54 protein-coding genes, 2 pseudogenes and 1 riboswitch (2 of these 57 only partly in view) are annotated in these 57,671 nt (G+C 34.5%); of the genes and pseudogenes, 39 read left to right on the top strand and 17 right to left on the bottom strand.

Annotated elements, in window-relative coordinates; translation table 11 throughout:
* From MHH69_RS15835 to MHH69_RS15750, 17 genes are all read left to right on the top strand, one after another.
* Positions 1-553, top strand: the 3' portion of a protein-coding gene (locus MHH69_RS15835) for a biotin transporter BioY (protein WP_341362718.1). 35 nt of this gene lie to the left of the window's left edge; the window shows 553 of its 588 coding nt (coding positions 36-588); the start codon falls outside the window, past its left edge; its stop codon occupies positions 551-553.
* A 25-nt stretch (positions 554-578) separates the two neighbouring features.
* Positions 579-908: a CHY zinc finger protein gene (locus MHH69_RS15830; protein ID WP_341362717.1), complete on the top strand. Its 330-nt coding sequence runs from the start codon at positions 579-581 to the stop codon at positions 906-908.
* Between the two features lie 317 nt (positions 909-1,225).
* Positions 1,226-1,879 carry a DUF1801 domain-containing protein gene (locus tag MHH69_RS15825; protein ID WP_341362716.1) on the top strand — a complete coding sequence of 218 codons (654 nt, stop codon included), beginning with the start codon at positions 1,226-1,228 and terminating at the stop codon, positions 1,877-1,879.
* A gap of 206 nt (positions 1,880-2,085) precedes the next feature.
* Positions 2,086-2,541 (top strand): IS200/IS605 family transposase, encoded by a 456-nt coding sequence (tnpA, locus tag MHH69_RS15820; RefSeq protein WP_341362949.1) that lies wholly within the window; start codon positions 2,086-2,088, stop codon positions 2,539-2,541.
* A 377-nt stretch (positions 2,542-2,918) separates the two neighbouring features.
* Positions 2,919-4,886, top strand: coding sequence for an LTA synthase family protein (locus MHH69_RS15815; RefSeq protein ID WP_122973463.1), 1,968 nt, complete (start codon positions 2,919-2,921; stop codon positions 4,884-4,886).
* 166 nt (positions 4,887-5,052) lie between these two features.
* Complete coding sequence (locus MHH69_RS15810) at positions 5,053-6,621, top strand: IS1182 family transposase (protein ID WP_341361769.1); 1,569 nt, start codon at positions 5,053-5,055, stop codon at positions 6,619-6,621.
* A 284-nt stretch (positions 6,622-6,905) separates the two neighbouring features.
* Entirely contained in the window at positions 6,906-7,208 is a 303-nt protein-coding gene (locus MHH69_RS15805; protein WP_122973464.1) for a WXG100 family type VII secretion target, read from the top strand.
* A 32-nt stretch (positions 7,209-7,240) separates the two neighbouring features.
* Positions 7,241-7,558, top strand: a complete 318-nt coding sequence (locus MHH69_RS15800; RefSeq protein WP_122973465.1) for a hypothetical protein — start codon at positions 7,241-7,243, stop codon at positions 7,556-7,558.
* An 80-nt stretch (positions 7,559-7,638) separates the two neighbouring features.
* Complete coding sequence (locus MHH69_RS15795; RefSeq protein WP_341362715.1) at positions 7,639-9,036, top strand: AHH domain-containing protein; 1,398 nt, start codon at positions 7,639-7,641, stop codon at positions 9,034-9,036.
* 7 nt (positions 9,037-9,043) lie between these two features.
* Positions 9,044-10,192, top strand: coding sequence for a suppressor of fused domain protein (locus MHH69_RS15790; protein WP_341362714.1), 1,149 nt, complete (start codon positions 9,044-9,046; stop codon positions 10,190-10,192).
* Positions 10,193-10,452: 260 nt separating this feature from the next.
* Positions 10,453-11,847: an L-cystine transporter gene (locus MHH69_RS15785; protein WP_191708804.1), complete on the top strand. Its 1,395-nt coding sequence runs from the start codon at positions 10,453-10,455 to the stop codon at positions 11,845-11,847.
* A gap of 261 nt (positions 11,848-12,108) precedes the next feature.
* Positions 12,109-13,203, top strand: a complete 1,095-nt coding sequence (locus MHH69_RS15780) for a methyl-accepting chemotaxis protein (protein WP_341362713.1) — start codon at positions 12,109-12,111, stop codon at positions 13,201-13,203.
* Positions 13,204-13,225: 22 nt separating this feature from the next.
* Positions 13,226-14,416 carry a phenylacetate--CoA ligase family protein gene (locus tag MHH69_RS15775; protein WP_341362712.1) on the top strand — a complete coding sequence of 397 codons (1,191 nt, stop codon included), beginning with the start codon at positions 13,226-13,228 and terminating at the stop codon, positions 14,414-14,416.
* Positions 14,417-14,517: 101 nt separating this feature from the next.
* Positions 14,518-15,147 (top strand): TetR/AcrR family transcriptional regulator, encoded by a 630-nt coding sequence (locus MHH69_RS15770; protein WP_341362711.1) that lies wholly within the window; start codon positions 14,518-14,520, stop codon positions 15,145-15,147.
* 214 nt (positions 15,148-15,361) lie between these two features.
* Positions 15,362-15,850 carry a GNAT family N-acetyltransferase gene (locus MHH69_RS15760; protein ID WP_341362710.1) on the top strand — a complete coding sequence of 163 codons (489 nt, stop codon included), beginning with the start codon at positions 15,362-15,364 and terminating at the stop codon, positions 15,848-15,850.
* 16 nt (positions 15,851-15,866) lie between these two features.
* The gene (locus MHH69_RS15755) at positions 15,867-16,409 is read left to right on the top strand and encodes a TlpA family protein disulfide reductase (RefSeq protein ID WP_341362709.1); all 543 of its coding nucleotides are present in this window, start codon (positions 15,867-15,869) and stop codon (positions 16,407-16,409) included.
* Positions 16,410-16,494: 85 nt separating this feature from the next.
* Positions 16,495-16,731, top strand: coding sequence for a small acid-soluble spore protein Tlp (locus MHH69_RS15750; protein ID WP_122973474.1), 237 nt, complete (start codon positions 16,495-16,497; stop codon positions 16,729-16,731).
* A gap of 129 nt (positions 16,732-16,860) precedes the next feature.
* Here MHH69_RS15750 and MHH69_RS15745 read toward each other — a convergent pair whose 3' ends face one another.
* From MHH69_RS15745 to MHH69_RS15725, 5 genes are all read right to left on the bottom strand, one after another.
* The gene (locus MHH69_RS15745; RefSeq protein WP_122973475.1) at positions 16,861-17,061 is read right to left on the bottom strand and encodes a spore coat protein; all 201 of its coding nucleotides are present in this window, start codon (positions 17,059-17,061) and stop codon (positions 16,861-16,863) included.
* A gap of 372 nt (positions 17,062-17,433) precedes the next feature.
* Positions 17,434-17,865 (bottom strand): spore coat protein, encoded by a 432-nt coding sequence (locus MHH69_RS15740; protein WP_122973476.1) that lies wholly within the window; start codon positions 17,863-17,865, stop codon positions 17,434-17,436.
* Between the two features lie 33 nt (positions 17,866-17,898).
* A complete protein-coding gene (locus tag MHH69_RS15735) occupies positions 17,899-18,291 on the bottom strand; it encodes a spore coat protein (protein WP_241559386.1) in 393 nt (130 codons plus the stop codon).
* Positions 18,292-18,293: 2 nt separating this feature from the next.
* Positions 18,294-18,425, bottom strand: coding sequence for a hypothetical protein (locus tag MHH69_RS15730; protein ID WP_277749727.1), 132 nt, complete (start codon positions 18,423-18,425; stop codon positions 18,294-18,296).
* Positions 18,426-18,946: 521 nt separating this feature from the next.
* The gene (locus tag MHH69_RS15725; protein WP_341362708.1) at positions 18,947-20,068 is read right to left on the bottom strand and encodes a response regulator; all 1,122 of its coding nucleotides are present in this window, start codon (positions 20,066-20,068) and stop codon (positions 18,947-18,949) included.
* Positions 20,069-20,183: 115 nt separating this feature from the next.
* Between MHH69_RS15725 and MHH69_RS15720 the strand changes: the two genes are divergently transcribed.
* The 9 genes from MHH69_RS15720 to MHH69_RS15680 all read left to right on the top strand — a co-directional run bounded on the left by MHH69_RS15720 (position 20,184) and on the right by MHH69_RS15680 (position 32,733).
* On the top strand, positions 20,184-20,750 hold the full coding sequence (locus MHH69_RS15720; RefSeq protein WP_341362707.1) for a GGDEF domain-containing protein: 567 nt from the start codon (positions 20,184-20,186) through the stop codon (positions 20,748-20,750).
* A 265-nt stretch (positions 20,751-21,015) separates the two neighbouring features.
* Positions 21,016-22,215 carry a 7TM diverse intracellular signaling domain-containing protein gene (locus MHH69_RS15715; RefSeq protein WP_341362706.1) on the top strand — a complete coding sequence of 400 codons (1,200 nt, stop codon included), beginning with the start codon at positions 21,016-21,018 and terminating at the stop codon, positions 22,213-22,215.
* Complete coding sequence (locus tag MHH69_RS15710; protein WP_341362705.1) at positions 22,208-23,488, top strand: response regulator; 1,281 nt, start codon at positions 22,208-22,210, stop codon at positions 23,486-23,488. Before MHH69_RS15715 ends, MHH69_RS15710 begins: the two co-directional genes overlap by 8 nt.
* A gap of 133 nt (positions 23,489-23,621) precedes the next feature.
* The gene (locus MHH69_RS15705; RefSeq protein ID WP_341362704.1) at positions 23,622-24,452 is read left to right on the top strand and encodes a response regulator; all 831 of its coding nucleotides are present in this window, start codon (positions 23,622-23,624) and stop codon (positions 24,450-24,452) included.
* Positions 24,449-25,498 carry a HEAT repeat domain-containing protein gene (locus tag MHH69_RS15700; protein WP_341362703.1) on the top strand — a complete coding sequence of 350 codons (1,050 nt, stop codon included), beginning with the start codon at positions 24,449-24,451 and terminating at the stop codon, positions 25,496-25,498. The genes MHH69_RS15705 and MHH69_RS15700 overlap by 4 nt, the downstream gene beginning before the upstream one ends.
* Positions 25,486-26,913: a glycosyltransferase family 2 protein gene (locus MHH69_RS15695; RefSeq protein WP_122973415.1), complete on the top strand. Its 1,428-nt coding sequence runs from the start codon at positions 25,486-25,488 to the stop codon at positions 26,911-26,913. The genes MHH69_RS15700 and MHH69_RS15695 overlap by 13 nt, the downstream gene beginning before the upstream one ends.
* Positions 26,910-30,074, top strand: coding sequence for a hypothetical protein (locus MHH69_RS15690; RefSeq protein ID WP_341362702.1), 3,165 nt, complete (start codon positions 26,910-26,912; stop codon positions 30,072-30,074). Before MHH69_RS15695 ends, MHH69_RS15690 begins: the two co-directional genes overlap by 4 nt.
* A gap of 502 nt (positions 30,075-30,576) precedes the next feature.
* On the top strand, positions 30,577-31,992 hold the full coding sequence (locus tag MHH69_RS15685; RefSeq protein ID WP_341362701.1) for an alanine/glycine:cation symporter family protein: 1,416 nt from the start codon (positions 30,577-30,579) through the stop codon (positions 31,990-31,992).
* 225 nt (positions 31,993-32,217) lie between these two features.
* Complete coding sequence (locus tag MHH69_RS15680) at positions 32,218-32,733, top strand: DUF1456 family protein (protein WP_122973412.1); 516 nt, start codon at positions 32,218-32,220, stop codon at positions 32,731-32,733.
* 65 nt (positions 32,734-32,798) lie between these two features.
* Here MHH69_RS15680 and sstT read toward each other — a convergent pair whose 3' ends face one another.
* Positions 32,799-34,019 carry a serine/threonine transporter SstT gene (gene sstT, locus MHH69_RS15675; RefSeq protein ID WP_341362700.1) on the bottom strand — a complete coding sequence of 407 codons (1,221 nt, stop codon included), beginning with the start codon at positions 34,017-34,019 and terminating at the stop codon, positions 32,799-32,801.
* A gap of 315 nt (positions 34,020-34,334) precedes the next feature.
* Here sstT and MHH69_RS15670 point away from each other — a divergent pair, with 315 nt between their 5' ends.
* Positions 34,335-35,063 (top strand): alpha/beta fold hydrolase, encoded by a 729-nt coding sequence (locus tag MHH69_RS15670; protein ID WP_191707430.1) that lies wholly within the window; start codon positions 34,335-34,337, stop codon positions 35,061-35,063.
* Positions 35,064-35,127: 64 nt separating this feature from the next.
* Here the strand turns inward: MHH69_RS15670 and MHH69_RS15665 are convergent, their stop codons facing one another.
* Together MHH69_RS15665 and MHH69_RS15660 are read right to left on the bottom strand one after the other, a co-directional pair.
* Positions 35,128-36,369, bottom strand: a complete 1,242-nt coding sequence (locus MHH69_RS15665; protein WP_122971492.1) for an aminopeptidase — start codon at positions 36,367-36,369, stop codon at positions 35,128-35,130.
* 87 nt (positions 36,370-36,456) lie between these two features.
* Positions 36,457-36,993 carry a ribonuclease H-like YkuK family protein gene (locus tag MHH69_RS15660; protein ID WP_174232662.1) on the bottom strand — a complete coding sequence of 179 codons (537 nt, stop codon included), beginning with the start codon at positions 36,991-36,993 and terminating at the stop codon, positions 36,457-36,459.
* 148 nt (positions 36,994-37,141) lie between these two features.
* Here MHH69_RS15660 and MHH69_RS15655 point away from each other — a divergent pair, with 148 nt between their 5' ends.
* A complete protein-coding gene (locus MHH69_RS15655) occupies positions 37,142-37,780 on the top strand; it encodes a pyridoxamine 5'-phosphate oxidase family protein (RefSeq protein ID WP_122971493.1) in 639 nt (212 codons plus the stop codon).
* A gap of 66 nt (positions 37,781-37,846) precedes the next feature.
* Here MHH69_RS15655 and MHH69_RS15650 read toward each other — a convergent pair whose 3' ends face one another.
* From MHH69_RS15650 to MHH69_RS15635, 4 genes are all read right to left on the bottom strand, one after another.
* Positions 37,847-38,719: a helix-turn-helix domain-containing protein gene (locus tag MHH69_RS15650; RefSeq protein ID WP_122971494.1), complete on the bottom strand. Its 873-nt coding sequence runs from the start codon at positions 38,717-38,719 to the stop codon at positions 37,847-37,849.
* Between the two features lie 133 nt (positions 38,720-38,852).
* The gene (locus MHH69_RS15645) at positions 38,853-39,128 is read right to left on the bottom strand and encodes a hypothetical protein (RefSeq protein WP_122971495.1); all 276 of its coding nucleotides are present in this window, start codon (positions 39,126-39,128) and stop codon (positions 38,853-38,855) included.
* Between the two features lie 169 nt (positions 39,129-39,297).
* Complete coding sequence (locus MHH69_RS15640) at positions 39,298-40,347, bottom strand: tartrate dehydrogenase (protein WP_341362699.1); 1,050 nt, start codon at positions 40,345-40,347, stop codon at positions 39,298-39,300.
* A gap of 311 nt (positions 40,348-40,658) precedes the next feature.
* Entirely contained in the window at positions 40,659-40,799 is a 141-nt protein-coding gene (locus tag MHH69_RS15635) for a hypothetical protein (RefSeq protein WP_341362698.1), read from the bottom strand.
* Positions 40,800-40,948: 149 nt separating this feature from the next.
* Here MHH69_RS15635 and MHH69_RS15630 point away from each other — a divergent pair, with 149 nt between their 5' ends.
* Complete coding sequence (locus MHH69_RS15630; protein WP_122971497.1) at positions 40,949-41,194, top strand: hypothetical protein; 246 nt, start codon at positions 40,949-40,951, stop codon at positions 41,192-41,194.
* Between the two features lie 372 nt (positions 41,195-41,566).
* Here the strand turns inward: MHH69_RS15630 and dapA are convergent, their stop codons facing one another.
* A complete protein-coding gene (gene dapA, locus MHH69_RS15625) occupies positions 41,567-42,451 on the bottom strand; it encodes a 4-hydroxy-tetrahydrodipicolinate synthase (protein WP_174232664.1) in 885 nt (294 codons plus the stop codon).
* A gap of 118 nt (positions 42,452-42,569) precedes the next feature.
* A riboswitch (Lysine riboswitch) is annotated at positions 42,570-42,749 on the bottom strand.
* Positions 42,750-43,123: 374 nt separating this feature from the next.
* On the opposite strand from dapA, the gene MHH69_RS15620 reads away from it, so the two are divergent.
* Positions 43,124-43,330: an alpha/beta-type small acid-soluble spore protein gene (locus MHH69_RS15620; RefSeq protein WP_122971499.1), complete on the top strand. Its 207-nt coding sequence runs from the start codon at positions 43,124-43,126 to the stop codon at positions 43,328-43,330.
* A gap of 222 nt (positions 43,331-43,552) precedes the next feature.
* Positions 43,553-45,892: a bifunctional 2',3'-cyclic-nucleotide 2'-phosphodiesterase/3'-nucleotidase gene (locus MHH69_RS15615; RefSeq protein ID WP_341362697.1), complete on the top strand. Its 2,340-nt coding sequence runs from the start codon at positions 43,553-43,555 to the stop codon at positions 45,890-45,892.
* Positions 45,893-45,932: 40 nt separating this feature from the next.
* On the opposite strand, the gene MHH69_RS15610 is transcribed toward MHH69_RS15615, so the two are convergent.
* Positions 45,933-46,268 carry a hypothetical protein gene (locus MHH69_RS15610; protein ID WP_341362696.1) on the bottom strand — a complete coding sequence of 112 codons (336 nt, stop codon included), beginning with the start codon at positions 46,266-46,268 and terminating at the stop codon, positions 45,933-45,935.
* A 171-nt stretch (positions 46,269-46,439) separates the two neighbouring features.
* On the opposite strand from MHH69_RS15610, the pseudogene MHH69_RS15605 reads away from it, so the two are divergent.
* The 4 genes and pseudogenes from MHH69_RS15605 to MHH69_RS15590 all read left to right on the top strand — a co-directional run bounded on the left by MHH69_RS15605 (position 46,440) and on the right by MHH69_RS15590 (position 51,083).
* Positions 46,440-47,623 (top strand): annotated as a pseudogene (locus MHH69_RS15605) (DHH family phosphoesterase).
* A 164-nt stretch (positions 47,624-47,787) separates the two neighbouring features.
* Positions 47,788-49,416 carry a diguanylate cyclase domain-containing protein gene (locus tag MHH69_RS15600; RefSeq protein WP_341362695.1) on the top strand — a complete coding sequence of 543 codons (1,629 nt, stop codon included), beginning with the start codon at positions 47,788-47,790 and terminating at the stop codon, positions 49,414-49,416.
* 102 nt (positions 49,417-49,518) lie between these two features.
* A pseudogene (locus tag MHH69_RS19355) lies at positions 49,519-49,874 on the top strand (EAL domain-containing protein).
* Between the two features lie 150 nt (positions 49,875-50,024).
* Positions 50,025-51,083 (top strand): LLM class flavin-dependent oxidoreductase, encoded by a 1,059-nt coding sequence (locus MHH69_RS15590; RefSeq protein ID WP_341362693.1) that lies wholly within the window; start codon positions 50,025-50,027, stop codon positions 51,081-51,083.
* Positions 51,084-51,126: 43 nt separating this feature from the next.
* Here the strand turns inward: MHH69_RS15590 and MHH69_RS15585 are convergent, their stop codons facing one another.
* A complete protein-coding gene (locus tag MHH69_RS15585; protein ID WP_341362988.1) occupies positions 51,127-52,152 on the bottom strand; it encodes a BCCT family transporter in 1,026 nt (341 codons plus the stop codon).
* 106 nt (positions 52,153-52,258) lie between these two features.
* On the opposite strand from MHH69_RS15585, the gene MHH69_RS15580 reads away from it, so the two are divergent.
* A protein-coding gene (locus MHH69_RS15580; protein ID WP_341361629.1) for an IS3 family transposase occupies positions 52,259-53,592 on the top strand; the annotation gives its coding sequence in 2 pieces (ribosomal slippage) (positions 52,259-52,646 and positions 52,646-53,592; 1,335 coding nt in all).
* A gap of 9 nt (positions 53,593-53,601) precedes the next feature.
* On the opposite strand, the gene MHH69_RS15575 is transcribed toward MHH69_RS15580, so the two are convergent.
* Both MHH69_RS15575 and MHH69_RS15570 read right to left on the bottom strand, forming a co-directional pair.
* Positions 53,602-54,129 carry a BCCT family transporter gene (locus MHH69_RS15575; RefSeq protein ID WP_341362692.1) on the bottom strand — a complete coding sequence of 176 codons (528 nt, stop codon included), beginning with the start codon at positions 54,127-54,129 and terminating at the stop codon, positions 53,602-53,604.
* A 55-nt stretch (positions 54,130-54,184) separates the two neighbouring features.
* Positions 54,185-54,850, bottom strand: coding sequence for a hypothetical protein (locus tag MHH69_RS15570; RefSeq protein WP_122971506.1), 666 nt, complete (start codon positions 54,848-54,850; stop codon positions 54,185-54,187).
* 184 nt (positions 54,851-55,034) lie between these two features.
* Between MHH69_RS15570 and MHH69_RS15565 the strand changes: the two genes are divergently transcribed.
* The 3 genes from MHH69_RS15565 to MHH69_RS15555 all read left to right on the top strand — a co-directional run.
* On the top strand, positions 55,035-55,862 hold the full coding sequence (locus MHH69_RS15565) for a DUF4097 family beta strand repeat-containing protein (RefSeq protein ID WP_158599675.1): 828 nt from the start codon (positions 55,035-55,037) through the stop codon (positions 55,860-55,862).
* A gap of 17 nt (positions 55,863-55,879) precedes the next feature.
* A complete protein-coding gene (locus tag MHH69_RS15560; RefSeq protein WP_338322891.1) occupies positions 55,880-56,434 on the top strand; it encodes a GNAT family N-acetyltransferase in 555 nt (184 codons plus the stop codon).
* Positions 56,435-56,693: 259 nt separating this feature from the next.
* Positions 56,694-57,671, top strand: the 5' end (the start) of a protein-coding gene (locus tag MHH69_RS15555; protein WP_341362691.1) for a polyprenyl synthetase family protein. Its footprint extends 1,383 nt past the window's final position; the window shows 978 of its 2,361 coding nt (coding positions 1-978); the start codon lies at positions 56,694-56,696; the stop codon falls past the right edge of the window.

Genomic DNA, 57,671 nt, shown 5'->3' with positions numbered 1-57,671 from the left:
TTCACGCACTTTACGTATGGTACAAATTGCAATGTTTTCCGTATTGATGATGATTGGTGCCAACATTTCCTCATTTTTGATTATCGGTGGTGTACCAATTACCCTTCAGACATTCTTTGCGATAATAGCCGGAATTTTATTGGGTAGTCGCACAGGAGCTGTTGCTATGCTTTTTTATCTTTTTATTGGACTAGCTGGGTTACCGGTATTCGCCAAGTTTTCAGGAGGTATAGATTCACTCGTTACACCTACTTTTGGGTTTATTCTTTCATATGTTATCGTTGCTTACATAGTTGGAGCAATCGTTCGGAAGTTTCCTACAACAAAAGGATTTGTAATTGCTGCATTGGCTGGAACAGCTATAAATTATTTAATAGGAACCAATTGGATGTATGTTGCATATAAGTTATGGTTTGAAGCACCGACAAACTTTACTTATCAAATGGCTTGGGCATGGATGATGGTCCCATTACCAAAAGATATAATTTTAGCTATCTTTGCCGGAATATTCGGCTATCGACTAAAGCCAATTGTACAAAAGTATAAGAAATGATGTTTAGCAAAAAAGGGAGGATCAAATGCTTATTCATGGCCATGAAATAAAAGGGAAAGGCATCGATAAAGAAACACGGTGTTTGCATTATCATTCTGAAATTGATCGAATTGCAATTAAATTTTACTGTTGCGATACATATTTTCCGTGCTTCTCCTGTCATGAAGAAGTAGGTTGCACCAATCCACAAATTTGGCCGAAAAATCAATTTCACCAAAAGGCTGTGTTATGCGGGACATGTGGATATGAACTTACTATTAATGAATATTTATCTTGCAATTCTACATGTCCATCCTGCAAAAGTGCATTTAATCCAGGTTGTAACATTCATCAACATTTATATTTTGAAGTGTGAATATTGCCACACATACTTTGAAAATCTAGCAGACCAAGTTCCGTTTCATCATATGGAACTTGGTTTACTACGAAGAATCCCATTTTTCATAAGTGATTTTGTAACTTTGTCCTCTAAATGTTATTAATTGTTTCTCCATCATTTCAAGTGAATCATGTTGTTCAGCAACTATTTAATAGGTAAAGATTCCTGAAAGAGTTCCTCTATTAGTTTGCAATTTGCCTATCTTTTATATGGGGTTTTATACTATTTATAATGGATGAACGAAGGTGAATGGTTTTCATACATCCGAAAAATGAAAGAGGGGTGCTCCTATTTTGACAAAGGGGAATATGAATCCTAAAGTGGATGAATTTCTAAATAAAGCTGAAAAATGGAAGGCTGAATTTGAAGAGTTAAGAGCGATTGTTCTTGAATGTGGGCTAACTGAGGAATTTAAGTGGATGCATCCTTGCTATACTTATAAGAAAAAGAACATTGTATTAATACACGGATTTAAAGAATATTGTGCACTACTGTTCCACAAAGGGGCTCTATTAAAGGATAACCATGGGATTTTGATCCAACAAACAGAGAATGTACAAGCAGCCCGCCAGATTCGGTTTACGGATGTCCAAGAGATTGTTGAGATGGAAAATATTATAAAAGAGTACATTCATGAAGCTATTGAAGTTGAAAAAGCTGGTTTGGAAGTGGAGTACAAAAAAGATACGGAATACGTCATTCCAGAAGAATTTCAAGTGAAATTAGATGAAAATTTCGACTTGAAAACTGCTTTTGAAGCATTAACTCCTGGACGTCAAAGAGCATACATTTTTCACTTCTCCCAACCAAAACAATCGAAAACACGGGCAGCAAGAGTTGAAAAATATATCCCACAAATTTTGAATGGTAAAGGATTAAAGGATTGCACTTGTGGACTATCTAAAAGAATGCCAAACTGTGATGGTTCTCACAAAGCTGTTCGTTAATCTAGTCTTCATTGCGTACTTTCAACTCTTATTAAACAACGAATTCCTATTTTTGGAATTCGTTTTTATTAATTCTTTTAAAACCACGTGCTCTGCACGTGTGAAAATATACTTTTAGAGTGGTAATGGAGATGGAATTAAAAACTCCTCTCGATATAATGAAAATGGCCGTCAAACCAAATTCAAATCGAGAGGAGTTTTGCTCAATGTCGAGCGACAATAGTTTATCACACACAAGATGGAATTGTAAGTATCACATAGTTTTTATACCAAAATACAGAAGGAAAGTAATCTACGGTGAATTAAGAAAAGACATCGGAGCGATTTTAAGACGTCTATGTGAAATGAAAGACGTAGAACTCATAGAAGGACATGCAATGCCAGATCATATACATATGCTGGTTAAAATTCCTCCAAAATTATCCGTATCACAATTCGTAGGCTATTTAAAAGGAAAGAGTTCTTTAATGATTCACGATAGACATGCAAATTTAAAATATAAACACGGAAATCGAACGTTTTGGGCAAAAGGATATTATGTCACTACAGTAGGTCTTAACGAAAAAGCGGTAGCAAAATACATTAGGGAACAAGAAGCTGAAGATCGATTACGTGATCAAATGACGAGTAGAGAATATATAGACCCATTTAAACGAGATTAAAGAACAAATACGGTTGACGGTCAATTAAAAAAGCCCCTTTAGGGGCAGTTAGTAAGGAGCCCTTATAGGGCGTTACTAAAACCGCCTGTTTTACAGGCGGATATTTATTTTTTTAAATAAAAGTGAAACATTTTATAAAGTTAAATCGTTATATTACTAATGTAAAAAGTGATAAGATACAAACATTTTATCGTAAAAAAAGTAAACAAAAAATGAATGTTTATTTGACAGAACACGTGTATTAGGTGTACTATATATTTCTGTGAATTGATTGGTAATATTACAGTTTACCAAATTCATCATTTAATGTAAAACTTAAATAACTTGAAAATAGTCTTATTTTTTTAGTCTATTTGACTAAAAGGAAGGTGTTCAAAATGGAAAGTTTAAATAATAAAAAAGAAGGCTTTTTAAACAAATTTTTTGGTCTTTATTTATTAGCTGTCCTTATGCTATGGATGAAAACATATATTACGCAAGTAACCCAATTCCATTTAGATGTTGATGGATTCCTGCAACAATTTCTATTGTTTATTAATCCATTAGGTTCAGCTATGTTGTTTCTTGGGTTTGCATTTGTCTTTAAAGGGCGTGGGAAATATACGTTACTCGTTGTGATGTACACGCTACTATCTATTCTTTTATACGCAAATGCGGTTTATTATCGATTTTTTAGTGACTTTATTACATTACCGACCATTTTCCAAACGCAAAACTTTGGAGATTTAGGTGGAAGTATTGTTTCCTTATTAAAACCTTACGATATTTTATTCTTTGTTGATGTATTTTTATTGATTTACTTATGTGTATCTAAAAAAATACAAAAGGATTACACTAGAGTTGGGTATAAAAAAGCTGTAGCAGTAATAGCTTTTGTAATTGGTTTATCGGTTATCAATTTAGGACTAGCTAACGTGGATCGTCCTCAATTATTAACACGTGGTTTTGATCGAAACTATATTGTGAAATATTTAGGAATGTATAACTATACGATGTATGACGCTGCTGAAACGATTAAGGCGTCTTCGCAAAGAGCGCTAGCTGATAGTGATGATATGACGGAAGTAATCAACTATACAAGATCCAATTATGCAGAACCGAACCCTGAATATTTTGGTGCAGCAAAAGGTATGAATGTAATCTATATTCATTTAGAGTCCATCCAAGACTTTTTAATGAACTATAAATTAAACGGTGAAGAAGTAACACCATTTTTAAATTCATTAATTAAAGATCAAAACACACTTTACTTTGATAATTTCTATCATCAAACAGCTCAAGGTAAAACTTCCGATGCTGAATTTATGTTAGAAAACTCTTTATTTGGTTTACCACAAGGATCTGCCTTTATAACAAAAGGTCAAAATACGTACCAAGCAGCTCCTGCCATTTTAAAAGAAAATGGTTATACATCTGCAGTGTTCCATGGGAATAACGGAACTTTCTGGAACCGTAATGAGATTTATAAATCCTTCGGTTATGACCATTTCTTTGATGCGAATTACTATGACACAAGTTCTGAACAAGATATGGCGGAATACGGTTTGTTAGATAAACCATTCTTTGAACAATCAACGGAACTGTTAAAATCTTTACCTCAACCTTTCTATACGAAATTTATTACGGTTGGGAACCATTATCCGTATAAAATTGACCAAGAGTTAACAACGATTGGAAAAGCTACTACTGGCGACCCAAGTGTGGATAATTACTTCCAAACTGCTCGTTATGCAGATGAAGCGATTGAACAGTTCTTTACACAATTAAAAGAATCAGGTTTATATGATAACAGTATGATCGTTCTTTATGGTGACCATTATGGTATTTCAGAAAATCATAATCGAGCGATGGAACAAATTATCGGAAAAGAAGTAACACCTTATGAAAGTGCTAATTTACAACAAGTACCTTTAATTATTCATGTTCCAGGAATGGAAGGTGGAGTGAATCATACTTACGGAGGTCAAATGGACCTTCTTCCAACTTTGTTACACTTACTTGGAATTGATTCACAAAATTACGTTCAATTTGGTACCGATTTATTATCAAAAGAACACAATGAACTAGTACCGTTCAGAAATGGCGACTTTGTCAGCCCAACCATTTACTCAATTGATGATAAATTATATGATGCAAAAACAGGTTTACCATTAGAGGACCCTGACGATAGTCTATTGGAAAAAGCAAATGAGTTTGAAAAAGAAGTAGAATACAAACTACAATTATCTGATAAAGTCGTAAATGGTGATTTATTGAGATTCTATACACCAATAGGATTTACACCAGTCGATCCATCTCAGTACAATTACAGTAAGGTAACGACAGAAGAAACAGATGAATATTAAAATACGAAAACGAGGCTGGGACAAAACCCACCTCTGAAATGAAAAGCCGGTGAAATTTTACGATAAGTAAAATTTCACCGGCTTTGATTATTTTAAATAAAAAATAAGGACCACTTCTGATAAAATTAAGTCACCACAACAAAATTATACAGAAAGAAGGATCCTTATGTTTAAAGATTATAACATGAATCAACTCGTTTTGCCTTTAGATTTAGAAGTAAAATTACAAAATAATGATATTGCTTTCCATATCCATCATCTAGTTGAAAGTATCCCTCATGAAGCGTTCGAACCATTTCTACGAAATGAGGGGTGTCCTGCCTATCATCCACGTATGATGCTTAAAATTATCTTATGTGCCTATACACAATCTATCTTCTCAGGACGGAAAATTGAAGCCCTATTAAAAGACAGTATCCGAATGATGTGGCTAGCCCAAGGATATGAACCAAGCTACCGTACAATCAACCGATTCCGTATTCAACCAGAAGTGAAAGATTTAATTCGTCAATGTTTCGTTCAATTCCGTTGCCAATTGATTGAAGAAAAGCTTATTGATCAAGAAGCGATTTTTATCGATGGTACAAAAATTGAAGCAAATGCGAATAAATTTACGTTTGTTTGGAAGAAAACCATTGAAAAATATCACCAAAATTTAATTGAAAAGTCAAACCAGCTATACAATGAGCTACTAGAGAGTGAAATCATACCTGAAATTCAACGTGAAAGCGATAAACAGTTATCATTGGAAGAACTCGCTCAATTAGTTCAAAAAGTGGACGATGTCGTAACTGAATATGATAAACAAATTGAAACATCATCAGATGTTCTAGAACGAAAAGCCTTAAGAAATAAACGTAAATACCCGAAACAATTACGCAAGCAGTTGATTGATTTTGTCCTACGTAAACAAAAATACGAAAGAGACTTTGAAATCTTTGGTACACGCAATAGCTATTCTAAGACAGATTCAGATGCGACGTTTATGCGAATGAAAGATGATTATATGCAAAACGGACAATTAAAAGCTGGATATAATGTACAAATCGCAACGGAAGGTCAATATACGCTTGCCTATAGTATATATACAAATCCAACAGATACACGTACGTTAATTCCATTTCTAGATGAGATTGAGCAGCATTATTTTGAGTTACCAAAACACATTGTTGCAGATGCAGGTTACGGTAGTGAACAAAACTTTCATGATATCCTTTCGAATAGAAAACGAGAAGCACTTATTACGTATAGTATGTATTTGAAAGAACAAAAGAAAAAGTATAAACAAAACATATTTAATCCCGATAACTGGACGTATGATGAAGAAACCGATACATATACATGTCCTAATCAAAAACGTCTTGAATTTCAATATTATTCTGTCCGTAATGACCACACAGGCTTCCAACGGAAGCTCAAAATTTACGAGTGTGAAGACTGTTCGGGATGCCCATTCCGTTCATCGTGTACCAAAGCTAAAGAAGGCAACAATCGAAAATTAATGGTAAATGAAAAATGGGAACAGCAAAAAGAATATGTAAGAGCAAAGCTTTCAGAAGAGAAAACAAGTGCCATTTATCGAAGACGCAAAATCGATGTGGAACCAGTTTTTGGATTCTTGAAGGCTAATTTGCGTTTCACTCGATTTTCTGTACGAGGAAAATCGAAGGTAGAAAACGAAATGGGCCTCGCATTAATGGCTGTGAATTTAAGAAAATTCATGGCCATTAACTAAAGAAAAAAAGAATTTACATACAAAAATAGAGAAAGGTGAATTTGAGTTTCCTCAAATTCACCTTTCCCACTATTTGAAGCTAGTTATGTCCCAGCCTCGTTTTTTTTTTTTTTGTACATAAAAGTAGAGAACTAGAAGGTAATCGGGGATAAATTAGTACAGTTAAATTATGGTAAAATACTTACTGAATATAGTATAATGACATTAATTTACTTTTTAGTATGTTACTTTAAAAACAATCATTTATTTTAACAGATAGATTAATAGTGGGAAAGGAAATAACTATGGCTAAGAAAATTGCTGTTGATATATCGAAATTGGAACATGCCTCACAAGTTCTTAATACCCATGCGGTAAGCTACGAGTTACTTTACAAACAACTAATAAGCACAGCTATTTTGAATGGAACAGCTTGGCAAGGGATTGATAACTTAGAATATGTAAAGAAATTAACAAGATTATCAGGTGACTTCCAAAAGAATGTAAAAATAATAGAAGACTTTTCGAAGTCTATAAAAAAGAGTGCAAAAATATATCGAGAAACGCAAAGTGATATTATCAATGATGCAAAAAGATTAACAAACTAAGGAATGTTTGAACATAAGGTAAGGTGAAAAGAATGGGGATCAATGTGGGAGAAGCCGTTAGACAGGCTAATAAACTAGAAAATTATGCAGATAATTTAAGAGTAGCGAACAACAGTTTAGAAAGCCTCCAGTCAACGTTGAATAGTGCTTGGCAGGCAGATGAAATGGTTTATGTAAATCGTGCCATTAACGAAATCAATAAAGATTTATTAAATATAGTAAATCAACTCAATAAGGTAGAATCACAAATTGTCTCAACGGCATATGAAATTAAACGTGAAGAGGAAAGGGAAAAGGCGGAAAGGGAAGCAGCAGAAAGAGCGAAGGAAGAAGCGGCTAGAAAAAGATAAATAAAATGGAATTTCTAATCACGGTTAGAATTAAAATATGAAACTTTTTAATGAAAGAATGGGTTTAGTGGAGGACACTCATGTCAAAGATAAAAGTCGATATCGATAGAGTTAATGATTTGACCCCTAGCTTTTCACAAGTTACGACGAAAGTATCGAATACTACAGACAATGTTGCATCCATCCGATCTCAAATCGATTACCGTATTAAAGCACGACACGGAATCGGGGATCAATTGTACAAAATATCGAATGAATTACAAACGATTGAAAAGAATATGCAAAAGTTAGTATCCTTCCTTCAAAATTCGATGGATAAGTATGCAGAGGCTGAACAGAAAATTGCTAGGCAAGTACCTGAATTACCTAATATGATAGGGAAAAATAACAAAAGTATTGATGAAAATGATAGTATGAAAGTAACCGACGCCCAATCAAATACAAGTGAATCAGATGAATCTAATCCATTTATTGAAACGTGGAATAGCTTTAAAGAGATTGGGAAGGATTTTTTCGACGGACTTGAAGAACGTGGTGAAAAGGCGTTGGATTCCCCTTATGATTTCTTTAATTATCTCTCAATAGGAGCGTTAGACGGTCTGAATTCAGGGTTGAAAAGTCGAAATGAAAAGAAGTTCGACTCTACATATGACTTCTTCAATTATTTGACCCTTGGTTTCACTGATACAGCAAAAGAAGCTATTTTACCAGAAGATCCATTTTCAAAAGAACATTGGTTAAATAGTTTAGGAGTGGTTACAACAGTTGCTGGTTTAAAAGGTGCTACTCCGAAAACGGGAAGCCTTAAAAATGGTAATGATATAAAAGTTTCAACAAACAAGACTTCAGGGAGTGTCCAAGCAGGAATCGAGGATCTTTCCATTGATAAATATCTAAATCAAATAAAAAATAATATTCAAGAGCTAACAAATGTTGCAGGGAATGGACTCAACATGATGCCCGCAACCGGTGTTGCAACTGGTGCAGGAGTTACAATGATGAAGGGGCTAGATAATTTTCAAGGCCCTCCTAAAACTGCCATTAAAACAGAAAATATTGGCGATTCTACAAAGCCAGTTGATAAAGTTGATGAGGGAAATATTAAGGGTACGGGTGAATCTACTAAAAATGTAGATAAAATTGATTATGGAGCTTATTTGAAGAAAAATAAAGGTGATCCCCCAAGTGATATGTACGATCCTCATGCTCATCATATTGTATTTAAAAAAGGAAATGGAAAAGCTCAAAAAGAACTAGTAAAAGAAGGTCAAGACATATTAAGAGAATATGACATTGACCCAATTATTGGGCTTGAAAACCTAGTATGGGCTCCGAATAGAGTTAAGGGTCAGCATAGTATTGAAGCACTTAGAAATGTTGTAGATAATATTAAAAAAGTAAGGGATGCAGGTGGAGACAGAGAAGATATGGTAGAAATGCTTGAAAAACTCGGTGATATTGCCAAAAGAAGGAGATGATTTGGAAATGGATAGTAAACAGATTGCAAAAGACATTCGAACAGCTATAAAAAAAGGCGATTCGGATAAGATCGTTGAATTAATCGGCACTAATAAAGAATATCTAAATATGATGACCCCTTTTGGAACGTGGCTTCATGTCGCAGCTTCTAGAGGGGAGTTAGATATAGTAAAAAAACTAATAGAACTTGGTGTTAATATTAATACGCCTGGAGGGGTGTATGGTGGTGGGGCGTTGAATGAAGCTGCAACTGCAGGGCATATAGAAATAGTAAAATATTTATTATCTTGTGGAGCTCATATGGATGTAAGTGAGCCTGAGAGGAATCCTTTATTTGGTGCAATTAGTAATGGGCATGTCGATATTGTAAAATTATTAATAGAAAGTGGTATCGATACGAAAGTTAAATATAATGGTGAGACAATGAAAGAAATGGACGCATTAGCTTTTGCAAAAGAGCAAGGGCAAGAGGAAATCATAATGCTGTTAGAACATCATTATGGTTCGTCTGTTACTACAACAATGGACGATATTAATAAAGATCATCATATAGAGATATTAGAGCATATCGCAAAATACTTTGGTCCTGTAAAAAATACTATAAGTGAAACTATTCCTGGCAGTAGAGTATCAGTCAATATCCACATAATTCCACCGTCAATGGATAAAGATTTCTTAACGCTTATAACCACTGGTATGAGTGATCAACCTATGGATTATTCTAACGAAGAAGATGTATTTAAATATGCCGAATTGTTACTAAAATTACCTTCAAATTGGTTAGTTGAGAAAGACCACATTAAGGATCAAAACCATTATTGGCCTCTTGGTTGGCTGCGGAAAATTGCACATATTCCTCATATTTATGATGGGTGGTTAGATGAAGGTGTTATTCTTCCAAATGGAGAGCCTCCTCAACCATTTGCAACAAACACAAAATTATCATGTTTTATGGTATGTAAACCTCAAGAACTCGGACTAGAAACCGTTCTTACTAATCAGGGGAAAATTAACATTTATACAATAGTTCCAATTTATGAAGAAGAAAGAGAACTTGCAATGGTAAAAGGTTTTGAGTATCTATTAATGCGATTGAAGGATAAAGGAATCACAGACGTTTTGGATATACACCGGGTAAATGTTGGTATGTTGTAGCAGTAAATATAACAATTTAATTGAAGGCAACTAGCACAATAGCTGGTTGCTTTTTATTTTATAAAATTTTATTTGGTACATTCTGCTCCTCAACTGCATATAGTTTTTTAAGTTCATTAATCCTTTTTTTAGGTGGGTTCCACAATTAGCTGCCACTTACATTTATTTTTTTATAATTCATACTTTACCAATCGGTTTTTATGTATTATAGTTAATAATTGTTCATTATAATTCTAAAACTTTTTAAGGAGGAAACGATTTTGAATACGTTTTTGGTAATCGTTAATATCGCTATTTTAATAGCAATCATTGTCGGTTTATATATAATGCAAAAGAAACACGTGAAATTTTCAAAACGTGTTTTTGCAGGGCTTGGTTTAGGTATCGTATTTGGTTTCATTATGAATCTGATTTATGGTACAACATCAGAGGTCACTTCAACGACAATCCAATGGTTTAACATTGTTGGTTCTGGTTATGTTGGGTTATTACAAATGGTTGTCATGCCATTAGTATTTATCTCAATTATTGGAGCATTTACAAAAGTAAGTCTTTCAAAAAATCTAGGTAAAATTAGTGCTTACGGTATCGGGATTTTATTACTGACAACTGGGATTGCAGCGGCAGTCGGCATTGGTTCTGCCATTGGCTTTGGTTTAGAAGGGATTGAATTACAAGCAGGAGATGCGGAAAATGCACGTAATGCGGAATTGACAGAACGTGTGGCAACGGTTGAAGATATGACAATTCCTGAACAAATTCTTTCTTTCATTCCAACTAATCCGTTTGCAGATTTAGCTGGATCTCGTTCAACATCAACAATTGCTGTTGTTATTTTTGCATCATTTATTGGGATTGCATACTTAGGGATTAAACGTAAGCAACCAGAACAAGCTGAGTTGTTCAAAAAAATTGTGGATGCTTTTTACGCTATCATTATGCGTGTTGTTACTTTAATTTTACGTATTACTCCGTACGGGGTATTAGCTTTAATGGCAAAAGTCGCTGCGACAAGTGATTTTGAAGCGATTGTGAATTTAGGTAAATTCGTTATTGCTTCCTATGTAGCACTTATTGTTATGTTCTTAATACACTTAATCTTTATTAGTCTAGCAAAATTAAGTCCAAAAACTTATGTGAAAAAAGGGTTACCTGCTTTAACTTTTGCATTTACATCTCGTTCAAGCGCTGGTACATTACCTCTTAATATTAAAACACAAACGGATGGGTACGGTGTATCGGAAGGGGTAGCGAACTTTGTTGGGCCATTCAGTTTAACAATCGGACAAAACGGATGTGCAGGGATTTATCCTGCCATGTTAGCCGTAATGGTCGCACCAACTGTCGGCATTAATCCATTAGATCCAAGTTTTATCATTACTTTAATCGCAGTTGTTATCATCAGTTCATTTGGTGTAGCAGGTGTAGGTGGTGGAGCAACATTTGCTTCATTAATCGTACTTTCTGTATTGAACCTTCCTGTAGCGATCGTCGGTTTATTAATTTCTGTTGAACCGCTGATTGATATGGGCCGTACAGCATTAAACGTAAGTGGAAGTATGACATCTGGTATTTTAACAAGTAAAATAACAGGCGAATTTGATGAAAAAGTATATAACAATAAAGCTGGATTAGATGAAGCAGTTGAATCTTAATTTGAAGACTATTAATCTAGTATGAAAATCAGTAAAAAAGCGAGTTCCTCTATAGGAATTCGCTTTTTTGTGTTGTGCAACGTAAGTTTGTGAATAAATTAGTTCTTTTTATTTAGATTATGATTCTTTTGTTTTATTAAAATTAAATGAAAACTAATCAAATGGGTAAAAAGGCACGTGAAAATATACACATTACCGAATTATAATAAAAACTAACAGTTAACAAAAATTTCTTAAATTTTAATAAAAAGGAGATGTACTATGTCAAAAACATTAAACAGTCTTTGGATTTTGCTTTTACTCATTCCCAATGCACTATTATTGGGTAGTTTATTGACTCAACCAATCAATATTTTAGTTATTGCTTCCATTTTAACTTCTATTATTCTCTTATTGATTCTTCGAACGCAGATGAAAGGCATCGCTAAACAGAGTGAAACTCAAATAGAAGAACCAAATGATTCGTCTAAAGTAAAATCCATTAACTCAACTGAACCTGAAGCAATGGAATTAATGGAAGCGCTATTACCTAACCTCGAAAATTTCCAATCTAAACTGGCAGAGCTCGCAGTTTACGCTGAAAGATCTGAGATGGGTGCGTTAAAACAGGCAGAAAATGTTGAAAATAATACGAAAACGATGTTAGAAATTTCAAGCGGTATTGAGCAAATTGCAAAAAGCGCCCAAATTGTAGCGAGCACATCCCAGGAAACGAACGAGACAAGCTCTCAAGGGTATGAATCACTGGAAGTTGTAACAGCTCAAATGAATGCTATCAATAAGTCGGTAAATAACTTATCTCAAGTAATCAGTGATTTATCCCGATACTCAAAAGAAATTGGTAATATTGTTGGAACGATTACCGATATTTCCAACCAAACGAATTTACTAGCATTAAATGCAGCGATTGAAGCAGCAAGAGCTGGGGAACATGGTAAAGGCTTTGCAGTCGTAGCAGATGAAGTAAGAAAATTATCAGAAGAAGTGAAAGATTCGTCCAATGAAATTTCAAAAATCGTCTCTTCTATACAAGATACGATTGATCAATCCGTTTCTTATATGAATGAAGGGCAAGATACAGTCATGAATGGAATTACTGTCGTTTCAGATGTAAAAGAGAAATTTAGTTTAATTCAAGGAAAAATTACAGCAGTGTCTGATCAAATTAATGAAGTTTCAGCTGCAGTACAACAACTATCGGCAGGATCAGAGGAAATTACAAATAACGTGGAGATAACAAAACAATTCCAAGAATCTGGTGTCGCTGTCATCCAGAAACTAAATCGCCTTATTAAAGAAATGACGAAAGATGTAGAGCAGTTCAATTTTGCAACAAAAGATATGGTTAAGCATTAATAGTGAGAAGGAGGATGTTTTCGTGAATAATAGGGAATTGATTAATTGCGCAAATCAAAGTAAGTTTTATCAACAGAAACTTTTACATGTTAACACGGAACTATGGGAGTCCATTCCGTTTACAACGAAAAAAGAATTAAGAGAAGTAGATGAATATGACTTATTAGGTGTAGATCGTTCGCAAATTGCTACTTATCATGAAACAAGTGGAACATCTGGTAAACCATCTCCTAGCTGGTTTTCACATAACGATACTTTACAAGAGGCAAAATTATTAATGGACTCAGACTTGCAATTATCGGAAAACGATCTTATTTTAAATCGTTTCCCATTTGCTATTGCATTACCAGCATTTATCCTTTATTGGACAGCAAGGGAAGCAAAGGCTGGGTTTATTTCAGCTGATCAATGGAATTTAGCTGCTCCAATATCCCGCGTAGTCGAAATTTTACAAAAAACAAAACCTTCGATTCTCGCAATTGGTTCCAACGAAGCGATTAGACTTTATCACGTGGCGAAGGCAATGGGTGTTCAATTTCCTTTAGCAAATTTACGTGCATTAATCGTAGCGGGAGAATTAGTTTCACCATCTAGAAGAAAATATATTGAACAATTATTCGGAGTACCTGTACATATGCTGTTCGGTAGTACAGAAACGGGTTCCTTGTCCCTTTCTTGTAAAGAAGGTCATTTCCATTTAACCCATCCAAAAGTAAAATTTGAAGTGGTTGATGAACAAGGTCAAGTATTACCTTTCAATGAAAAAGGTTATTGTGTTCTATCAACAGCACGAGAAGGAATGCCACTTTTACGTTACTTTAATGAAGATATAATCGAAATTCAAGAAGACCATACTTGCAGTTGTGGTAATGAAACTCCTGTACTGATTCATTATGGAAGGGAAATTGAAAGTATAACGGTTCATGGAAATACATTTAGCTTTTACGATATACAGGAAGCTATCTATACGTTAAATGAAATTCCTTTCCAATGGCAACTTCAGCAAATTGATCAAACCGTGACGTTCTTCTTGCAATATACGAAAATTGTAGATGTATCGAGTATTTCGAAAGAGCTTTCTGACAAACTAGGATTGGAAGTTCTAGTGGAATTAAGCGAGCTTTATCCGATTGAAAACTATATTCAAAAGCCGAAACATACGAAAACAACGTATATTGAAAAAATCTTTACAGATGTTTTAGTGGCGGAATAATATTCTTAAGGGCATGTTTTGAACAGTTCGTTCATCCCATGCTCTTTTATTTTGGGGATATAGCCATTGTAGTTTTCGTACAACTGTACTAAAATTTAAACATGAGTACAAAAAATAATTCCAATAATAAAAAAGAAAAGTCTTTTATCGAGAAAGCTCGTAGAAATCAAATTGTGGAATGTGCGATTGAAACGATTGCAGAACTTGGTTATGCCCAAGCATCGGTAAGCCAAATTGCAAAACGGGCAAATATTAGTAAAGGGGTTATTACCTATCACTTTGCTAGTAAGGAAGAGTTATTAGAGCAAGTCGTCATTGATTATTACAATGCTTGTTTAGCCTATATTAATCCACAATTTGATTCTCACCTCTCTCCAAAAGAAATGTTATCGAAATACATTGAGGCAAATTTACATTTTATAAGTAAAAATGGAAAGCATGTATTTGCTGTCATTGAAATTGTGGCTAACGAGCGAACGGAAGATGGAAAACTACGCTTTGTAGGCGAATTGGATGAAAGAATTTTTCAACCAATTGAAAAGATTCTATTTTTAGGAATGGAGGATGGCACTTTCCGGGAGTTTACGCCTTTCTCAGCTAGAGTGATGGCAGTAACGATTCGAAACGTTATTGACGGATTTTGTATTGAGTTAATGAGAAACCCTGAAACTAACATTAATGACTATGTAAATGAGTTCGTTAAAATATTTGAATTGGCAACACGAAGTTAAATAGGAGAGGGTAGATGAGCGTGAATTTCTATGAGGTGACTTGTTTAAGTTGCAAACAAAAATATAAAGTATATGAAGGATCTAAGCAATATAAAGACGTTAAAGAAAGAAAAAGCAACTTATTTTGCTGCGAAGATTGTGGCCATAAAATCCGGATGGAAGCTATTAAAAACTTTTTAAATAAAATGAGGTAAGTTAATTGAGGTGATGAAGTATGAATGTCGTTGCAATAAATGAACTGTCTAAAGAAAAAGTAATCGAATTTTTTAAAGAACATTGGGGAAGTCCTCAAATGGTCATTTCAACAGGAATTTATGATTGTAGTACATTAGACGGCTTCGCGGTTTTAAAAGAAGATAAAATTATCGGTTTAATCACTTATGATATACAAAACGGTGAGTGTGAGATTATCTCATTAGATAGTGTCGAAGAAGGGAAAGGAATAGGTTCCGCCCTAGTTCAAGAAGTAGAACGACTTGCTTTGAATAAAAATTGTAACGTCCTTAAGCTCGTAACAACGAATGATAATTTATTAGCTTTAAAGTTTTATCAAAAGCGCGGATTTATTTTATCTCAAATTTTCAACAATGCCGTAGAGAAGGCAAGAAAACTGAAACCTGAGATTCCCCTTATAGGAAATGACGGCATTCCTATTCGAGATGAAATTGAACTGAAGAAATTTTTGAATGGTTCTTCATTATGAATAGGGGCATAAGCAATTGAATATTCAACGAATAAGAATTATCTTAATATTTTCAGCTTTATGTATTATTTTACTAATTGTCATTTTAGTGAAGAAGGATATTACAAAAGATACGGATTTTAATCCAATGATAACGACGGCTAAGGAAACAGTAAAGGTAGACTACAATACTCCTTTAACTAAGTTAGATGAGTCTGTTACAACGTTAGAAGAATACAGAGGTAAGGTTCTAATTATTAATTTTTGGGCATCTTGGTGTGGACCGTGTCAACAAGAGGCACCTCATTTAAAAGCATTTTATGACAATATGCCTGATAATGTTGAGCTATTAGCAATCAATATCACTTCATCTGAGATTCGTAAAAATATCGAGAAATTTATAGATTTATACGATTTAAAATTCCCAATCTTTTTAGACCTAGACAAGTCCCTTGAGAAATCCTTTAAGGTACTCACTTATCCAACAACTATTATTGTGGATGCAAATGGAATATTGAAGTATACAATAAAAGGACCAATAAATGAAAAACAATTAAAAAAACTTGTTACAAATCTTTAGTTGAAATTTATGTTCCTATTGACTGATTTGAATAGATAGATAAAAGTTACCCAAACTACTTTAAAACAGTATTTGGAGGAACACGATGACAAACGAAAAACAACCAAAACGAGACAATCGCTTTAATAATGTGGAACGTCTTCATGACATGATCGAAAACACCGAAAGAAAACTTCATGAAGCAGAAGTGAGTATGGAATTTGCAAGTCCAGAAGAACGGGAAATGTTGAAACAAAAAAATGAGCGCCGTAAACAATCGATTGAAGCGATGAATGCAGAAATGAAGGAAGAAATGGAAGCACGTAAAAAAGGTAAGATATAGAGGAGGAATTCTGGGAAAGTTATTCATTTTTTTAAAAAGAATTTAAGGGAAAATACCCTCTAAATTGATTGTTAAACATTTTAGAGGGTATTTAATTTATAAAGAATAGATGATTTATCTTCATTCTTATTAATTATTCTTTTTTGTAGTAGATTGGTTAACGAAACCGTCGACTTGCGATTTTAAATCTTCTACTAGTTCTTTTAGTGATTGTTTTTGTTCATCTGTTAATTTACTTTTAGTGTTCTCTAGATTAACACCATTTTTTCGGAGAACTTCACTAACTAGTAGGTCAACAACTTTGTTAGGAATTGCATTTGGATCCTTCATACGTATCACTCCTTAACATTAAGTAGCTCTAAATAGCATATGCAACGATTAGTTAAGAGGAAACGAAAGATTATTAGTTCCTCTTCGTGTTTTTCATAAAATTTAAGTATTATCCAAAAAACTTATGGTAAATTTTGATGCAAAAAATAATATCCCACGCAACATAAATGATTCGTATGTTACGTGGAAAAACTTCTCTCCCCATAAAAAATCGACTAATAAATAGGTTCCGATGATCATAAAATTGCCTATTTTGTTGTTGGGAAATGTTTTGTTTAGTACATAACCTAGTGATTAGCTTTAGGATATATTTAGAAGATTTCTCATGAGTTTTATATATTTCTATTTATCCGAGCTATTTTAGTGTCAATACTATAAGATATCTAATTTAGCAACAAGCGCTAGAAGAATTTGTAGCATTGCTTGGATATTCACTGATACATCAGTGTCAGTTGTGTTCACTGTAACATTTTTAGATGTTTCGATAATCGTTTTTTGAGTATTGCGTTGTTTTGTTTTCATGAACTGCAATAGATCTTGTGTAACAGCATTGCCTTGATCATCGTCACCGATTGTAATACTAATTACAATAGCAATTGCTGCTTGGATAGCTAGTTGTAAAGATATTGCAACTTGAGTATCTGTTGTATTAACATTAACACCTTCTGAATCCTTTACAATAATCCATTCAAAAGATTGTTGTGTCGTATTCATGACTTGATCGGCATTTTGCGCTGTATCGGAATCGATATTGCTGCTGTTATCGTCACAATGATCTAATGCTCTCCACTTTTTTTCTCCCATTCTTCTCACCTCTTTCACCCTAAAATTTAAAGATTAAAGAACATCTAATTTCACTACTAGTGATACAAGCACTTGTAACAATGCTTGAATATTCACAGAAAGGTCTGTATCAGATGTTGTAATCGAAACATCTTTAGAATTTTCGATGTAAACTTTTTGTTTGTTTGTCTGTTCACTATCTAACTTCTGGAAGAGTTCTTGCGCTACAGCTCGACCTTCTATAGAATCACCAAGAGAAATGCTGATTACTAAAGCAATTGCAAGTTGTAAACCAACTTGAAGAGAAATTGCGGCTTGTGTATCATTTGTATCAACTGTAATGTTGCAGGAATCTTTAATCCAGATTAATTCGTCAGAAGTTTGTTCTACTAACATAACTTGATCAAAATTTTGTGCAACTGTAGCGTTTGGAAGTGTGCTTCCCATCATCATTTCATTGTTAAAATTGAACCCGTTGTTACAGCTGCTGCTACTACTACTGCTACTGCTACTACTGCTGCTACTCTCCTCCATCGAATGATTAGGGGAACTGCATCGTCTACAGCGATGTCTATCCTCAAAATTTTTCTGACTACAATTTGAACATCTCCAACGTTTCACCTAATATTCTCCTCCTTTCCTGAAAAATCACCAAGTTTCTCCACTTGACACTAATAGAATATGGACTTATAAAAATTTGATATAGTTGATTATCTTATATTTGAAAAAAACTTTATGAATTAATAGGAAGAAAGCCTATTTTGATTTGGGAAGGGAAATATTTTAGACATTTTTACTTGGAAAAATTGAAATGAACGGGAAAGGGGAAATCTATTCTTTCCATTGTATTCAGCGTAACTACTAAACGTCTCATGCAATCACACAATGACAAAGAAATAATTTATTAATGAAACATTTTTTTAAATAAAAAAGGATTCGTCCTAATTCAAGAACTAATCCACTAATAACTGGACTATGTAAATAAAAAGTCAACTAATGATAGGTAGTTGACTTTGAATGGGAACTTTCCTTTTGAATAAAGAGGGTTTTGTTTAAAGGGGGATATTAGGTATACGAAAGAGTTGGTTAGCAGGGAAAAGTACTAAAGGTCGCCTTGTTTTAAAAGGGTGTAAATTTGACTTGTTTCTTTCTCTGGAAAAATACCAAGGTCTTCACATAATGATTGTTTAAATGATTCATATAAATGAAGAGCATCTGCACGCATACCTAGGCGAATATAGACCTTCATTAACCGAACTACTGCGGATTCTGAATAAGGATTAAACTGCAGAATTTTTTGAAGCACAGTAATGTATTTAGTATCTAAATGTTCTTGTTCGTAGTAATCAGCTAAACTGTAAAGAGTGGAAATAAATTTCCCTGAAAGTTCATTCGCTTTTACCCGTGCCCACTCATACCCTTCTTCCTCTAAATATTCTCCATTATATAAAAGAATATTCCTTTCAATAGTATCTATATTTTTTGAAGAAACAACAGTTGGCATATGTTCAAAAACGACCGCATCACACCAGGCTTGTTCCAGATGAAGCGTATAGTGCTGTCCGGCAAAAGATAGAGTGTGATTTGGATGGAAAGATTCAAGCATTTTTCTTATGTATGAAATACATGTGTGAAGATGTATTTTTGCTTTTTTATAGTCGTGGTTTTCCCATAGTTTGTCGATTAATAAATCTCTGTGAATGGGTGTATCTAAATGCATTAAGAAAAAAGCGAATAATTCCTTTATTTTAGCTGACTTCCAAAGAACCGGTTCGCCATTGAAAGATAAAGATAGTTGCTTAAAACATCGGATTTCCAAGGATGGGAGAGTGGAATGATCCATTGATTCACTAAGATGTTCTTCTTCCAGTCGTTCATGAATACGATTAATCGTTTTATTAAGTCTTTCTTTTAATACGGGTTTTAATAAATAATCCGTTGTTTCAAGTTCAAAAGCTTGTATGGCATAGTCACGATGTGCCGTAACAAACACTACTTGAACAGTAGGATTTTCTTCATGGATTAAGGCGGCTAAATCCATTCCGCTAATACCCGGCATTTGAATATCTAAAAAAGCCGTATTAAAAGATATGTTTTTTAAATCTGAAATTAAAGTATAAGCATCTGTATAAGCGCCGATTATTTCAACCCCAATATCTGCTAGCCGTTTTTTCATAAGTTCAATTGAAAGCGGCTCATCATCTGCTATAATAGCGCGAATCATCTTGTTCTCACCCCGATTTTTTCTATATATTTCTTATTTTAAGAGAAAAGAAAGAATTTTGTAAGATGTAACAGCTAGAATATGAAGATATTGTAATAAAAGTAGGGGGAACGATATGGATAGGGTCTATTTACATCCTATTGAATTGATTGGTGATGAAGTAGAAGCAGATAGATGGAAATATTTAGCCTTACATCATGAACTAACAGAGTTGCCAAATAGACGAATGCTTTATATGTCGATTGAAGCTTATATGCAAATGGCCCAAGAAAGTAAAACAAATCTTGCAGTCGTATTTGTTGATTTAAATAAGTTTAAAAAAATTAATGATATATTTGGACATTTTGTAGGGGATGCCATTTTAAAAGATGTAGCAGCACGTCTTTTGACATTATCGAACAATGAGATACATGCTTTTCATTTTAGTGGAGATGAATTTGTTCTTATTATTGAACAAGCAGATTATTTAGATGAAAAGATCAAACAATTAATAGAAGTATTTGACACCCCTTTTTCTGTTGAAAATAATCAATTACATTTAGGCGCAAGTATAGGAATAAGCTTGTTTCCGGAACATAGTCAAAATGCCAATGAATTAATTGAGTATGCAGATCGTGCAATGTATAGAGCGAAGTCAAAATCCACAATAGAAAAAATGTATAGTCTTTACGATGGCAAATAAAAGAATGGAAACTATTCAATATAGTAATTTTGTAAGAGTTTTGTAAGGACTTTAGTCGGCCAACGTAATGACCGGCATATTGGAAACGGTTATCTTTACTGTTACAATATGTTGAGATGAGTAACGAAAATAAAGTTTTTTCTAGCAAAATATCGATATGAATGATAGATATTTATCATGAATCGAAATTGTTGAATAGAATCTATCGATTGACAGTTTTTCTTTTAAATGGGAAGTAACTTATTGTATTGGAGTAAATAAACGAATGAAAAGTAAGAAAAAATGGCTGATAATCCTTAGTTTTATCATACTTTTAACAAGTTTTCGATTAGCTTGGTTGTTTTATTATAACGATCCGGATCGACCAAAGGCTGAGGATGGTGTTTTAGATATAAGATCAGCCGATTTAATGAGTGAAGTAATGCCAGTAAACGGAGAATGGGCTTTTTATCCAGATAAGTTTGTAAATCCAAATCAACTTTCAGATGAAGGAGATGCTACACCAATCCGTGTACCATCGGATTGGAGAAGTGTCGACCAAAATGAACAGGAAAGTTCGTTTGGACATGGAACATATCATTTGCGAATCATTACTAATCCTAATGATTCAAATATGTATCGGCTTCGGTTTATGGGAATTAGTACTGCATCTCGAGTTTATATAAATGGTGAAGAAGTGGGTGAACTCGGAAAAGTAGGTGCGAATAAAGCTACCTCTGAGCCTAATGAAATGCCATTTTCAGTTAACGCTCAACCAGCTGCGGGTAAAATTGATATCGTAATACAAGTCTCTAATTTTGATCATATAAAACGGGGAGGAATTGGACGTACCATTTATTTTGGTGGAGTTAATGCAGTTGAAGCCCATGAGCATTTTAGTATGGGGTTACAATTGATTGGCTTTGCGGTTCTGTTTTTCCACGGAATTTATATTTTAGTTCTTTATTTATTTGTTTTTAAACAAAAAAAGCTACTTTTATTTGCTGGTGCAGTGTTCAGCATGGCCGTTTCTATCATATTCGATGATGATCAACTCATTCGTGTAATTTGGCCAGAAATTGGTTTTGAAGAAAGAATAAAACTTACTCTTTTATTTTATGCTTCGGCTTACATATTAAGTGTATTTTATTTAAAAACTCTTGTGAAGGATCAGTTTAATCGAACATTTAAATTATTTAGTGCAGTTTCTATTTTTTACATAATCGCTATACTTTGCTTAGACTATAATGAGTTTAATTACATTTTATCGCCTATTTATTCGATATTAATGCTTACACCGGCCGTTTTAATTCCATTAATTTTCAATAAAAAAATCTCTATTAAGACACCATATTCTATTTATTTAGTATTTACAGTGATTGCCATTTCATCTAGTACGTTTTGGGGTTCTATTAAAGGTAGAGTATTAGAAATAGGTATTCCTTTTTATCCATTTGATAAAAGATACAGGAATTGGAATGGATGAGGAATTGCAAAAACGGATCTTCCAACCGTATGAACAGGCGGATTCAAGCATTACTTCTTCAAGGGGAGGACTTGGGCTTGGTTTAAGCATTTGTGCCCAGTTAGTCGAGTTACATGGAGGAGAAATATTTGTTACATCTTCTCCTGGAGTAGGTTCTTCCTTTTCGTTCTCCTTACCAATTAGTCATGAACAAGGTGAGCGTCAAATTATCTTTAATGAAGGAATACCTGATATAGTTCAAGAGCACCAAGATGCTCTGGAAAGTGATGTTCATGTGTTACTAGTAGATGATGACCCAGTCAACTTAAAGGTTGTCAGTAGCATATTAGAGAAGGAAGGTTATTCCGTCAAGGCATGCCTTGGTGCAGAAGAAGCGTTACAACAGCTATATAGCGAAAAATGGAGTATTGTAGTATCGGATGTCATGATGCCAAAAATGTCTGGATACGAATTGACTTCAAGAATAAGGGAAGTTTTTTCTATGTTAGAATTGCCCGTATTACTTTTAACTGCTAGAAGTCGTGTAGAAGACATACAAGCTGGTTTCCAAGCGGGGGCAAATGATTATGTGAAGAAGCCGGTTGAACAGGCAGAACTACTTGCTAGAGTATCATCTCTAATTCAGCTGAAAACATCCTTATATAAACAGACACAGACGGAAGCGGCTCTGCTCCAAGCTCAAATACAGCCCCATTTCTTGTTTAATACACTAAATGCCATTATTGCTTTAAGTGAGATTGATCCTGATAAAATGAGTACGCTGTTATATGAGTTTGGAAACTATTTGCAAAAAAGTTTTGATGCAGGTAATTTACAGGATGCTATTTTCATTGAAAATGAATTAGAACTGGTGAAGTCTTATCTATTTATTGAACAGCAACGCTTTGGTAGCCGTTTATCTGTTCATTGGAATGTAGATAGTGAATGCCTACATGCAAAAGTTCCGCCCCTTTCCATTCAAACGTTAGTTGAAAATGCAGTCCGTCATGGCATGTCAGAACATCAACCAGTATTAACAGTAAGTATTTCCATTGTGAAAAAAGATGACAATGTGGAAGTTAAAATAGTAGATGATGGGAAAGGTGTTCATTCCCATGTGTTGGAGAAAAAGTTATCGAATTCAAATAAAGGTCTTGGTTTAACGAATACAAATAAACGTCTTATCCATTTAAGTGGTAAAGGATTGATTATTGAAAGTGTTCCAGGATGTGGTACGACTGTAACATTTAACGTAGCAGTCCCTTATAAAAGTTTAGAAGAAGTAACAAAATAAATTTTTTCACTTGAGGGGAGGGGTGCTCTATTGTGAGCTCTCCTATGACCCTCCATAATATATTGGTAAATTATTCAATAAAAGTAACTAAAAGTTAACATTGAAAAATATGTAGAAAAGGAATGTAAATACAATGACAACAGTTACATCTGTATTTAATGAAAGAGAAGTACGTCCATTTTTTGAGATGGTTAAAGCGTCTATTCACCGTTCACGTCAACCATTTACAATTCTTTTATTAAAAATTCATGAAAAACTTGATGCGCGTACCTATGAAGCGATTCGTGATTTTCTTGCAAATGAAATTCGTTTAACGGATGTCCTATTTCAAGTAGATCAGCAAAATACTTGGGGACTTTTGTTAACTCAAAGTGGTGCCAATGAAGCTTCCGCCCTACTTAATCGATTAGAGTCCCGTAAACCAATTATTAGTGAACCTTTCACGGCCTGTATGATTGAAATTCGAAATGAATCAGCGGAATTTAACGAAATAGTGGAAAAGGGGTTGGAAGCTGTTCAACTGCCTGGTGTACATCGAGTACGTGATTTTGAAGAGAGAAAAATAGAACAAATTAAAGTAAGTATTCTTGAAGAAAATTCGATGTTCAGAAAAGTTCTTGCTACGACAATTAAATCTATACATCTTGATGGAATGAAACTGGATCTTCAAGTTTTTGAGGATGGTCAAGCCTTTTTAGAATCGGATTGGATTAAATCAGCCCATATGCACATCGTTATTTTAAATGATATTTTGCCAAGGCGGAACGGACTCGATATTTTACATACGCTTCGACAAATGCCAAATCAACAAAAATTCATCGTCTTTATGATGACGAGTAATCAATCAGAAGAAGAAATGATTCGTTCCTATGAGAAAGGTGTAGATGGATTTTTCATAAAACCAATTAATATTCGTTTATTTGAAGCGCAAATAAAACGAACTTGTAAGGGGTTATGGAGATGAACGACGCAATAATCACTGTTTTTTGGTTAATCGTTGTTTGCATCATTAGTTTCATTCTATTAAGCTTGCATCTTCTTTGGAAAAAAAGCCAAGAAGAGCATCGTAGAACGACTATAGATCACTATAAAAACAAAACAGAATCAGCTTGGTATGACTACTTCATTAATGATGGTGAACTTATTGAATCTTTTATACCAAAGCAACGAGAGGAAATCATAGGGTATGAGGAATTGGCAAATGTATATGTTACTAGTTTGACTGCAACTCATACAGCTGAGAAGTTACATTATATTGCCACTCAATATTTACATGATTACTATAAAAAATTATTGAACAGTTCTCGGAGAAGTAACCGTTTAAACGCTTTAGCACGAATAGAGGATTACGGAAATATAGAGGTGCTAAAGGAGTGTAAATGGGTTCAGAAGGAGGAAAAGGAGAAGGAAGAGTGTATTTTACTCCTCTCTATTTACTCCAAATATGATGAATCGACTTTTAAACAGCTACTCTTTCAGTATCAATCGATTCTAACAGAATTTGATTGCCGAATATTGTTTAATCGCCTTTCTTTTTCCGTTTTAACTTCTTTTTTTGCTCATTTTAATGAATTCGAATCCCATTTAAAATATGCCCTAATTGACACGGTATCGAACAAGCATACATTTGAGGCTATTCCATATCTTTTAGAGCTAGTTCATGATGATGATAAAGAAATACGTATTCGTGTAGCAAAGGCAATTTATGATTTGGGCATTGAGGAAGAAGCATTTTGTGTAGAGCTATCTGAATCAGCGACTTGGGAAGAAAGGTTAATGGCAGCCAAATTGGCTCGATATGTGAAATTTAGCAAAAGCAAACCTATCCTTTTCCGTTTATTGGAGGACATGGAGTGGCGAGTAAGGGTACAGGCAGCTCAAACGATTGCCCGACATAATGAAGGAAGAGCTTCCCTTGAAACATACATAATGACAGCTACTGATAATTATGCCATTGAAGCCGCTCAAGAAGTTCTAAGAAAAGAAGGTGATTGGTCATGGATTGGATAATCGATGGGATTATGTTGTTCTTTGGTAAATTTATAATTGTCTATAGTGTAATTGCCATTGGAATTTATGTAATCATGCTTTTTTTAGCAATACGTCATTTAAGAAAACAATATTTAATGAAAAAAATGGTGATCGATGAAGAGTATTTAGATTCCTTTCAAACAAAGCCGGTTTCTATTCTTGTACCGGCATTTAATGAAGAAATAGGAATTATTAATAGCATACATTCCTTATTATCCCTTCGTTATCCGGATAAAGAGATTATCGTTATTAACGATGGTTCAACAGATAGAACAAAGGAAATAGTAATCGATTATTTCCAAATGAAGCCGGTTGAAAAAGTATACCGTCCCCATATTTCTACGAAAAGGATTATAAATATTTATCAATCAACGATACATCCATCTTTATGGCTGATAGATAAAGAAAATGGTGGTAAAGCGGATGCGTTAAATGCCGGAATGAATGTATCAAGATTCCCCTATTTCTGTTCAGTAGATGGTGATTCAATACTTGAGCCAACAGCCTTACAAAGAGTAATGAAGCCAATTTTACAATCAGGCGGCAAAGTAATTGCTGCAGGAGGAAACATTCGAGTTGCCAATGGTACTGATATATCAATGGGTGCCATTAGGAAAACAATAATTTCGAACAGGCCGCTTGTTGTCATGCAAATTGTAGAGTATTTAAGGGCATTTTTAATGGGACGTATTGCATTTAGCCGTTTCAATATGATGTTAATTATTTCCGGGGCATTTAGTGTTTTTTCAAAGGAATGGGCAATAAAAGTAGGCGGATATTCGGTCGATACGATCGGTGAAGATATGGAGATTATCGTTAAGTTACATCGTCTCATTCGCGAAGGGAAGGCAGATAAACGAATAGAATTTGTTGCGGAGCCAGTTTGTTGGACAGAAGTTCCTCAAACAGTTGGTATGTTGAGAAATCAACGTAGAAGATGGCATCAAGGGTTGATTGAAAGTTTATGGAAGCATAAGTCCATGACTTTCAATCCGAAATATGGTTCCCTCGGGTTCGTTTCTTTCCCTTATTTTTGGGTAATTGAATGTTTTGGACCGGTGATTGAGTTAGGTGGTTATATATATGTCATCGTTGCTTTATTGATGGGTAATACATATTCAGAATTCGCCATCTTATCGATTCTATTATTTATATTGTATGGATCCATCTTATCTATGATGACTCTCATCTTAGAAGCGTGGAGTATGAATCGGTATCCAACACTTCGAGAGTTAATGCACATATCCTCTGTAGCTTTAACTGAACTTGTTTGGTATCGTCCATTAACATTATTTTGGAGATGTGAAGGAATTATTCGTTTTATGATTCGAAGACACGACTGGGGAAGTATGGAGCGAGTTGGTATTTCAGAAAAGGAGTCTAGACAGCAATGAAAAGAGTATATATTGGCATAGCTGTTTTTTTAGTTCTACTTATTGCACCGGTTGCAATCTGGTTTTTAGATAAGGGAAATGAGCTCTCTGTCGCGATCATCGATAAAACCGTTGCCAAAACCGATTACAGGGAACATGAAGGCATAACGTGGTTACTAAATTATGAAAAGTTTAAGAAAGAAAATTCTAGTTATGCGGAATCGGAGGACTATTACGGATATTCTCCGGAAAAAGAGGAATCTGCTCGTGCTTTACCTGATGATTATCATGATTACGATGTTATTTATTTAGCCGATACATACGGGGTTTATGATGAGGATTTTAACGATACAAAAGAAATTCATGGATCAAAATCAGATAAAGTTTACGGAGGACTTGAGATGGAAGAATGGGAGACCATTGCCCAACGTTTAACTTCCGATGAAAAAAGTGTATTGATCGCAGAATATAATACTTTTGCTTCACCTACAAATGCTGAAGTAAGAGGAGCCGTTACCGATTATTTAGGTTTAGAATGGGACGGATGGACAGGCAGATACTTCTCTGATTTAAGTCTTTCGGGGATGGAAATGCCCCAATGGGTGAAAGAGCAATATAGTGAAAACTGGCCATATAAAGGTGCTGGCTTTTTATTAGTAAATGACATAACGAACCAAGTAGAAGTACTTGAGTTAGATAAACACGTGTCAGAAGAAGGAATTCGGTTAACGTTTACTGAACAAGGAAAGGAACAGTTTGACCTTTCAGAAAGTCCAGAGTACCAATATTGGTTTGATATTGTTACACCGAAAAACGGAGCTGTTTCATTAGCAAACTACGACTGGTCTTTAACTGATGAAGGGAAGAAAAAGCTAAAGGAGCTTGGTATTCCAGAGGAGTTTGCGGCTATAGTAGAACGTTCCTATGATCAATCGAAAAGCTACTATTTTGCTGGTGATTACAACGACGTAAAAGGTTTACCACCTTTCTATCAAATGAGAGGATTAGCATCTATTTATAAACTTTTAAAACAAAACGATGAATCTGCATTTTACTGGTCTGTTTATGTTCCGGTGATGGAAGAGATACTGAATCATTTTGAAGAATTGGAATCCGCTGTATCGAAAAAGGACAATCTTCAATATACATCCAGAATTAATGAAAATAGTTTAGAAGTAAAAGTCGATGGCAAGTGGCAACCCGTTACTATTAAAGGGGTTAACTTAGGAATGGGGAAACCAGGTGCAAGCCCTGGAGAAGCCGCGATTAAAGAAGAGGAATATTATCGTTGGTTTGAATCGATTGCCGATATGAATGCGAATATGATTCGTGTTTATACGATTCATCCGCCAGGCTTTTACAATGCGTTAAAACGATTTAATGAAGCTAGTGATAAAAAATTATATGTTTTACACGGCGCTTGGATTAATGAAGAGGAAGAAGAAAATGGTTTGAAAAAATCATTAGATGCCTATGAGGAGGAAAATTTAGCAGACTTCCAACATGAAATGAAAACGATAGTAGACGTTGTTCATGGTAATGCTGTTCTTGAGAAAAGACCAGGGCATGCATCCGGTGTTTACCAAGCAGACGTATCAGAGTACATCGCCGGCTGGTTGATAGGGATTGAGTGGTACCCTAAAATGGTTCAAGGAACAAATGATCAGCATGTGGATATTGGGGAATATGATGGCAAATTTTTCTATACTGAAGAAGCATCCCCCTTTGAGCATTGGATAGCCGAACAAATGGATTATATATTAAATTATGAATTTGAAACGTATAATTGGATTAGACCAATGAGCTTCACCAATTGGATAACAACCGATCTACTTGAACATCCATATGAGCCAAGTGAAGAAGAGGATATGGTAAGTGTTAATCCAAATGTTATTTATACAAAAGGGGAAGCGGAACAAACAGGTCAATTTGCTTCATATCATGTATACCCATATTATCCTGACTTTTTAAATTATGATGAAAGATTATTAAATTTTGTGGATCATAGAGGCAATAAAAACAGTTATGCCGGTTATTTAGCAGATCTTCATGCTGCCCATCGTCTACCGGTTTTAATTGCTGAATTTGGTGTTCCTTCTTCCCGTGGCTTAACCCATGAAAATCCATACGGGTGGAATCAAGGATTTTTAAATGAACAACAACAGGGCAAAATATTAAAAAGTTTGTTTGAAGATATTATGGCTGAAAATTTAATGGGTGGATTATTATTTACTTGGCAGGATGAATGGTTTAAGCGTACATGGAATACTGTTGATTATGATAATCCGGACCGTCGTCCATATTGGTCAAATGTACAAACGAGTGAGCAAAATTATGGTTTACTTAGCTTCGATCGATTAAAAATTAAGGTTGACGGTGATGTAAGTGATTGGGATACAAAAGCCCTTTATGATGGAGAGACAACTTTTACCGTTGATTATGATGAACGCTATTTGTATATAAAATTAGAAGGTCAAAATTTAAAAGATAACACTCCACATATTTTATTTGATGTCGTAGGAAATCAAGGGAATACGAAGGTGGAACAATGGCCAAGTCTATCGATTCAGAACGGTGTTGATTTCATGGCAACCGTTAGTCGAAATCAACAGGAATCTCGTATGAAAATTGACCCTTATTACGATTTATATACTTATATGTATGGAAAGCAAGGATTGAATTTATTAGATCCGGCTCCTTCGATACCAGTAAAAAATAGTGGTACATTCCAACCAATCGAATATATGCTAAATAGAGGTCTGGAAATTCCGAAGACTGGAGACATTATTCCGGTAAGTTCCTATGAAACGGGGAAACTTCGAGAAGGAAATGGCAATCCTGAATCAAGAGATTATGATTCTTTAGCAGACTATATGTGGAATGGAGATAAGTTAGAAATACGTATTCCATGGCTACTGCTTCAATCCAAAGACCCGAGTCAAAGAGAGTTTATCGGGGACTTACAGAAGGATGGAGGGCAAGCAACAGTTAAAGTCGAAAATATTTCCCTTGGTGTCGTATTTGAAAAAGATGGAAAAGTAACGGGCAGTATACCAGAAATGTCCGGAAATGAATTATCTCTTTTACCTTATACTTGGGATACTTGGAACGAACCTCGATATAGTGAACGATTGAAAAAATCGTATTATATTATGAAAGATGCATTCGGAAAAGTAGAATAAAATACTTAACCAAAAGTAAAGGATTAGTCTCTTTTAAATGGGGGGACTAATTCTTTTTTTATTAATTTTTAGTTTTTTTAAAAATTAGAAAATATTCAATATATAATGTTTTTTGACTTTAGAGTACATTTTTTATCTTTTGTAAAGTGCCATTAAACCCGTTAGAAATCCTTGTTTCTCTAAGTGTAATAATTTATATCGGAAATGAATAAAAATGCTACTCTTTACTTATTTATTGCTATGCTGTTATAATTTTTAATGTTGTGTGTAAATTTATCTCTTAGTAAAACTCCAAAAGTTGTTTTGAAAAAGCAATTTTTCGCCTTTTATCTGTTTTTTAAAAGAGAGATTGCTCACTTTTAGATAGATTGAAAGAAATATTTTAAAGCATTTTAATTTTAGGTGAATTCTGTTTGACACCTTTGTAAAAATGAATTGAACAACTATAAAAATCTTTTTTAAGAATTTTTAATTGGCAGTAACGAATGAAGGAGGGAAATGTATGGATTGGTTTGGTAGTCTATTAGGCGATGTAAACAATTTTTTATATTCTAGGTTATTAATTATTTTATTAGTAGGAGCAGGATTATTTTTCACGTTTAAAACAAAGTTTATTCAGTTCCGTTTAATTCCGGATATGTTTAAATTACTTACAGAAAAATCCCCAAAGGATAAGTCAGGTAAAAAAGGTGTTTCTTCTTTCCAAGCGTTTACTATCTCTGCAGCTTCTCGTATTGGGACGGGGAACATAGCCGGGGTAGCGACGGCGGTTGCCCTTGGTGGTCCTGGTGCGGTTTTTTGGATGTGGATGATTGCTTTAATTGGTGGGGCATCCGCTTTAATTGAAAGTACGTTAGCCCAAGTTTATAAAGTAAAAGATGGCGGTATGTATCGTGGCGGGCCGGCTTACTATATGGAAAAGGGTCTGAGGAAAAGATGGATGGGTGTTCTTTTTGCCGTCGTTATTACGTTAACTTATGGTTTTGTGTTTAACGCTGTACAAGCAAATACAATTACAATTGCATTTGAAGAAAGTTTCGGTACAAATCGTGTAGTTGTCGGTGTTATACTTTCCGCTTTAACGGCTGTTATCGTTTTTGGTGGGTTAAAACGAATTGTAAGTGTGACTCAAATTATTGTACCAGTAATGGCAATTGCATATATTGGCATTGCTTTACTTGTTGTTATTTTAAATATTACTGAACTACCGAATGTTTTTATGCTCATTTTTAAATCGGCCTTCGGATTAGAAGAGGCATTTGCCGGAATTATAGGGGCAGCTGTATTGCAAGGGGTTAAACGTGGTTTATTCTCCAATGAAGCAGGTATAGGTTCTGCTCCAAATGCAGCAGCAACTGCCGATGTATCACACCCGGTTAAACAAGGGTTAATCCAAACATTAGGTGTATTTATTGATACACTGCTCGTTTGTACTTCAACTGCTGCGATTGTATTACTTAGTGATGCCTATCTTAAATCAGATGCTGCGTCTGTAAATTTAACACAAGTTTCTTTAGTGAGTAATTTAGGTGATTGGGCAGGAATCTTTTTAGCAATAGCGGTCTTCTTATTTGCGTATAGTACGGTGATAGGGAACTACTATTATGGTGAAACAAATATCGGGTTTATTAAAGAATCAAAAACCTTTTTACAAGTTTTCCGAGTTTTAGTAGTTGGCTTTGTGATGTTTGGATCTATAGCTAAAGTACAGGTCGTTTGGGATTTAGCAGATCTGTTTATGGCTGTTATGGCGGTAATCAACTTAATTGCCATTCTATTATTGTGGAAAGTGGCTAAACCGGTCATTAACGACTATTTAGCACAACGGAAAAAAGGTAAAGATCCAGTCTTTTACAAAAAAAATGTACCGAACATTGGGGATGTTGAATGTTGGGGAGACGAAGAAGAAAATCGTTAAATATATTTATTGGAAACCTGATGATCCTATAAAGATTGTCAGGTTTTCTTATATAAATACTGTACATTTTTCGTGTAAAATGATAATTTATAACAATTATTGAGAAACTAATCAAGTATACATTCATTAAGAAATTGATAATAGGTAATGTTTCATTTGTTATCGGGGAAAATATTTTTGTATGATCCCTTTAACGAATGGGATAATGAAAAAGGAGATTGGTTTATGACAAACAACGATTTATTAATACGATTACGTTATGCATTAGATATTAAAAATACCGATATGGTGGAAATGTTCAAATTAGGTGGTTTTGATGTTACGAAAGAAGAACTATTAAAAATATTAACAAAGCCAAAACAAACGGAAGATGGAGAAATTGATTTAACGCCGACGGATGAATTTACACCTTGTACGTACGAAATGTTAGAAGCATTTTTAAATGGCTTCGTAACGTTTAAACGAGGGAAACAAGAAGTAAAGCCAGGACAAGAAAAGCCGGTAGTACAAGTTTCCAGTAAAAAAGATACACCTAATAACTTATTGTTAAAGAAAGTGAAAGTAGCCTTAAGTTTAACGACTGAGGATATGATTGAGATTTTTTATGAAGCAGGCTTGAATGTATCGAAAGGTGAACTTGGTGCTATTTTAAGAAAAGCTGATCATCGAAACTATAAAGAGTGTGGAGACAATTTCACACGAAACTTCTTAAAAGGATTAACTTTCAAATATCGCGGATAAAATTTAAAACGCATAACTGCAATATTAGCAGTCATGCGTTTCTTTAAAAAAGATACTTTATATACTTAAGCAATTGGACCTTTTTTTCGTTTTTTTGCTATATCGGCAGTGGCAGTAAATAACACGTCAGAAGATGAGTTAAGGGCTGTTTCACAAGAGTCTTGTAAAACACTAATAATGAAACCGACCGCAACCACCTGCATCGCAATATCGTTTGAAATTCCTAATAAACTACAAGCAAGTGGAATTAATAATAGGGATCCACCAGCAACACCCGATGCACCAGCTGCTGAAACGGCAGATAAAAACATTAGTATAGTGGCTGTCCATATATCCACTTCAATTCCTAGTGTATTGGCAGCTGCTAATGTTAATACTGAGATTGTAACAGAGGCGCCTGCCATATTTATAGTTGCGCCTAACGGGATTGAGACGGAATACGTATCTTCATCCAACCCTAATTTTTTACATAATGTTAAATTAACTGGAATGTTCGCTGCGGAACTCCGAGTAAAAAATGCAGTAATAGCACTTTCTTTTAATGTTTTAAATACAAGTGGATATGGATTTTCACGGGTAAAGATAAACGTAATGATTGGATTTACTACGAGTGCTACAAAGAACATACAGCCTAATAACAATATTAGAAGTTTTCCATAATCCCCCAAAGCTGAAAGACCGTTTTTAGTGATAGCTTCATAGACTAGACCCATAATTCCAAAGGGTGCTAGATCAATAACCCACTTAACTATTTTCGTAATAGCATCGGAAAAATTCCCTATCATTGTTTTTGTAGAATCGGCTGCATTCTTTAATGCAAAGCCAAGGACAATTGCCCACGTTAAAATTCCAAGATAATTCGCATTTACAATCGCGTCAATAGGGTTACTTATAAGATTAAAAAGTAAAGTTCGAATAACTTCTAATACACCTTCTGGAGGTGATATTTCTTCAGCACCAGTTGTAAGCTTCAAAGTAACGGGAAACAGGAAGCTTGCGATAACACCAACGGCCCCAGCAGAAAGCGTACCAATTGCATAAAGACCTAAAATGGATTTCATATTCGTTTTTTTGCCGCTTTTATGGCTAGAAATAGCATGCATGACTAAAATAAGAACTAAAATTGGTGCAACGGCTTTTAACGCCCCAACAAATAGGGAACCCAAAATAGAAATCCAACTTGCAGCTTCAGGAATTGTTAATGCTAAAATTACTCCGATAATAATACCGATAATGATTCGTACAACAAGGCTAATTCGATTCCACATATGTATCATGTTTTTCATGTTTTCCTCCAAGTTGTTAGTAATATTGTTAGTAGAATGGACAAATGTACTTCTCTAATGAACACTTTATTTAAAAATTAGTTTATCATGGTTATGTCCATAAAGGAATAAGTAATTATTTCATAATTATATAATTAGAAAAATAGAATCCAAGAAATCTAGTTATATAAACTTCTAAGTGAAGGAAAGGTTTTTAGATTATTTTTAATAATATAGTATTCCGGTAGATTATTAATTGTTTTAAAGGAGTTGTTTTACCAATAGGAATTTTGGGAAAAGGTAAAAAAGAAGTAACGATATGGAAGGGGCATTGAAATGTTACAATATATAAGAAAAGGTACAGGTGAAGTTTTAGTATTGGTCCACGGTTTTTTAGGTGCAAAGGAGATATTTCAAGATGTAATCGAAGATCTTTCTTCCCATTATGATGTCATTGCAGTGGATTTACCGGGACATGGTTCGAGTAAACTCGAAAAAGACCGTTATACGGTATATGATTATGCACAAGCAGTTACAGAAGTGCTACAACATGAAGGAGTAACGGAAGCAACTTGGCTCGGTCATTCTTTAGGCGGTTACATTGTATTAGCAGCCCTTGAAGGAAAAGTTGCTCCGATAAAACGGGCTATTTTAGCCTACTCATACCATGGTGCTGATAATGAGGAACAAAAGGAAAAACGAACGAAACAACAGCAACAAATTCCTTTAATAGGGGTAGAACCTTTTGTTGATCAATTAATTGGGGCATTTTTTAGTAATAATGCAAAAGAAGAGCAAATTCAATTTGCTCGGCAAATTGGTTACCGTGCATCTGAAGAAGGTTTAATTGTCGCCCTTGAAGCGATGAAGTCCCGACCTAATCAACAAAACTTTGTTGACAATACAACAATGCCGATATTAGTCATTGAAGGATCAGAAGATGGCATTGTACAACCAATTCAAACAAAGAATGAAAACGTGGAAAAAGTCATAACGAAAACCGGTCATCTCGGTATGTTAGAAGACCCGAAAAGCTTTACCGAGGCTGTTAAACAATTTATGTAAATAAATAAGCAATCTCTTCCGTGAAAGGGAAGAGATTGCTTTATTTTTGCAAGTATTTCGATTTTTAGAAAGCCCAGTCGCCGTTACGGAAAATAGGAACGACAGTACCATCTTGTTTAATCCCATCGATATTCATTTTGTCAGAACCAATCATGAAATCAACGTGAACTGTAGATGTATTCATCCCATTTGCTTGCAGTTCCTCTTGACTCATTGTTGTCCCACCTTCAATTGTTGTAGGGTAAGCCGAACCGATAGCTAAATGATTCGATGCATTTTCATCATATAACGTATTGAAGAAAATGATGCCGGATTGGGAAATCGGCGAAGGATCTGGAACAAGGGCAACTTCTCCTAATCCAGTAGCTCCTTCGTTTTCAAATACTAATTTTTTAATCGCTTCATCGCCCTTTTCAGCGGAGATATTAACAATTTTTCCATCTTTAAAATGAACTTCAATACCTTCTATTAATGTACCCGCATAACTAAGCGGTTTTGTACTGCGAACAACCCCATCCATGCGGCGCGTATCAGGAGCCGTGAATATTTCTTCTGTCGGCATATTCGCGATAAACTCTTCACCTTTAGGGTTATAACTTTCTGCACATGCCCAAATATGGTTTTTTGGTAAACCTAACGTTAAATCTGTCCCAGGAGCAGTGTAGTGAAGGGCATCAAACTGAATTTCATTTAATTTTGCCGCTTTTTCATTTAATGTTTTCTTATGTTCATCCCATGCAGCAATTGGGTCTTCTTCATAAACGCGACATGTTTTAAAAATTTGATCCCAAAGGGCATCAACTTGTTCTTCAGAAGTTGCTAAATGGGGGAATACTGTTGCCGCCCAACTAGCTCCTGCTGCTGCAGCAACCGTCCATTTTAAATCATCGTTTTGTGTAGCTTTACGTTGGGCATGGAACGCTTTGCCCGCCACATTTTGGAAAGCTGCCACTTTCGTAGGGTCTACCCCATTTAACAGACCAGGGTCGCTAGATAAAATCGAAAGACGGCTCACTCGGTGGTTTAAAACATGATCTTCTGATTCATCAATTTCGTATTGTGGAATGTCCGTTAATACTTCTGTTGGTTGGTGTAAATAGTGTAATTTTGTAATTTCATCATCAGACCATTTGACAATAACCTTTTCTGCACCTAACGCATAAGCTTCCTGTGTAATGAATCGAGCTAAAGGAGCTTGATCAACAGTAATTGTCATTTTCACCCAATCTCCCGGTTGAACATTAATGCCTTTAGCAACTAACAGCTTTGCGTATTTTTGTAAATTTTCCATAAAGTTATTTAACATGAATGTATTCCTCCAATTTTGTGTAACTGTATCCAATATTATCATAATTTTATAAAAAATTATTTAACGAATTCAGATGGATTCATTTTATTTTGTGAAGCGGTTTGCATAGCTACTAGCAACAAAGGAATCGGGTTTTATTTTTGGTTCTAACCCGATTGATTCTAATCGGGAGACCATCTCTTCAACAAAAACTCTTGTTTTATTTCTTTTCCCAGAACCAATATCAATATGCCCTTCGATGGAAAAAGAAGCTCCTTTATAAATGTTTGGTAGAACGACATTAATTAATTGTTCTTTATGTTCATTTGTAAATAAGGAAACAACTTCTTCTGTAAGGGTTGTTTCAAAGGAAATCCGTTCATGTAAATTTGTCATTTTCCTAGGAATAATTACTTTTCGAATACATGCCCAAACACCTTTTCTTTCTTGTTGAATGACAATACCGGTGATGAACTTTGTGTAATGGGTGAAAACTTGAGAATCGGTTCCGAACATTAAACGAAAATTACCAATCGGATCTTTCTTCATGAAATGCAATATATTTTGAAATACTTGATCAAAGGGCATATTTTTTTGACTTAAATTTTGAAAGGTATTTGCCATTTCAGTATCCTTATTCATTTTTCCACCTTTCTTGTAAGTCCAGTGATTAATACATCTTATTCGATACATAGGCAGATTGATAACTAGAACTAAAATGGAACAATTGATAACATTGTAGATAGATTGTGTGGAATTTTTTGAAAATATGTAAATTGGAGTGGGATAGTTGATCGAAAAAGTAGACTTTAAACATTGTATTAAGACGGAAGAGGAACTTCGAGAGATTGTAGGATTTCCTAGTGAATTAGTTAAAAATAAAGTAATAACTTATTTAGATCATCATTGTGTCGATTTTATTTCGAAATCGCCGTTTTTAGTAATATCTACTTCGGATCAATTTGGCAATTGTGATGTTTCACCAAGAGGAGATCAACCTGATTTTGTTCACGTGTTAAATGAAAAGCAGCTCATTATACCGGAAAGGCCCGGGAATAAAAGAATGGATTCGTTGCGCAATCTTTTGTCCAACCCTAAAATAGGCCTTCTCTTTTTCATTCCGGGACTTGGTGAAACATTAAGGGTGAATGGTCGTGCCACAATTGTAAATGATGAAGCTTTACTTGAACAAATGGCTATAAGGGGGAAAATGCCCCTTTTAGGAATCGCTGTTGACGTGGAAGAATGTTTTATACATTGTGCGAAAGCATTTAAACGATCCGGTCTATGGGAGCCGGATACTTGGACAGAGAAAGAATTGTTACCCTCGGCTTCCAAAATATTATTTGAACACGCAAAACTTCCGAATAGTAGTGTCGAGGATATCCAAGAGAGGTTGGAAGAAAGCTATAGTAAGAGACTTTATTAATTGTATGTATAAAAGGTAAGGGCATTTCCCTTACCTTTGAATATCACGATTTATTTACTGATTGGATTATTCCTCATTAAAATCTAAATTAACAGGTTGAGTAGGAAGGAATTCAGTTGCCATCATATTTGTTGAAGGGACTGAATCGTCTACTTCCTCAAATCGGAATCCATCCGCCCAAACTTTTCCATTTCCTACCAATAAGACGCCGAAATGAATGGATGTACTTTGTACAGGTACGTCTAGTACGATTGAATAATAGTTCCACTCAGTCGTCCCTGTAATAGAACGGTTATCCATATTGTCAAATTGAATTGTATCCCCTGATGCATTATCGATTCGACACCATGCACCGCATTTATCTACTTGTTCTGTTTTTAAATAACACGACAATTTAATCCGTTTCCCTTTATAGATATCTGCTTGAAAACTTTGCATAATTGTTCCAAATTGCCCTTCACCAACATCTCCGGTGGAAAATAATACACCTGATTTCGTTCCTAAATGGAATACTTGATCATCAACCCCAAATGCATAGTTAGCTGGGTGGGAACCACTTAAAAACCATCCCTTTACTTTGTTACTCATATTGCTTTCCTCCATTCCGCCTATTGATCGCATCATTTTTCGATATTTTCCAGGAGGCATGGTATATACTTCTTTAAACGCGCGGGTGAAAGCTTCTTGCGATTGAAATTGTAGCATAAATGCAATTGTAATAATTGTTTCATCGGAGTGTAGAAGAAACATTGCAGCTGTCGCAAGACATCTTAAACGTATATACTCTCCAATCGTTAATCCAGTTTCTTGTTTAAATACCCTTAGTAAATGATATTTTGAATATCCTACAACAGAAGGGAATTGTTTTAGTTGCAAATCATCGGTTATATGATTTTCGATATAGAGTATCAGTTGTTGCGTAGCTTCACTATATACCATTTGTGAATCACCTCTATTTCATCTTACATAAAATGAACGGAAAATTTTTGATATCAATTGCTAAAATGTACGAACAGTATGAGGAAACAAAATATAAAAGACCATCTGTAAATGACAGATAGTCTAACCGTATTTATGAATAATCCGTTACGATGAATGTTCCTGTCGTAGCAAAATTCGTCATGTCTTGGAAAATTCCTTCTACTTCTGAAAGTTTAATTTCCCGATTTACCATTTTCCCTGGTTGTAATTTACCGAGGGCAACTTGCGATAAAAGGGAATCGAAACGGGAAGCTGGCATACCAAGGGTAGTAATAAAGGATTTTTCAGCAATGACCATTTCATCAATCGGAATGGAAATGAAGCCACCTTCTTTTTTCGTCGTTACGCAGAAAGATAGCGCTTTCATGTCTTAGGTAAATCGTATAATAGCGAGGGAGATAAACCTATTACTAATTTCGGATGAATACACTACCTAAAAGGGGATGTTTTTTGAATCCATTATCTACCTTTTAGACTATAAAAGTGTTTCGGAAAATAAAACATCCCAATCCATAAATGAATTAGGATGATTTTCATTATAAATAGTTGATGACAGTATTTTTCACTTCTTCAAGTGTGGCTGTTCCACCTAAATCCCCCGTTTTCACACCAGAAGATAGGGTTTTTTCAATAGCGGTTAAAATTCGCGTACCAGCATGATAATGTCCTAAGAAATCTAGCATCATTTTACCTGTCCAAATCTGCCCAATAGGATTTGCGATACCAAGACCTGCAATATCAGGGGCAGAACCATGTACAGGTTCGAACATAGATGGATATTCCCGTTCGATATTTAAATTCGCAGCTGGAGCAATACCAATACTACCCATAATCGCTCCACCAAGGTCAGTTAGAATATCTCCGAATAAATTAGAAGCTACAATTATATCAAATGCTTGTGGCTTCATGACAAAGAAAGCAGCTAAAGCATCAATATGCTGAACAGACGTATCAATTTCAGGGTAATCCTTTTTGACTACGTTAAAAACTTCATCCCAGAACGGCATAGAATAAGTTAGACCGTTGGACTTCGTCGCACTTGTTACGTGTTTGCGGGAACTTTTTGCTAATTCAAAGGCGTAACGCATAGCGCGTTCCGTACTTTTTCTAGTGAAGATTGCATTTTGAATAGCGATTCCATCTTCGCCAGTATGAATACGACCTCCGCTGTCCGAATATTCACCTTCTGAGTTTTCCCTAACAACAGTAATATCAAAGTTTTGTGGATTCTTTAATGGGGATTGTAATCCAGCTAACAGTTTTGCGGGTCGCACATTAATGGACTGTTTCATTCCACGGCGTATTTTAATAAGAAGACCCCAAAGTGAAATATGATCAGGTACAAGTTCGGGCATGCCGACCGCCCCTAAAAAAATTTGATCATATTGTTTTAATGTTTCTAATCCATCCTCAGGCATCATTTCACCATGTTCTAAATAGTAATCACAACCCCAAGGAAAATAAGTCCATTCGAACTTGAAGCTGCCGTCCAACTTTGCAATACTATCCAATACTTCGATAGCTGCTGGAACGACTTCTTTTCCAATACCATCCCCAGGAATAACAGCGATTTTGTATGTATTCATCAACGAACACCCCTTTTATTGAATTTTCAATCTCTTAAAATATTAACACATTTTCCAATGCTATTTCGGAGCGGGTTAAACCCTCTTTTATCAATGATAGTTAATATCTTAAGGGGATTCATATAAGGGAAGTGGTTATTTTAAAACAATACTATGGATCGAACTAAATAAATTACATAATTTAAATGCTATGGGTTTATAAAGTGTAATACCGATTTTAACTCACTATATCGTTTTCGCATAAAATAAAAAGGCAACATAAACAAAGTTTATTGTTACCTTCTTCGAAATGAAGTTAGAACCGATTTGTATTATTCTTTTTTTTGAGTTGCAGTTTTTGTTGCTTTTGCTTGTACGTGTTCTTTAGCAATTTCCATGTTCGCTCTTAAAGTAGCTGAGTCTAAGTTGTTATTTAATGCAGCTTCTTCATTTAGTTTCTCTTCCTTTTTCATCCTGATTTCCTCCATTACTTTTAGCTGTCCTTTAGATTGCCCAATTTCATGTAGAAAATGTCATGTTATTCAAAATGGGTTTCTATTTAAGGTGCGTTTACATAGTATTAGCAAAAATATGGATACTATAATGCAAAGGAGTGATACGAATGGCTATATGTCCTTTATGTAATTCATTAAAAACGTTAGAAGTAAATTGCCCAAAATGTCATACGACATTAGAGGATTCAGGGAAAGTGTCTGATTATTTGGATCCTTATGGACACTATAATGATGAAGAAACGGTCAAAATGGGAGATGGTTATCCTAATACGGCAAAAGATCAAATTTGTCCCCATTTAATGGTTTGTAAGTCTTGTGGATATGATGAAGTACGGTTTATTAAAGAGGAATAATGAATGGTCATCGCACTGTTTATTTACAGTGCCTTTTTTTATTTTTTAATAAGTTCGCCGTATTTTACTCCCATTAGAATGAAGGGATTACTTCCATTAATAATAGGGAATGTACTATTTGTTTTTCTGTTGTTAAAAGTATATTTTCTTCAGATTGCTTTGCATGGGAATACACTGTGAAATATTTTGATATAAAATATAGGAAGGAATGGAGGAAAGTGTTATATTTGGTACATAATTCTAATAACAGACATGTTACTCAAACTTCTGTCAAAAAGTAAATAGATGGAGGGGAAGTTAAAACATATGTAATAGAAAAGAGATCGTCAATTGGAAGACGATCTCTTTGGAAACTTTGGAATAATCGATTATTTAAGAAATGACTTTATGTTGAGTATTTAAAACCTCTTTCAATGAATCGAGTTCTAATTTGTTTAGTGGCACCATTGGTAAACGTACACCACCAACCGGAATTCCGTTTAAATTTAAAGCTGCTTTTACTGAAGTCGGATTAGGAGTAGCAAAAAGTACTTTCATGATAGGTAACAATTTACGATGGTCCTTTGCTGCTTCACTTAAGTTCCCGATTAGGAATTTTTTAATCATCGCTTGCATCTCTTGACCAATAATATGAGACGCCACTGAAATGACACCAGCTCCTCCAATGGATAAGACAGGTAATGTTAAGCCATCATCCCCGCTATATAATGAAAAATTACTAGGTGTTTTTTCGATAATTTCAGCCATTGCATCTAAATTACCACTAGCTTCTTTAATCGCAACGATATTTGGTATTGCTGAAAGACGAACAATCGTTTCAACTGAAAGACTTACAATGCTGCGACCAGGTACATTGTATAGAATGATTGGTAAGGATGTTTCATCTGCAATTGCTTTGAAGTGTCGATACAATCCTTCTTGAGAAGGTTTGTTATAGTATGGAGCTACTAACATGATGCCATCCACACCAACGTTTTCAGCCTGTTTTGTTAATTCAATCGAGGCTTTTGTGTTGTAAGAACCTGTACCGGCAATAATCGGAACTCTCCCATCTACAACCTTCACAGTAAATTTAAATAATTCTACCTTTTCATCTTCTGATAAAGTTGGGGATTCTCCAGTCGTACCTGAAATGACTAAAGCATCTGTACCGTTGGCAAGCAAATAATTAATTAAGTTTTCGGTAGCCACCCAATCAATTTCTTCCCGTTCATTAAAGGGAGTCACCATAGCAGTTAAAATTTTTCCGAAATTCATACTTCTCCACATCCTTATATTTTATTAGAAAATAGAGGGAGAAGGGCGTTAAGTTAAGTAAACGCAAAAAAGCAACAACGAGGGATCGTTGTTGCGTAGAAATAAACTTCATTTCTTTGCGTAAGATAGCCCTCCATATAGAAACCTATATGACAGTCCTGCATTTGTTCAATAACAGAACCAGCTTCGAGATAATGAGGCTCTCAAAAGCTTCGGCAAATTCCCCTTTCCACAATTGTCATAGGATCTCATTATCCTCAAATTGCGTACTGATGGTCTTTGCTCCTCTATCCTTACTTCAAAAGGTAATTGAAATAAGTGAATATTTAATTATTAAAATCATACATGTTTAAACGTAAGATTGCAATACTTTAACTGTCATTTTTTTCATCTACCATATAAAGATTTTGAAAAGCTATTTCAACGTGGTTTTATTAATAAGCCTTGAAATTAAACATTTATTTAGTGAAATTTCCGTCATAAAACGAATAAAAAAGACATGTAATTGTTATTTGAATTTTATTATGACCTTTTGATTTTATTTACATGTAAATTTTTTTGACAAAATTAGTATGAAAGTATACGAGGGAAATTGATACTTTGGTGGAATGATTTATCACAGTATTAATTAGCGCACCTGGAACATTCTAATATCACAAGGAGGTGAAGAAAATGGCTTCTAATAGAAGTTCAAATAAACTACTGTTTCCTGGTGCACAAGCTGCAATGGATCAAATGAAATATGAAATCGCACAAGAATTTGGTGTGAACCTTGGACCTGAAGATGCTTCACGCGCGAATGGTTCAGTTGGTGGTGAAATTACAAAACGTCTTGTTCAAATGGCAGAGTCACAATTAAAAGGACGTTCTGGACAATAATTGAAAATTTAGAGTGACTGGGGGCTGATACAAAAAACTTCATTTTTTGTGTCAGCCTTTAAAAATGATACATATAATATTGCCCCATTTTTGAGACGATTATTGCTAGATAGCAAACAATATTATAAAACTGTTAAATATTAATAAATAAGTATATTTATATCTTACTTTTTGATATTATTTAATTGTTTGAAAAGTCTTATAAATGGGAGATGAGTTTTAATGTGGAAGAAAGTTTCCGCCTCTGCCTTAGCTTTATCGATAGCTGTTGTCGGTATGACAAATATTGAACAAGCAAGTGCTAAAAAAGTAGATGAGGTAACACGTGGCGAATATGTAAAAACAGTTATTGAAGCTATGGATGTAGAATTAGGTTCAGGCAAAACGGTTAACTTTAAAGATGTTCCTGATTCTTTAAAACCGTATATTGAAAAAGCAATTGAATTACAACTCATCGAAGGAAAGACGGATAAACGTTTTGCACCAGAGGGAAAAATGACCTTAGAGGAAGCCGTTGTCAGCCTTGTTCATATGCTAGATGATGACAAAACGTACTCAGAAGATACTTTAAAGAAATATAAAGATTATCATGCAATTAAAAAAGAAAATCGTGATGAATTTGCAAAAGCGGTTGAATATGGGTTTTTAAATAGTTTTGAAGGAAAAACGTTAAAACCGAAAAATGTCATTTCTGAATATCAATTATATCAACTATTAAACGCTTTTCTTGAAGAATATAAAACAACCGTTGATTTACGTATTTTAGGTACATCAGACATTCATACAAATTTAATGAATTATGACTACTACAAAGATACTGAATCGAACAGTTTAGGTCTTGTTAAAACAGCAACATTAATTAAAGAAGCGCGTAAAGAAAATAGCAACACATTATTATTTGATAATGGTGATACGATTCAAGGAACTCCATTAGGTTCTTATAAACAATCGGTTGATGTTTTAGAAGAAGGGGAAGAACATCCATCGATAACGGCAATGGAACTGTTAGATTATGATGCATCGACTCTTGGGAACCATGAATTTAATTATGGATTAGATTATTTAGATGAAGTTTATGATGATGCTGATTTCCCATTTGTTAATGCGAATGTACGTGATGCAAGTACAGGTGATTATATGTATACGCCATATGTCATTATTGAAAAAGAAGTTGTAGATGAAAAAGGCAAAGAGTCTACAGTCAAAGTTGGTGTAACAGGTATTGTTCCACCTCAAATTTTAAATTGGGACAAGTCTCACTTACTTGGACAAGTGACGGTAGATGACTCAGTACATGCAGTTGAAAATGTTGTTTCTGACATGGAAAAAGAAGGGGCAGATGTAATTGTCGTTCTTTCCCACTCTGGTATGGGTGATATGACACATACTGAAGGGGAAGAAGATGTCACTTATTTGTTATCTAAAGTAAAAGGTGTAGATGCAATCATTTCAGGTCATGCCCACCAAGTATTTCCTGGAGATGTGGATGCATCATTAACTGGTGTCAATGTAGAAGAAGGAACGATGAATGGTGTTCCTGTTGTTATGCCAGGTAAATACGGAAGTCATTTAGGTGTGATTGATTTAACGTTGGAGAAAAAAGGTAAGGATTGGAAAGTTGTTAATGGAACAGGGGAAGTTCGCAAAATTGCTGCTGATTCATCTGACGTAGATCAAGATGTGGCGGAAGCGGTGAAAGAAGCCCATGATGGGACGATAAATTATGTTCGACAACCAGTAGGGCAAACAACAGCTGATATCCATAGTTATTTCTCACAAGTGTTAGATGACCCATCGATTCAAATTGTAACAGATGCTCAAAGTCTTTATGTGAAGGAGAAAATCAAAGGAACGGAATTTGAAAATCTTCCAGTATTATCAGCAGGTGCACCATTTAAAGCGGGAACTCGCAGTGATCCAGAATATTATACATTTGTTCCGAGCGGTGAACTTGCGATTAAAAACGTAGCCGATTTATATTTATATGATAATACATTGGCAATCCTTAAAGTTACGGGTGCTGATGTAAAAGAATGGCTTGAAATGTCTGCAGGTCAATTCAATCAAATCGACTCAAATAGTACAGATGAGCAACAACTAATTAATACGAATTTCCGTTCTTACAATTATGATGTTATTGATGGAGTAACTTACGAAATTGATGTAACTCAACCTGCAAAATATGATCCGGATGGAAATTTAATTCATCCAGAAGCAAGTCGTATTGTAAATTTACAATATAATGGCGAACCAATTGATTTAGAACAGGAATTTATCGTAGCAACAAATAATTATCGTGCAAATGGAACATTCCCAGGGGTGCGAAACGCATCATATGTAGAAGTTTATCCGGATGAAAATCGTCAAGCGATTATTGACTATATCATTCAAAATAAAACCATTGATCCAACTGCTGATGGTAACTGGAGATTTGCTGAACTTCCTTTAAATTCAAATGTTATTTTTGAAACATCAAAAAAGGCAGTTGATTTTATCCCAGAAGGTAGCACGATTCAATTTGGAGAGGGCTCCGATGGATTCGGTAAATATTCTTTAAACTAATGTTCAATACTCCACATAAGTAAATGCTTGTGTGGAGTTTTTATGTTCTTTTCAATTTTTCAAGTTCTTTTAGTAAATATTCCATTTGCTTTTCTAAGTTTTCAATTCTTTCATTGGCATCGTTATAATAACTACTACCTATATTTCTATTCGAATTATTGGCAATTACTTCACTTTTATATTCTTCGAGGTCTTCTAATAAATCTCGAACGGCCAGGAAAGATGCTGTAGTAGAAATAATGCCTCCCACAGTTGAAATGAGTCCGCCAATAGCACCAAGTTTTGCAATGAAAATATCGGTTTTCAGCGCATCTATCTTTTCTTGTTGAATTTGGTCAGGATAACGAGATGGATTACGATTTCTACTTTTAGTCATTCCTAGACCTCCTTCAAAATTATTTCATAGTAGTTTATGAAAAAGTTGAAAAGAGGTCAATGACAACAGAACTATTAATGTTGATTACATAGTAATTTCTTGAAAAAATTGCTGAAGGAAAATTATGAAATAGCATTTAAATATCCATACTACAATTTGAGGTGAAGTGGTATGTATAAATTATTGTCCCATAACGATTTGGATGGGGTAGGCTGTGGTATTTTAGCGAAGCTTGCTTTTGGTCAAGATGTGAAAGTGAGATACAATTCAGTATCTTCTCTTAATAGAGAAATTGAATACTTTCTAGAAAATGATTCACCAGATACATTTTTACTCATTACGGATTTATCTCCTAATGAAGAGAATGAAAAACGTTTAACAAGTTATTACAAAGAACATGGGAATGTCCAATTAATTGATCATCACAAAACCGCTTTACATTTAAATGATTATGAATGGGGATACGTTGTTGTAGAGGAGGAAAGTGGAAAGTTAACTTCTGCTACTTCTTTATTTTATCAATATCTTGTTTACCATCAACATTTAGAAGAAAGTGCTGCTATTTCTGAATTTGTTGAACTTGTAAGACAATATGATACATGGGAATGGGAAAAAAATGAAAATCATAAAGCCCATTCATTAAATTCCCTTTTTTTCTCGTATCTATCGACGAATTTGAACTGAAAATGATTGAACGTCTTCGTACAAGTGACCATTTTGACTTCGATGACTTCGAAAAGAAGTTGCTGAATATGGAAGAAGATAAAATTGAACGCTATATAAGAAGGAAAAAAAGGGAGATTGTACAAGCATTAGTTGGAAAGTTTTACGCTGGCGTTGTTTATGCTGAATCTTATCATTCCGAAGTAGGGAACGAATTAGCAAAGGAACATCCCCATCTTGATTACATTGCCATATTAAATATGGGCGGGAAAAGAATATCATTCCGTACAAATCGTGATGATGTGGATGTTTCAGAAATTGCAGGACGTTATGGGGGTGGAGGTCACCAAAAAGCTTCAGGCAGTTCGTTGACCGAGGAAGCATATAAACATTTTGTCTTAAATACGTTCCATTTAGATCCGCTCCATGAAGATGCCAAAAGAAATCGTTACAATTTGATGGAATCTGAATTTGGTTCCCTCTATATAAATCGACGGGAAGATATTTTCTTGCTAACTATGAAGGATGAACAATGGTTGATTGAAAAAAATGGAGAAGTATTAGATCTAACTTTTTCTACTTATAGTGAATGTGAGAACTTTTTAAAAAGGAATTACGAAGCTTGGTTAGCAAGGGATGATGTGTTTGTAGAGTATTTAATGAGCAAAGTAAAGGCGGCAAAAGGAAGTTAAATATGTTCCGTTTACCCCCATTCATAGTACTTTTAAAGTGGCCAATGGTATTGGTCACTTTTTTTACTTAAAAAGAGGGAATTTCAACGAAGTTCAGTGTGACTTTAATAATAAAAATAAGTATCATTAAAATAATTATAACTTGAAAATTTGGTGGGGCAACGATGGACAAACAATATCGTGATTTAGTAAAAACGGAAGAACAATCTTTTAGAAACAATGAAGAACAAAAATATAAAGAAATGGTCGATTCAAAAATTAATTTTATTAAAACATTGAAAAATATACAAAACGGTATTTTTACAATGAAAAAGAATGATGATGGAAAACTCTTTTATACAGTTGCTATTGGTAAGTTAATGGAGGAAATTGGAGCAGGTGAAGATATTATTCTAAACCATTCTCCCCACGAAGTTTTTACTGAAGAAATCGCGAATATAAAGCAATTACATTATGAAAAAGCATTTCAAGGTGAACGGGTAAATTATGAAATCGAGTTGAAAGGTAAGCGATTATTTATCGATATTACTCCAATTAAAACGGCTCATGTTGTTACCGAAATTTTAGGTACAGTGCTCGATATCTCAGAATTAAGGTCTATCCAAAAAGAACTTCAAGTGAATCAAGAGCAAATGAATTCATTATTAAATTTTAGTCAAGATTATCTCATTATTTTTAATCAATTTGGTCAAATCATTAATATGAATTTCAAAGCGAAGGAGCTTTTTGAGTTAACGAATAAAAAGGTTGATTTTTTGAAGTTAGAAAAAAACGTTATAGAACAATATGTTCCTAATTTAAATGAGTTTTTAGATCAAGCCCTCAAGGGGAATTTTAAACATTTTGAGCTTGATGTTTTATCGAAACAGAATGAGAAAATGTTTTTTAGCGCAACTTTTTTTCCAATTATTGTAGATAATATTATTGTAGGTGCTTATCTAATAGGAAAAGATATAACGGAACAAAAAAGAATACAAGATTTAAATGCTTATTTAGCCCATCACGATGAACTGACTACCCTTTTTAATCGAAGATGGATTGAGCAAAAAATGAAGGATTCCATCCAAGAAGCGAGTCGAATTAATAAAAAACTTGCGGTTATGTTTATTGATTTAGATCGTTTTAAATTGATTAATGATACGTTAGGTCATTTTATTGGGGATGAATTGTTAAAAGAAATTGGGAAGAGAATATTAAATAATATTAACCAAGAAAACCATTTTGCCGCTCGTATGGGTGGGGATGAGTTTACTATTTTATGTACAGATGTGGAATCGGAAACGTCCGTATTTCAATTAGCTGAGACATTTTTGCAAAATTTAACAAAACCTATCTATATAGAAGGGTTAGAACTTTTAATAACAGCGAGTATGGGAATTAGTTTTTATCCATCGGCAGGAATTGACGTTGTAGATTTGATGAAAAAGGCAGATATCGCTTTATACCGTGCAAAAGAACTTGGTCGTAATATGTACCAAGTCTATGACCATTCGATGATTAAACAAAATTATCAATCATTTTTGTTAGAAAGAGACTTAAGAAAAGCAATTTTAAATAATGAATTTACAGTCTACTTACAACCGAAAGTGGATGCCTTAACAGGAAAGATAATTAGTGCTGAAGCATTAATACGTTGGAAACATCCTCAACTAGGACTCATTTCACCGAGTGATTTTATTCCAATGGCAGAAGAAACAGGGTTAATTATTCCATTAGGCAAATGGATAAAAAGAAAAGTTTGTGAACAGTTGGTTAAAGTGGCGGGAAAAAGGTCTTTCCATTATTCCGATTAGCTACAAAAAGAGTTTTCAAAAGAAATACGACAATTGCTTGAGAGTTCCATTTAGAAGGAAAATGGTTAGAAATAGAGATTACGGAAAACTCAATCATGAGGAATGAAGAAAACGTGCTTTCAAACATTAAGAGAGTTAAAGGAGTTAGGCGTTAAAATTTATATTGATGATTTTGGAACGGGTTATTCATCTTTTCATTATTTAAAAACCTTCCATTTGGATGGGATTAAAATCGACCGTTCATTTATTCAAAACATTTCTTCTGAATCGGAAAACGCCAGTATAACTGCAGCGATGATTAAGATGGCTCAACAATTAAATTAGAAGTGATAGCGGAAGGAGTCGAAACAAAAGAGGAATTGAACTATTTGCTTGAACTGAATTGTCATTATATACAAGGGTTTTATTTCGGGAAACCTTGTCCAATTGAAGCTTTTAAAACGAAATATTTATTATGAATAGTCCATTCATTTTTCTAAAAGTTTCATAACAAAATCGGAAAAATTGAAACATAATCCAATTCTCATGTATGATGAAGTCGGAATAGTTTAAAAAACCTACTTTACTTTTTAAAATGGACGGTATAAGTACATAGAGGAGTGGAATAAATGGAAATTGGTTTAACAACCTTTGTAGAAACAACACCTGATGTGAATACAGGGAAAGTAATTAGTCATGCAGAACGTATAAGAGAAGTTGTCGAAGAAATTGTGTTAGCAGATCAAGTAGGACTAGATGTATTTGGGGTTGGCGAACATCACCGAAAAGATTATGCTTGTTCAGCTCCAGCGGTTTTACTTGCAGCTGCAGCCTCTCAAACAAAGCATATTCGATTAACGAGTGCTGTTACAGTTTTATCTTCGGATGATCCTGTACGGGTGTTCCAAGAATTTTCAACGGTTGATGCCATTTCCAGTGGACGAGCGGAAATTATGGCAGGTCGTGGTTCGTTCATTGAATCCTTCCCTTTATTTGGCTACGATTTGAAAGATTATGATGAATTATATGAGGAAAAATTAGATTTATTATTACAGATAAGAGAAAAAGAAGTTATTAACTGGAGTGGTAAACATCGCCCTGATATCGTTAATCGAGGAGTTTATCCTCGTCCTGTTCAAGATCCATTACCGGTTTGGATTGCAAGTGGTGGGACACCTCAGTCGGTTGTTCGTGCAGGAGTACTTGGCTTACCATTAGTTTTAGCTATCATTGGTGGAAGTCCATTACAGTTTGCGAACCTTGTGAAATTGTATTATCGAGCTGCAGAAGAAGCAGGACATGATATTTCAAAGTTAACAGTTGCTTCCCATTCCCATGGCTTTGTTGCTGAAAGTACAGATGTAGCGGTGGAAAAATTCTTCCCACCAACACAAAGAGCAATGAATGTGTTAGGTAGAGAGCGTGGATGGGGTCCATATACCCGGGAAACCTTTGACTACGCCCGTAGTTTAGAAGGGGCATTATATGTAGGAGATGCAAAAACAGTAGCTGAGAAAATCATTTTCCTTCGTAAAAAAGTGGGGATAACACGTTTCATGTTACATTGCCCAGTTGGTTCAATGCCCCATGAAGATGTTATGAAAGCAATTGAACTTTTAGGTAAAGAAGTTGCTCCGATGGTTAGAGAAGAAATTAGTCGTTGGGAAGCAGCTGGAAAACCTGAATAATAGAAAGAGCTGTCCAAATACATATATTTTTGGACAGCTTTTTTTATGCATTATTCTTTCCCCTTGATTTCCTTCGTTGAACATCTAATTCGCCTTTTAACCCTTTCAGTAATGAATAGGACATAAACAACATAATAATAGCAAATGGTAAAGCGGCGACGATGGATGCTGTCTGCAATACTTCCAATCCACCAGAAATGAGCAATACGGCCGCAACAGCTGATTGGATAATTCCCCAAGTCATTTTAATTTTGTTCGAAGGGTTTAAAGTACCGCCCTCACTTAACATCCCTAAAACGAAGGTTGCTGTATCAGCAACTGTAACGTAGTAGATCGCAACAAGGGCAAATCCTAAAATGCTTAAAAAGGAACTTAAAGGTAAATGTTCAAAGAAAGTAAAAATCGCTAAAGACACATTATCTGCAATAAATTCTGCTAAATCATGGTTATCTGAATGGACAACTAAATCTAGAGCAGAACCTCCAAAAATAGACATCCAAATACATGTTCCAAGGGTAGGGACAATAAGTACTCCGATAACAAATTCTTTAATCGTTCTCCCCCTTGAAATACGGGCAATAAACATGCCCACAAATGGAGCCCAAGCAATCCACCATGCCCAATAGAATAGTGTCCAACTTGCAATCCATTCCCCTTCACCAAATGGTTTTAATCGTAAACTCATTTGTATAAAGTCGTTTAGATACATTCCAGTTGTATTAAAAAATACTTTAATAATCGTTAATGTAGGACCGACAATTAATAGCAATATTAAAATGGCAAAAGATATTATCATCGCACCGTTTGATAAATATTGAATCCCTTTTTCTAAACCTGTATTAATTGAAATAAGGAAAATAATTGTAGCAACAACAATAACGATGATTTGAATAAGTAATGTATTTGGGACATTAAAAATAGAATGCATACCGGCCGTTACTTGTAATGCACCTAGTCCAAGGGATGTTGCAATACCAAAAACTGTAGCAAAAACAGAAAGAATATCAATCGTTTTCCCTAAAGGACCATATATGCGGTCACCTAGCAATGGATAAAAAACAGAGCTAATTGCTGTAAAATGTACCCTATAAGAAAGACACTTGAAAAAAGGTCTCTCTTATAGGGTACTTTTATTTATAATGAAATAAAATAAATGGTTGATGGAGCGGAAGAACATGTCGAAAAAGTTATTTACAGATCAAGAACAGAAATTACTCAAGAAACATCCTTATGTAAAAGCAGTGAGTGAAAAAGCAATAACATATACAGATGAATTTAAAGCAAGAGCCATTAAAGAATATGAGGAAGGGAAATTTCCACTTCAAATTTTTGAAGATGCAGGATTTGATATTGATATCGTAGGTAAAAAACGTGCAAAGTCTGCTTTAGAGCGATGGCGTGCTGCTTATCAAAAGAATGGTGTAGCTGGGCTTGTGGATACACGTAAACACTCTTCAGGACGTCCACTTGAGCGAGAATTAAGTATAGAAGAAAAGTACGCAAGGTTAGAGGCGCAAAATGCATTATTACGTGCAGAAAATGAACTACTAAAAAAGATCGATTTAGCAGAAAGGTTGTTGATAAAGAAAAAGAGAAATTAACAGCGGAACAAAAATTTCAGTTGATCCAGTATGTGATAGAAAAACACCGCTTAAAAAGAATGGTAAGCTACCTTTGTAAATTAGTTGGAGTCTCTCGATCGGGCTACTATCGTTATTTTTCAGAAGAAGCACAACTTAGTAGACAAGCTAGTGATCAGGCAGATGAGACAGTCAAAGAAATCATTTTAAAAGCGTTCAATTTCCGTGGTCGTAAGAAAGGTGCACGTCAAATTAAAATGACGTTAGAAAATCAGTATCAAATTACATATAACCTAAAGCGAATTCGTCGTATCATGAAAAAGTTTCAAATCATCTGCCCCATTCGAAAAGCAAATCCATATCGAAGAATGGCCAAAGCAACGAAAGAACATAGAACTTTACCAAATCTATTAAACCGTAAATTTAAGCAAGGAATCGCTAGAAAAGTATTATTAACAGACATTACATATTTGAGTTATGGAAAAGGAAAACGTGCCTACTTATCCGCTATAAAAGATGCCGAAACCAATGAAATTTTAGCATATGAGACATCGGATAAAATTACACTAGATATTGCATTAAATACATTAAAGATGTTGAAAAAGAATGGGATAAAATTGGCCGATGGCGCATTCATTCACTCTGATCAAGGGTTCCACTATACCAGCCCCCAATTTCAAAAGATGGTAAAGAAAATGGGACTAGAGCAATCTATGTCACGTCGTGGAAACTGTTGGGATAATGCCCCACAAGAATCGTTTTTTGGTCATTTTAAAGATGAAACAGACTTTAAATCGTGTGAAACATTAGAAGAAGTAAAAAGAGAGATTAAGAGTTATATGACTTATTACAATCATTACCGAGGTCAATGGAACTTAAAAAAGATGACGCCTGCACAATACAGTCACCATCTTCTTCAAGTTGCTTAAAAGCCTTTTTTAAAAATGTCCTTTACAAAGGGTACACTTTACTGCAGGAAGTCTTTTATTATATTGAAAGAAGGCAAGGGCTAATCCGATAACTGTGTAAATGGCCCATGGATGAAGTCCCCAGTGAAAAAACGTATAAGACATGGCCGTATTCGCGGAATCAATCGTATATCCTTCACCGAAGGGAGGTGTTGTAAAGTGGGTTACTGGCTCAGCCACACTCCAATAGACGATCCCAATCCCCATACCAGCTCCAAATAACATAGCAAGCCAGGAAGGTGTTTTAAAATCGGGACGATCCGTTGCTTTTCCGAGCCTTATATGGCCAAATTTTGAAAAAAGTAAATAGATGGAAAAAACAACGAAGAAGAAAGTAGCTCCAATATAGACCCATCCTAAATTATTAATTGTTCCGTTATAAATAATATTCGTAACCTTCGTTAAGTTTTCGGTGAAAAACACTCCCCAAATGATAAAGAGTAATGTGAGTATTAAGGAAATAATAAAGACGCTATTTTCTTTTAGCTTTCCAATCATGAAAATCCTCCGTTTACTTCTTGATGTATGTTCATATAGTGAGTAAGGAACAAAATTATTTGTCACCTAAATGATAAAGAAAAAGCCACTTTTCTGTATCCATTAATTCATCTTGATGTAGGCTTTGTCCATTGCCGAGAAAAACCGTACTACCTTCAATACCGATGACCATTGCTTCTAAGGTAGTTTCTTTATCATTTTTTTTATACACATCCCCTACTATCGGAAGGAGGTCATCAACTCCGATATTCTCTGATTCATTACCATTAAGGGGAATATCTTCATTACTTCCTTTATCGCGATATTCAATCGGATTACTTTTTTCATGTCGTCCTGGCACCATTAATAAATATTCATGGTGACGAATTCCGTTCGAATTATTTGTAATAACGCCTTTATTTTCAACGGTTGCAACAACTTCAATTTCATTTAAAGAATAGTGATCTAAATAATCTGGGGTAGGGTTTGTAATTAATATATAATCCCCGACTTCGGCTCTCCTATCCTTTGAAAGGGTATAAACTTTTTTATTGAAAATAAAACTATCTAATTCTTTCGGTTGGTATCGTTCAACTTCAGCTGCACTAGATAAATGTTGTGTTAAATCGCGAAGTCGAATTAAATGAACGGATTTTTTATACATTGGTTTTACAGCATAAACTCTATGCAATTCATTTTCATAATAAACAAATTGTCCCTTTCGAACTTGAAATAATTTCATGGAAGACACTCCTTAAAACCCATTTTCTTTAGGATGTTCAATTGAATAGAAAATATGTTGATGTCATTACACGATGCTACGTCTTAAGACTTAGAAAAAATTACAGTTTAGGGTCACTATTTTCTTTCGATTAATCCGGTATCATAAAGTTAAAGTGATGAAAGAGGAAGGGAAGAAGAATATTTTGAATAAAAAATTTGCGATTGGTATTTTATTAATTGCCATTGTGGCGGTCGTTTTGTTTAATGTTTTTTCAAATCGAAATTCGGAAGATGAAGTAAAAATGAGTAAAGATTATACTCATGTCGAAGTTGACTCTGATAATGTGCACATAAATATCCAACCTACAAATAGTGATACAACGACAGTTCAACTAATGAATAATGAAAAAAATCGTTATAAACTTGATGTAGACGTAAGGGGAAATACATTAAAAATCGATGTTGATCGAAAATGGTATAAAAAATTCTTCTTTAATTTTTTTGCGGATACACCAACGGTTAATGTATTGTTACCGGAAAAAGAGTTAAAAGAAATTAATGCAACGACTGATAACGGGGATATTTTAGTAGAAAATGTGAAAGTAGAGAACTTTATCGGAGAAACAGATAATGGAAATATCGAGGCAAAGAAGATGGAAGTAGAAGATTTTATTGGCGAAGCAGACAATGGAGATATGGTTCTTGAGGAAATAACGAGTAAAGTCATTACTACTGAATTGAATAATGGAGATATCATCATTAAAAATAGTATCGGCACAATTGAAGGCGAGTCAGATAATGGTGATATTTCGATTTACACTAACGTGTTAGAGGAAGCAATGGAGTTAAAAACGGATAACGGTTCAATTAATATTGAAACAAAGAAAGAACCGTCCAATCTTTTCATTGATGTAAAGACGGATCATGGTAAAGTGAGTGTTTTCGGTAAAGACAATAAAGAAACGACCTTCGGTAATGGGAACACAGTGGTAGAATTGACATCTGATAATGGGGATATTACAGTAAAGTAAAATAATGGAACTTTGAGGTGTTCAAGTTGAATAATCTTGTCATTCGAGAAATCCACTCAGAAGATCTGGAATATCTGCATGAATTCTATCGATTTGTAATTACCCATACTTTTGAAAGAGAAGGAATCGCTCATTTAAAAGATGATATTGAAAGGGAAATTGAGACGAAGAAAAAGTATTTAGAAGATGCAATTTTATCTAATGGTAAGGAACGTTATTTTTTATTGGCCTTTGGGGAAAATCAAATCATCGGTTCTATCGAATATGGACCTGTTAGTCCTTTAATAGTAAAGGAAACAAATGAAGAGTATCAACATTTACCGGAAGTTGGATCTTTGTATGTGCATCCTAATTATCAAAAACAAGGGATTGGCAGTAAACTTTTACAAGGTATTTTTCAAGTATTGAAAAGTAAAGGAATTAAAGAGTTTTGCTTTGATAGTGGGTATAAAGAAGCGCAACAAATGTGGACGAATAAGTTTGGAAATCCGAATATTCTTTTAAAAGATTATTGGGGTGAAGGAGAACATCATATGATATGGAGAAGACAGGTTGATAATGTATTAAAATAATAATTAGAGGCTCATCTATGTGAGCCTCTAATTATGAAGAACGTAAATGTTTTGTAATCCGTTTCTTCATTGTTAAATGCCTCCTGACAACGTAAATTTCGTTGTACTACCGAATTTCCTGAAAGCCCATATATTTGCTACAAAGTGTGTAAACTTTTATGATGTAACTATTCCTTTTTAGGAAAGATGGTTTGCAAAATATAGGATTTGGATGTTTCCTTCAAACACTAAAGAGATTAAAGAGTAAAGGTGATTAGAAATGAAAAATGATGTAATGAGTGCTGATCAATATTATCAGCAGGCAGAAGAGGAAGCAAGGCAATATTTTAATGTGCTTTATAAAGAAGTTATCGACAAGTCCTATTTAGACACTTTAGTTGATGACTTTCATTGGTGGGGAAAAAATCATATTCATTCTTCTAAACTCTTTACTTTATTCTCTCTGAAAAAAAGAAAACCAAATTCAAAGGATAGCGTACGTTATATAAAATGGTTAGATTATACGAATCAATTAGACGATTATTTAAACCGAAGCATTTCGTATATATATTTACGTGATTTAGGTAAAACCTTGGATGATCCAACGACAAATTTAAAAATCAATCGAGTAGTAGAGCAAGTAAAGGAACAGTTACTTTTATCGACAAAAAATAATGAAAATGAATTATTTACCTTTGATTGGATCATTAAAAAAGCTAAAGAAGAACAAATAGAAGTAGTGGTAGATTGGCTTATTAACAAGTTAAATAAAGTTGCCACAAAAATTCCAGAAAAACTAGATGCGGTTAATGCCGAACGAAAGCTTGTTAAAATTATTGCTGGCGTACTAATGCATACAATGGATGAACTGGATGACCAAGTATCCTCAGCGGAACGTATAAATAAATTAGAAGATGCAATACGATTAGGTTATTCCTATGGTTTAACTTATCCTTTCATAGATGACCTCCTGGATTCGAATTTATTGTCTGTAAAAGAAAAAGCCCAATACTCACAATTAATCCGAACCTCACTCCTTACTGGAACGGTCCCTCCTTTAAATGAAAGAAGTTGGTCAAAAGAAACCCTTGAGTTTATAGGATTTATCCATCAAGAGCTAAAGGAAGCCTTCGAATTCATTCAGTCCCATCAAAAATCTGATAAATTTTTTCAACAAGCCTATATATTTTTTCAATCCCAAGAAGTAGATCGAAGGAAGGACTTAGATTTTACTAATTACTCTAACGAGGAACTTTAT

Origin of the sequence: Ureibacillus sp. FSL E2-3493 (assembly GCF_038077515.1) — a bacterium.
GTDB classification, from domain to species: domain Bacteria; phylum Bacillota; class Bacilli; order Bacillales_A; family Planococcaceae; genus Ureibacillus; species Ureibacillus halotolerans.
Note: the sequence above shows the minus strand (reverse complement) of the source record. Positions and strands in the feature narration are given on the sequence as shown.

Coding starts and splice junctions, on each gene's coding strand:
- MHH69_RS15830 (WP_341362717.1), top strand. CDS start 579: ATGCTTATTCATGGCCATGAAATAAAAGGGAAAGGCATCGATAAAGAA.
- tnpA (WP_341362949.1), top strand. CDS start 2,086: ATGTCGAGCGACAATAGTTTATCACACACAAGATGGAATTGTAAGTAT.
- MHH69_RS15815 (WP_122973463.1), top strand. CDS start 2,919: ATGGAAAGTTTAAATAATAAAAAAGAAGGCTTTTTAAACAAATTTTTT.
- MHH69_RS15810 (WP_341361769.1), top strand. CDS start 5,053: ATGTTTAAAGATTATAACATGAATCAACTCGTTTTGCCTTTAGATTTA.
- MHH69_RS15805 (WP_122973464.1), top strand. CDS start 6,906: ATGGCTAAGAAAATTGCTGTTGATATATCGAAATTGGAACATGCCTCA.
- MHH69_RS15800 (WP_122973465.1), top strand. CDS start 7,241: ATGGGGATCAATGTGGGAGAAGCCGTTAGACAGGCTAATAAACTAGAA.
- MHH69_RS15795 (WP_341362715.1), top strand. CDS start 7,639: ATGTCAAAGATAAAAGTCGATATCGATAGAGTTAATGATTTGACCCCT.
- MHH69_RS15790 (WP_341362714.1), top strand. CDS start 9,044: ATGGATAGTAAACAGATTGCAAAAGACATTCGAACAGCTATAAAAAAA.
- MHH69_RS15780 (WP_341362713.1), top strand. CDS start 12,109: ATGTCAAAAACATTAAACAGTCTTTGGATTTTGCTTTTACTCATTCCC.
- MHH69_RS15770 (WP_341362711.1), top strand. CDS start 14,518: ATGAGTACAAAAAATAATTCCAATAATAAAAAAGAAAAGTCTTTTATC.
- MHH69_RS15760 (WP_341362710.1), top strand. CDS start 15,362: ATGAATGTCGTTGCAATAAATGAACTGTCTAAAGAAAAAGTAATCGAA.
- MHH69_RS15750 (WP_122973474.1), top strand. CDS start 16,495: ATGACAAACGAAAAACAACCAAAACGAGACAATCGCTTTAATAATGTG.
- MHH69_RS15745 (WP_122973475.1), bottom strand. CDS start 17,061: ATGAAGGATCCAAATGCAATTCCTAACAAAGTTGTTGACCTACTAGTT.
- MHH69_RS15740 (WP_122973476.1), bottom strand. CDS start 17,865: ATGGGAGAAAAAAAGTGGAGAGCATTAGATCATTGTGACGATAACAGC.
- MHH69_RS15735 (WP_241559386.1), bottom strand. CDS start 18,291: ATGGGAAGCACACTTCCAAACGCTACAGTTGCACAAAATTTTGATCAA.
- MHH69_RS15725 (WP_341362708.1), bottom strand. CDS start 20,068: ATGATTCGCGCTATTATAGCAGATGATGAGCCGCTTTCAATTGAACTT.
- MHH69_RS15720 (WP_341362707.1), top strand. CDS start 20,184: ATGGATAGGGTCTATTTACATCCTATTGAATTGATTGGTGATGAAGTA.
- MHH69_RS15715 (WP_341362706.1), top strand. CDS start 21,016: ATGAAAAGTAAGAAAAAATGGCTGATAATCCTTAGTTTTATCATACTT.
- MHH69_RS15710 (WP_341362705.1), top strand. CDS start 22,208: ATGGATGAGGAATTGCAAAAACGGATCTTCCAACCGTATGAACAGGCG.
- MHH69_RS15705 (WP_341362704.1), top strand. CDS start 23,622: ATGACAACAGTTACATCTGTATTTAATGAAAGAGAAGTACGTCCATTT.
- MHH69_RS15700 (WP_341362703.1), top strand. CDS start 24,449: ATGAACGACGCAATAATCACTGTTTTTTGGTTAATCGTTGTTTGCATC.
- MHH69_RS15695 (WP_122973415.1), top strand. CDS start 25,486: ATGGATTGGATAATCGATGGGATTATGTTGTTCTTTGGTAAATTTATA.
- MHH69_RS15690 (WP_341362702.1), top strand. CDS start 26,910: ATGAAAAGAGTATATATTGGCATAGCTGTTTTTTTAGTTCTACTTATT.
- MHH69_RS15685 (WP_341362701.1), top strand. CDS start 30,577: ATGGATTGGTTTGGTAGTCTATTAGGCGATGTAAACAATTTTTTATAT.
- MHH69_RS15680 (WP_122973412.1), top strand. CDS start 32,218: ATGACAAACAACGATTTATTAATACGATTACGTTATGCATTAGATATT.
- sstT (WP_341362700.1), bottom strand. CDS start 34,019: ATGAAAAACATGATACATATGTGGAATCGAATTAGCCTTGTTGTACGA.
- MHH69_RS15670 (WP_191707430.1), top strand. CDS start 34,335: ATGTTACAATATATAAGAAAAGGTACAGGTGAAGTTTTAGTATTGGTC.
- MHH69_RS15665 (WP_122971492.1), bottom strand. CDS start 36,369: ATGTTAAATAACTTTATGGAAAATTTACAAAAATACGCAAAGCTGTTA.
- MHH69_RS15660 (WP_174232662.1), bottom strand. CDS start 36,993: ATGAATAAGGATACTGAAATGGCAAATACCTTTCAAAATTTAAGTCAA.
- MHH69_RS15650 (WP_122971494.1), bottom strand. CDS start 38,719: ATGGTATATAGTGAAGCTACGCAACAACTGATACTCTATATCGAAAAT.
- MHH69_RS15645 (WP_122971495.1), bottom strand. CDS start 39,128: ATGAAAGCGCTATCTTTCTGCGTAACGACGAAAAAAGAAGGTGGCTTC.
- MHH69_RS15640 (WP_341362699.1), bottom strand. CDS start 40,347: ATGAATACATACAAAATCGCTGTTATTCCTGGGGATGGTATTGGAAAA.
- MHH69_RS15635 (WP_341362698.1), bottom strand. CDS start 40,799: ATGAAAAAGGAAGAGAAACTAAATGAAGAAGCTGCATTAAATAACAAC.
- MHH69_RS15630 (WP_122971497.1), top strand. CDS start 40,949: ATGGCTATATGTCCTTTATGTAATTCATTAAAAACGTTAGAAGTAAAT.
- dapA (WP_174232664.1), bottom strand. CDS start 42,451: ATGAATTTCGGAAAAATTTTAACTGCTATGGTGACTCCCTTTAATGAA.
- MHH69_RS15620 (WP_122971499.1), top strand. CDS start 43,124: ATGGCTTCTAATAGAAGTTCAAATAAACTACTGTTTCCTGGTGCACAA.
- MHH69_RS15615 (WP_341362697.1), top strand. CDS start 43,553: ATGTGGAAGAAAGTTTCCGCCTCTGCCTTAGCTTTATCGATAGCTGTT.
- MHH69_RS15610 (WP_341362696.1), bottom strand. CDS start 46,268: ATGACTAAAAGTAGAAATCGTAATCCATCTCGTTATCCTGACCAAATT.
- MHH69_RS15600 (WP_341362695.1), top strand. CDS start 47,788: ATGGACAAACAATATCGTGATTTAGTAAAAACGGAAGAACAATCTTTT.
- MHH69_RS15590 (WP_341362693.1), top strand. CDS start 50,025: ATGGAAATTGGTTTAACAACCTTTGTAGAAACAACACCTGATGTGAAT.
- MHH69_RS15575 (WP_341362692.1), bottom strand. CDS start 54,129: ATGATTGGAAAGCTAAAAGAAAATAGCGTCTTTATTATTTCCTTAATA.
- MHH69_RS15570 (WP_122971506.1), bottom strand. CDS start 54,850: ATGAAATTATTTCAAGTTCGAAAGGGACAATTTGTTTATTATGAAAAT.